Below are 57671 nucleotides of genomic sequence, written 5' to 3'. Positions count from 1 at the left end.
GGAAAACTCTTCTATACTATCCAATAAGACTGGGATAAAATTCTCAGCAATGAACTGCTTTGGTGAAATATTTATTGATAATTGAAAGTCCATCGGAAACCTTATCCCCCATTCTCTAAATTGCGATAATGCTCTTCTAATAATCCAATTCCCTAGCGGAATAATTAAATTTGTTTCCTCTGCTATCGGAATAAAGTCTCCAGGGCTGACAAAGCCTTGCTGAGGGTGATGCCAGCGTATAAGCGCTTCGACACCTACTATTTTTTCATCTTTAATACTATGTTTAGGTTGGTAATAGAGTTCAAATTGTTGTTCCTCAATAGCATTTTTTAATTCTTCATACATCGTAATTTTAGAAAGCATGTCTTTTTCCAAGCTTGCTTCATATTCGGAATAATTATTACGTCCAGCTTTTTTGGCAGCATACATTGCCATATCCGCATGTTTGATTAATGCATCACAATTATTCCCATCATTTGGATAGTAGGAGATACCGATACTCAACGTAATGTCTTTTTGTCCACCTTCTATTTGAAAAGGCTGCTTCATTTCTGTTTGAATGTCTTTTATTAATCTTTTAACTTCTGCTGAGTTCTTAATTTCAGTTAAGCAGATAAGAAATTCATCTCCACCAAGTCTGCCAATTACCCCTTTCCCTTTGATGGTTTTCTGCAATCTCAATGTAATAAGCTTAAGTAATGAGTCTCCAGCTGCATGACCGAGATGATCATTAATATCCTTGAACATATCCACATCAATTAAAATAGTCGCAAAACTAGTGCCCTGATTAATTTGCTCATCTACTTGTTTATAAATACCGCGCCGATTTAGCAGTCCAGTAAGCTCATCATGATAAGCTAAGAAGTTTACCTTTTCTTGGACTTGATTTTGCTCTGTTATATCCTGGGCAATAACATAAATACCTGTTAAAGAATTATCTATTTTGATTTGAGATGCTGTTATATTCAGATTTACTACTTGCTTATTTTTAGTAAGAATAAAGGTTTCAACGCTAATACTGTTCCCTTTAATTACCTCATAAAAAAATGCTTTTAATCTCTCAGTTTCTTCTTTCAACACTAGGTCGGTTATTTTCGACTGAAGAATTTCACTTAATGTGTACCCCGTTAATGGTAAAACGGACGGATTAACTTCTTTAAAATTCCCTTTTAAATCTAATATAAAAATTGCATTTGGATTATATTGAAATAAAGATCTATATTGCTGTTCATTTATTTTAAGTTTCATATTCTGATTCTCTACCATTCCATTCTGGTAGATCAATTGATTTTCAATATAATTAATCGTGATGATAAATAAGATAAGCACGCTGAGAATAGAAATCATAACGATAGAAAAATCTGCAACTTGGAAGAGACTTTGGATAAACATATAAATGATTGAACCAAAGGAAATACTAAATACCGTATAAAAGGTAGTACTCTTCGTATAAGTTATACTTCTGTTAATCATTAATTGGTCAATATGAAGATGCTCAATAATTCTCGCAATATTATAAATAGATGTAGTTAATAGTGCAGCTGTATAAAGAACATTTACATTATTTAAGTACAAAGGAATGGAATAAACTCTTTCTAATAAATAAACTATGTAAATTACGATAAAAGCAGCAACTACAACACTTAATACTAGATAAGGAATGACTCCTTTCTTTTTATTTGTGTTAAATCTAGATGGTTTAATGGCAATTTTTCCGATTAAACTCATGAGCCAAAAACTCACAAAACAGAATAAAAAGGTATATAAAGTATTTTTCAATGTTAGCTTTAAACTTTCAGGTGATAATTCAATCACGCTTATACTTAACAGACATATGTATGGAATAATAGAAATAATAAAGCCGCATAAAATGGCTAAAAACAAAGTATATATTGCTTCATGCATTTTCTTTCCGGTAACTGTTGTTGTTACATACATATTTAAAGTCAACAAAGTAACACAAATAATACAGCATACGATTAAATACAATATTAAATTAACCATCACCACACTCCTACTATAGTCCTAAAAACATTACTTTAGACTCATTATAAATGGTAACAAAGGCAGATAGAAAGATATTTGCATCTGTTAATGTTTGCCAATTAAATCTCAAAGTCACTGAAACATAATCGGGAGTCTCCCATTTAAGGAAGACTCCCGATTAAATATTTCTATTTATCGATGCTGTTTATTTCACCAACTACTGTTTAGAACAGGGCTAAGTAAATGGCAGTTACTTCTCTATTATCTGAATAAGGTTACCGCATGTATCATTAAAAACAGCTATTGTGAATTCTCCCATTACTGTTGGTTCCATAGTAAATTCTATGCCACCGCCAAGTAATCGCAGATACTCTTTATGTATATCCGGAACGCCGAACATTGTGGCAGGAATGCCTTCTGCGTATATTTTCTGTTGATACTCTTTTGCCGCTGGATGGTTATTGGGTTCGAGTAACAACTCTGTACCATCTTGGTCTTCAGGTGACACAAGGGTGATCCACCTGAACTCTCCGACCGGCACATCCTCCTTTTTTACAAAACCAAGCTTTTCTGTATAAAACGTTAATGCCTTGTCTTGATCCTGGACAAAGATACTATTTACAATAATTCTCATCATGTATTCCTCCTTGATTAAAGTTTCTGATTTGTTTAGATTCTGCAAAGCCAGTATATTTCCTTCACACTGACGGTAATGTTTTTGAAAAACTTCATCCTAACTGTGAGTCTGCCTCAGTCTTTTTCTCTTTCTCCAAAGTAATTTTATTACTAAAAGGAATAAACATAAAATTGGCATAAACAGCTGAAAAAAAAGATGAATATATAACGGAACAATCTTTAAGCCAATAAAAAGATGAATACTGAAGTTTTTCATAAATACAACACTAATGATATAAACAGTCAGTAAGAATGAAATAATCATCTTCTGGTCTTTTTTTATTTTAAATATCCCTGCAAGCCCCTGTATTCCCGCAAATGAAAAAATACTGATTTTTATAAGGCCGCCGATTGTAAAAATTAACACAGCTAATAATTCCAAATGCCTAATAAAATTCAAAAAATTAATATGCTCTATTGTTTTCATAAAAGGAAAGATAAAGAATTTAGCTAATTCTGCCGTTAAGAAGCCGATATTTAAAATAGATATGACCATAAGAATGAATCCAGAAATAAGGACCGCCAGCCAGCCGTGCTTTTGGAAGGAAGGAAAGGACTTTACATACTGATAATAACAAAGGAAAACGATTACTTCACCAAATGGAAAAGTGATTAAGGTCGGAAATACAGCTTTTATGATTGGGCTATAACCATTTTCTAAGATGGGCCTTAAATTGTTTAAGTCGAATTCTTCAAGGAAAAACATGGAGACGATAACCAACAGTAGAAAAGAAATCATCATTAAAGTTAAAGCTTCCGAAGATCTCCCCAATGTCTCTATTCCTAAATAGCAAACATATGCCACTAACAAAAGGATGGATAATTTAATAACCCAAGCTCTAACACTCCACAAAAGCACTTCATTAATAAAAAAAGCAAAATCAGCTGTCACCCTAGCAGCTAAATATAAAAAATACAGATAGTATAATCCAGCTAAAAAAATGCCCAACGGACGACTAAAAGCTTCCTGTAAAATACTTGTGAAGGTTTTGCTTGCACCGCCTGCTCTATATAAAGCTATATAACAGAAATGGATGGCTATCCCAATCAGCGTGCTTATCCCGATTGCAATCCAGGCATCTTTCCCCGCTTCCATTCCCATGCCTAATACTATAGAACTTCCCAACTGAAACAAAATAATCATGGATGCTAATTCTAATGATCCTATTCTTTTGATCTCCATATCATCCACCTCTTTTGCCCTTTAGTTAATTAGCTATATTAAGATCTCCAAAGTTCCGGACGATTACCTTTGTCTCAATAGCAAATGTTGAAGTGGCATATATTTCACTTTGCCAACTATCTTCAATTTCCTTCCAACTATCCTTATCGTCAATACGAAGTACATCCCCAAAACCGATAAAGTCGGCATTCATGGCTTGTGATTGAACAAGTAAGTCCTTTAAACCTTCTTCTATTTGTTTTTCCATCAGATCTTCCACTTTTTTTATTCCTGCTGGTTTTGAAATGTCCAGATCGCAATTTAATTCGTCTAAATCCCCTGTTACCTCTACTTTAATCGTAAATTTCGGTTTTCCCTTCGTTATCTTTCCATGGATAGCTGTTTTGGAGTGAATAATGGTTAACCCAAACTCCTCCTTATTGTCATCATTAGGACAATAAGAGCTGAAATAACTATGTTTTAACCTATCTTTTATTAAGTAATACGCTCTACTTTGGTTATCATTTAACCAGCCAACCTTTTTGTCTTCATTTAAAAGCGTTAATCCTGAAAATTCTAGATATGATTTTGGTGCCGTTGATTCTAAGAGGGCTTTTTCTTCGGCTAAATGTTCCTTCCCATATAAAGAAATGGTAGGAATAATGGCCTCCTTTCCTCTTGAAAGAATGTCTGCCTTTACTTGGGTTGGATATACTCTTTGATGTGAGCCCCAGTTTTCCTCCGTATTTCTAAGAGCTTTTACAATTTCATTTCCAGGGATATCTTCCATAAATGAAACCACTTTCAATACATCATAGGCACTTATGTCTTTTGTAATTAGAATATCTAATATGGAAGATAATCCAGGCTCACGTAATATATAATTGAGCACATTATTTATACCTTTCGTTTCAGCTAATTCTTCCCCGATTACAATTAACTGGACTTGTGCAGGACTTAACTGTCTGGAAATTTTTTTTGAAACCATTTCAATTGCTTTTCCTATGCTTTTCGCTTTAGCCTCGTATACAATGACCGGCATTTTATCTGTTTGACTAATAGGAGGCTGCGGATTGATTACTTGCAAGGAAACAGCATAATTATCTGATTCCATGTCTATTCCTACTGCATAGACGAGCGCTATTTCATTTAACTCATTACGATTTATGTTGCCAAGAGAAAGTACCGCAAACAACGAAAGGAATATAATAATACCTAATGTTTTCATCATGCTTCCTGTCCTTTATTAGTCTCTTTTTTTTCTAACAAATTCCTCATGCTGAAATTGATGCTTGTTAGAAAGTTTATCTAATGGAAAACGATAAATCGCATCCTTCTGATCCTTTAAGTTAAAAGGAAACAGTGGAGCAAAATAAGGTACACCAAATGAACGCAAATGATTTAAATGAAAAGTTAATGCTAAAGTAGCAAGAATGATTCCATATAAACCTAAAAAAGCAGCTATGATGATAAATCCGTACCTTAATGTCCGCACTGCAGTAGCCAATGTAATTATTGGAGCTACAAAACTAAATATATAGGACATGCTGACAACCAGTAATGTAGCTGGCTGTACTAAGCCAGCTTCAACAGCAGATTGACCAATTATTATGGTTCCAACAATTGATACAACCGAAACTAAGCCTTTCGGTAAACGCAATGCTCCTTCAATAATAATTTGAAACAGAAACATGAACAGCAGTAATTCCACCACTAAGGGCAATGGCTTACCTTCCCTTTGAGAAGCTAGACTCAATACTAAATCAAATGGCAGCAGGCCAGGATGATATGTAACAAATGCCAAGTAGTATGCTGGCAGATATATAGCCATTGCCAAGGCGAGTATTCGAAGCAGTCTTGTGACACCGCCATTAACAAAATAATAATCATCAGGCGACTGCAGAAATTGCAGAAATAATGCCGGTACTACTAACGCATACGGTGACCCCTCAATCAGAATGCCAATTTTCCCATCGGTAATTTCACCTGTTACTACATCAGGCCGGTCCGTTGTCAACACTAGCGGAAACGGCGTGAGAAACTGATCCCGTATATATTCTTCTATATAATTCGCATCCAATATCTTACTCGTTTCTATTTTTGCCAATCTATTATTTAATTCGGCCAATATCTCTTTATCGACGATATTGTCTAAATAGATAACACAGATATCAGTATTCGTTTCGCTGCCAAATGTATAATTTTCTAATCGCAGCTGTTCGTTTTTAAGAGCTTTTCTCATGATTGCTATATTTGTTGCTAAGTTTTCATTAAAGCCAATTAAAGGCCCTTTCGCAACACGTTGTCCCTCTGCTTCCGTTAAAGAACGTTCCTTCCAGCTAGAAGTGTCAACAACAAGCACATCCTCTATGTCTTCCAATAAAATCAAAGTCTTTCCATTCAGTAAGTCTTTTAGCGCGTCTTTATATAACTGGATAACCGCTACCGACTTTACCTGAATCATTTCTTTTTCCATAACTGCCATTAAGTTAATTACTTGTGTAGTTGGAGAAACCCGCTGTAAAGGTCTGATAATGAAATTTTCTATATCACTTTCATTTACAATACCTGCAATAAATACAAGAGAACAATTCAGCTTTTTATCGTTTAGATTTAATGTAATGGAGCGTATTATTAAGTCAGCTGGATCTCCTAAAGATTTCTTTATATTATTAACACTTATTTTCTTTAAGGTTTCCGCCATCCAAATATTCCTCCAAATAGTGATATATAAAGTAATTTTTACTAAATTGCTGCTTATTATGTAGAGTGTTTATTTGAAAACACAGACTTCATAGAAAAAGCGAACTTGACTCATGAATGTCAAATTCGCTTTTTCAGTATTTATTCAGGTATAGCTTTTATGTACGTATCCCAGATTTAATGGAAATCGCCTCAGAGGTATTTATATCCTTTATTTCCCACTAGGTTATACCTTTGTTAAAATAGTTGGAATAATTATAGGTGTTGGGAATTGTTCTTCTGAAGAAAAGTTTTGTATTTCTCCTATTATATCTTCAACAGAATCAACATGCGCTGCAGTAATTCTATACTTCTAGCTATTCCATTTTACTGCAGGAAAGACAAATGACTTTTCCGTTTGTTCCATTATTCCTGTTCTAATGATTATAGTATTTTCATCTTGAGAACAGCGGCTGACTTTGCTCCATAAAAGTAAGACTGAAACAAGTGTATTTAAGGTTATTGACATTTTTAAACCTAAATAGTACTTATCCAACCATTTAATTTATCATATAATCATAGAGAGAATATTTTAGAGTGGTGAGGTAATTTTGGCTAAAATAGATAGAAGAATACTGAAATCACAAGAAGCAATAAAAAAAGCTCTTATAGAGTTAATGTCTGAAAAGAAGTTTGATGATGTTACCATCCAAGATATTTCTGACAGAGCAAATGTAAGCAGGGGGACTATTTATCTTCATTACTTAGATAAATATGATTTGCTGGAAAAGCTTATTGAAGAACATATTAATAAGCTTCGGGAATTATGTGAAGCCACGGCAGATTCGGAATACAGTGAAGCTAATCTACCTTGGTTTAAATACCTCGAGAGCCATTATTTGTTTATTTCTACTATGCTTAAAAGCAAAGGTGCTCCTTATTTTCGCAGTCAATTTCATGAATTTCTTATAGAAGAATTTAAGGATGAAGTTGATACAGCTATTGCTAAAAATAAGGAATTAAATGAAGATGTTCTGCTTCAATTTATTGTGACATCGTACGCGGGTTTAGTGGAGTGGTGGGTTATAAATGACATGCCAATATCACCGGAGGAAATGGCATTGCAAGTGGGGATCTTATTAGATAGAAATCTTTAAGAGCAAAAATGGGTAACCTGGTGGTTACCCATTTTTGCATTACTAGCATGACATGGAAGCTGCATGTAACTTAATAAAACATGTGTAAAATTGTATCAATTGTTAATTTCACTGAATTTGTTTATTATTAAACATTTTGACAGAAATTGTTCAGTAACTCGTATTGACGATTCACGGTAAAAAAATGATAATGAATTACCAAGTCATATTGGTCTATATAAATCAATATTTTAATGATAACGTTTTCTTTATTGCTATTACAATTTCACAACGCAGGGAGAGAATTATATGAAGCTTATTGCACTTGATTTGGACGGTACTACGTTGAATTCAAAAAAAGAAATTAGTAACGAAACGATACAAGCAATCAGAAAAGCACAGGAACAAGGCCATATCGTTATGGCTTTAACAGGCCGATCAGCTACACCGGTTATATCTGAACTTGCTAAATATGATTTAGATTTACATGTTGGTGGAAATAACGGCACGGAAATATATGCTAATGGCCAATTAATAGAACTAACCTCTCTTCCCCTTCTTCAATGTCAAAAAATTATGTTAGAACTAGAAAAAGAATCAATGCCATATAAAGTCTGTACAAATATTCGTACATTTGCCCATAAAGACTGGCTTGATCGATATGAAAAAGTTTTGGCAACTGGTCTTGTCCCAAATGAGTATCTTGATCACAAGGATTACAAAATGTTCACAACACCTCCACATGTTTACGGTCAGTCATTCTTTCATAATCCTGAAGAAATACTAAATAATGAATCTACGGTTATAAAGTTTCTTATCCTAGGACTTGATCCGATTCAAAAAGATCGGTTGAGATCCCAATTAGAGTTAATTGAAGAAATTTATGTAGCCTCTTCTTCGCCATTCAATCTTGAAGTTACACATATTAACGGAAATAAAGGAAATGGCTTAAAAGCAATGGCACGCTTTTTTAATATTCCAATCGAAAATACAGTAGCTATCGGAGATGAAATAAATGATATACCTATGTTTCAGGCAGCTGGGCTGGCGATTGCCATGGGAAATGCCGAAGAAGAAGTAAAAAAGCATAGTGATATTACCACACTATCAAATGATGAAAATGGGGTGGCTTATGCTTTTGAAAAGTATATTTTAAATGATTAAGTGCTGCTAATTATCTGTAGTTATGTAAAGGTGGGGAAAAGAAATGCTGATACGTATAAAAAAACTATTCACAATCAAAGGGTATTGTCTTTTCATGGTTTGTATGCTGCTTGTCGGTACAGGAATTTCCATTACGATGCCGTACTTATCTCTGTATTCTACTGAGGAACTAGGAATGAGCGCAGGGGCATTTGGGGTCTTTATGGCTGTAAGCTCGCTGAGTGGTGTATTAATAAACTCTTTCATTGCAAAACGGTCAGATAGCGGGGTCAACCGAAAATTGGTGATAATCATAGCTATGCTTTCATCCGCTTTAGGTTATGTGTCTTACCTACTATTTCATAACTATTTTCTGCTGTTATTAGTGGTTACTGTATTTAACGGATTAGGTGCTGCTGCGATGCCGCAAATCTTTGCTTTCGCACAGGAGTCGGCAAATGCAAGCAAGAGTGATGATAAAACATTTGCACTGTCTACTTTGCGTTCCCTTGTTTCATTAGGTTTTCTTATTGGGCCCCTAGGCGGGACGATTATTTTAGGATTGGCTGGTTATGAAGGGTTAGTTCTTGGAACCTCTGTTATCTTTCTAATTATTGCATCTCTAGTATTCTTTTTTCTGAGCAATCAAAGCAACACTGTTCATACGAAAAGAAATAATAAATTGCCGGTTCCCGCATCTTCCCTAAAAAACAAACAAATAAGATACCCCTTTATCGCCTTCATCCTTCTTTTTGCAGTAAATGCTATAAACGTAATTAACACACCACTGTTCATTGTGAACGAGCTGCACGGAAGTCACGCAGTTGTCGGAATTGTAGTCAGTGTTTGTGCAGGTTTAGAAATTCCCATTATGATTGGCCTCGGTGCTTTAGGAAAAAAAATATCCAATCATTCGTTAATGATTATTAGCTGTTTCATAGCCGGTGCTTACTACATTATTTTAGCAACTGCGTCTCATTCGTGGATTTTAATAGCCGCACAGCTCCTCCAAGCTGTTTTTGTAGCAATTGTTATGGGAAATGGGCTAAGTTATTTCACAGAATTGCTGCCCTCTTCTCCTGGAATATCAGCAACTATTTATTCTAATGGCTCTACCATTGGGAGATTAGTCGGAAATTTAGGTGGAGGATTTATTGCTACTTATATAGGATTTCGCTTTGTTAATCTAGTTTGTCTGCTGTTAGTGTTGCTATCCTTCTTCATCTTATGGAAAGCACGATTCCATAAGCAATCGGAAGTTACATTAGAGGAAAGTAATTCTGTATCATAATCTAGCAAACTTCCCTTCTAAGACAGGTTATCGCCTGTCTTTTTCCTTTTCACCAAGTTTTCACCATTTCTATATATAGTGGTGTTTGTGAAAAACAGATAAAGGAGAGAAAACATGAATTTTTTAAAACGAGCATTTTTAAGTGTTAAAGCTAGAAAGGGGAAAAGCCTGCTGCAGATTTTTGTATTTTCGGTTATTTGTGTACTCGTACTGGCAGGTTTATCTATTCAAACGGCGGCAAAAAAATCAAGTGATCTCGCGAGAAAGCAGCTCGGTGCCGATGTAACTTTACAGGTGGACATGGAGAAATTGCGTGAGCAGATGCAGTCACAATCTTCTGAGGATGGTGAACGAGTTAGATTCCAGTCTACGCCAATTGAAGTCAAAGCAGCAGAAGAACTAACAACATATAACCAAATTAAAGGCTATAATTTCTATTCATCAACTACTGGTTTAGCTTCTAGCTTTGATCCGATTGAAAATAGTACAAGTACTGAAACGGAGGAAGAAACAGAAACAGGAGAAGGTGTTGTCAGAATGGGCGGCGGTATGCAGGGAGATGTCAGTCTGCAAGGTGTAACCTTTACTGATTCCTATACTGATTTTATGGACAGCACGTCTGAAATTATAGATGGAGAGCATCTTACAGATGAAGATGTCGGCAAAAATGTAGCCGTAATCGAGCAGACTCTTGCGGAAGAAAATGATCTGCAGGTCGGTGATACGCTAACTGTCACAAACCCGCAAGATGATTCCATTTCTATTGAGCTAGAAATCAAAGGTATTTACGCTACCACTTCCACTGGCTCTGACCAAGCAATGGACTTTACTGCCATGATTCCTTATAACAAAATTTATGTTCCATATACAGCTGCATCTGACCTGAAAGGCGCGGATTATGAAGGTACGATTGATAATGCTGTTTATTATATTGATGATCCAGCTGACATGGAAGCATTCGTTGCTCAAGCTAAATCGGAAAGCAGCATTGATTTTGATTCATTCAAACTGGATGCAAACGATGACCTTTATCAACAAATGGTAGGTCCAATTGAAAATGTTGCAAGTTTCTCGAAAAATATTGTTTATCTAGTTTCCATTGCCGGCGCCATCATCTTAGGGTTGATTGTAATGATGTCCATTAGGGAGAGAAAATACGAAATGGGTGTGCTGCTTGCACTAGGTGAACAGCGCTGGAAGCTAGCAGGTCAATTTATCGTCGAAATTCTTTTAGTGGCCGTTCTGTCACTTGGCATTGCAACAGTAAGCGGGAATGCCGTTGCTGGCAAAGTTAGTGATCAACTGCTGAGCCAAGAAATTGCTTCAAGTGAGACAAGTACCACACCAGAATCCTTCAGAGGCGGCGGCGGTTTCGGCAAAGTCATGACATCGACTGCAGCTTCAACAGCTGGCGTTGAAACGATTGATGAGCTGGATGTCAGCGCAACAGGTCAGGACCTAGGATTATTAGCGATGATTGGTGCATTAATTGCCGTTATTTCAGCCTTGCTGCCATCCTTGTCCGTACTGAGGCTGCAGCCTAAAACTATCTTAAGCAAACAGGATTAACATTGATTGATGGGAGATGGAGTAATGAGTTCATTATTAGAATTACAGAATATCAGTTACTGGTATAAACATGAAAACAAGAAAGTCGATATTTTAAAGAATATAAATGTAGCATTTGACAGAGGGATTTTCTATACGATTATTGGCCCTTCAGGCTCAGGAAAGACTACTTTCCTTGCCCTTGCAAGCGCCCTTGATGTGCCTAAGGAAGGTGCAGTTCTGTATGAAGGAAAAGACATAAAAAAAATCGGACTCACCAAGTTTCGCAATAAGTATGTCTCAATTGTTTTCCAATCGTATAATCTTTTGCCTTATATGACAGCCTTGCAAAATGTGACAACAGCTATGGAAATTACAGGATCAAGTCATAAAAACAAAAAAGTATATGCCCTAGAAATGCTTACAAAAATGGGTATTACTGCTGAACAAGCCGGTCAAAAGGTTCTAACATTAAGCGGCGGTCAGCAGCAGCGTGTCTCTATTGCCAGAGCGCTTTGCTGCGATGCAGACCTTATTGTGGCAGACGAGCCTACAGGGAATCTGGATGAAACAACCGCTCAAGAAATTGTTGGAATCCTGAAGGATCTTGCCCATAATGAAGGAAAATGTGTGGTTGTCGTCACACATGATCAGAATATTGCCCAAAAATCAGATGTTGTTGTAAAGCTGTCTAAAGGAAGCTTCACTGTAACTTCTAACAAGGAAGCAGTCCACATTTAACCGTAAAAAAGTACATCCTGTTGTAATGGATGTACTTTTTTGCTATTTAAAGGTATTCACTTAAAACTAACCCTATCCAGGATTTTTGCTTTTTGATAATGAAAGATAGATTTAGACAACTCAAATATATTGCCGTTCGTAAGCGATACGGTATTTTCTATAATTAACCCAGGGTCTCCCGCGTTCAGGTTAAGCAAAAAGGCGGTTTCCTCATCCATTAATTCACAATTGATAACTTTGTCGGCAAACCCGATGTTCAGTCTTAAGTCATCAATTAAATAGGTGTAGATAGATTGGATGGCAATATCCTTATTTAAATAAGGAACGATGTCTTTTTTAAAGTAGCTGAGTTCAATCGAGAAAGGTTCTTCATTTACTATTCGGATGCGTTTTGTATAATACAATTTTGTGCCAGGTTCGCATTGCATCCTATTTGCAACCTCTTCTTCTGCTTCTATAACACGAAGCTCCAGTATTTTCGTTTCGATTGTTTTCGCTGACAAATCCTTTGTCAGTCCCCGCAGACTGCCTAGATTAATATAATCTGTTTCCGACTTTTTCCTTAAAAACATGCCGCTCCCCTGCACCTGATAAATATATCCCCGATTGACTAGCTGGGTAACAGCTTTCCTGACCGTGCTTCTGCTTACCTCAAATTGTTTTGCCAACTCTTCCTCAGTCGGCAGCTTATTAGATGCATCAAATATGCCTTCTCTAATATCCTTTTCTAAAGAATCTGCTATCTCTCTATATTTGACTGCCATATTATCTCCTTTAAAAAATATGTAATAATTGGTTATGGTTCTATTGTAAACAATAACCTCCTTGATTAAAATGAAAATGTAATAAATTGGAGTTTAAGCATGTAGAAAAAAACCTCCTAACATAATTAGGAGGTTTCGTTCGTCCTATTTCTTACAGCTCTTCTCCCCTCGTTTCAATAATATGCTTGTACCAATGAAACGAGAGCTTTTTCTTTCTGTTCAGATTGTCAGAATGGTCCACATAAATAAAGCCATACTGCTTCTTGTATCCGTTTAGCCAGCTTAATAAATCAATGACTGACCATGCATAATAGCCTTTTAAGTTAATGCCTTCGCTTATTGCAAGTTTGACAACCTTTAAATGCTCTTCGATATATTTTATTCTTGGAACATCCACTATTTCCCCATCAATAATTGGATCCTCATCACCAAGGCCATTTTCTGTGACATACATTTTTATATCGCCATAACGCCCTTTTAACATATGCAGCCCATCAAGAAAGCCTTGCGGCGAGATTTCCCAGCCCCATTTTGTATATGTTTTATCGTCCATTTTCACTGTGCGGTAATATCCGTCAAAGGAAGGATTTCCTGGTGCAAGAGTAGATGATTCCCGTGAATGTTCTACTGTTAGAGAACCTTCGGCGATTTTTTCAACACGAATTGGCTGGTAATAATTTAAGCCGATAAAGTCATTGTTTTCAGCATTACTTTTCAATGTGTTCAGCTCTTCTTCTGTCCAGGTTGGAGTCCAGCCTTTTTCCTCTAGTTGCTTAACGACATACGCAGGATATTCTCCTTTTAAAATCGGATCATAATACCAAAAAGTTTCATATTCATTCGCATGCTGAGCAGCTGCAATATTTTCTGGCTTTTCATCTACACTGTAGGCAGGTAAAAATACGTGAGTAATACCAATTTCGCCATATTGCTTTAAGCTTTTATACACTTCTACTGCTTTTGCATGGGCATAAAACACATAGTGTGTTGCTTGGAAGTATTTCTTTTCATCATTTGTAATGCCTGGCGGATGTGCACCTTTTAAGTAGCCTAATCCGGTAAACATAACTGTTTCGTTGAAGGTAATCCAGTGCTTTACACGATCACCAAATTCACGGAAGCAGATTTCAGCATATTTAACGAATGCATCCGCAGTGCGTCTGTTCGTCCAGCCGCCATCCTCTTCTAAAGTAATTGGCAAATCCCAATGATATAGTGTCACAAATGGTACAATTCCGTGTTTTAAACATTCATCAATCAGATTATTATAGAATTCCAAGCCTTTAGGATTTACCTCTCCGTCCCCGGTAGGCAATATTCTTGCCCATGATACAGAGAAACGGTATGATTCTAGCCCCATTTCGGCCATTAATTTAATATCTTCTTTGTAGCGGTGATAATGGTCAATAGCGACGTCTCCATTTGTTCCCTCGAAAGTCTTGCCTGGTATCTTCGAGAATACATCCCAGTTTGTCTTTCCTTTGCCATCTTCATTCCATGCTCCTTCCACCTGGTAAGAAGCAGATGCTGCACCAAATAAAAAATCATGTGGAAACTTCATTGTCGACCTCCATTTTATGCATACCTATTAAATTGTAAGATATATATTAAATTTGTACACACAAATTTAATATATCTATTATACCATGCTTTCTTCGTTTAGCAATCAGGGAAAAGAAGTCAGCTACTTACCTATTAATTTGGTTCAAGACATGTGCGAATATCCGTTTTTTCAGGTAAGAAGACAATTTATATCAGTCATATAGACGCTTTAAATGGAATAACTTGTATCGATATCATCGATAAACGGGTAATTATCTTCACGAACAACAGGGGGGATTATATTGAAAGATAATAATCATTTGAACAAAAGAAGTACCTCAAACAAAAACGGCCGCAGCCCTGCAGATTGGCAAGGCGATTTACCTGGGGCGCTGCATTCAGAAACAGTCGGAGACAGAGGCCCTGTTCTTGAGCAGGATAATATTCTTCACGAAACTTTGGAAAACTTTATCCATGAAAAAATATTGGAGAGACCTGTACATGTGAAAGGTTACGGGGCTTTCGGCTATTTTCAAACCATCTATTCTATGAGTGAATATACAAAGCTTTGCTTTTTACAGGAGCCGGGGCAACAGGTCCCTGTTACTGTTCGGTTTTCCCTTGCAGTCAGCACAAAAGGCACACCAGACACATCTCGGAATGTGCGAGGATTTTCGACCAAATTTTATACAGATGAAGGGGTTTTTGATCTAATTTGCAACCATATTCCTGTCTTCTCTGTCCGAGATGCCATCCGCTTCCCTGAATCAATAAAAGCCTTTCTTCCCTCTCCTGTAAATAATTTGATTGATCCGGAACGGTTTTGGAGCTTTGTTGCACGGGCGCCTGAATCCATCCATTTCGTAGTAAGGTTATATTCAGATGCAGGGACAGTTAAAAGTTTGCGCCATATTCCCGGCCACAGTGTAAGTACATATGTGTGGAAAAATGCCCAAGGTGTGCGCCGCTATGTGAAATATCATTGGCTTCCGTCTTCCGGGATAAAGTTTATCGATAACAAAGAGGCAGCACATTGGAACGGTGCATATCCTGATATTGCCGGTAAGGATTTGTTTTCTGCTATATCAAAAGGTAAGAAGGTAGAATATATCCTTTATGTACAGCTGATGAATACAAACGATGAGCAAAGTCTTCCATATGACCCGCTTGATGATACGAAGGTTTGGGATGAACAGCAGTATCCCCTTATCCCCGTCGGCCGCATGATATTAAACCGCAATCCAGACAACTATATGGAACAAGTGGAGAAAGTGGCTTTTTCTCCTTCGAATTTATTAGAAGGAGCCGAATTGTCTGATGATAAAATGCTGCAGGGCCGTTCCAATATATACTGGGACTCACAGCGGCGCCGGCTCGGTCCAGGATTCCGCGATTTACCGATAAATCAACAAAGTGAATGGGATACTTCCTCTCTTATTACAAGCGGCAAAGGAAGACAGGTAAGCGGCAGGCTTCAACGGAGCGATATCAAAAAGCAAGATGATTTCACACAGGCTGGACACTATTTTCATACCCTTCCACCTATCCAGCAAGACCATCTAGTCCAAAATCTTGCAAATGATCTTGCAGGAGTTTCGGATGAAACTAGAAGCACTGTTCTGCAATATTTATATAATGCCTCATCAACATTAGGTGGAAGGGTGCTAAAGCAAATTGAAAGCAATCAATAAACTGACACGACTAGGGTGCAGCCAGTCTAGCACCCTTTATTTGAAAATATGCAGCTGTTTCGACTTGGCTGCAGGTTTCGTGAATCCAGTGATTTTGAGAAGGGCTGCTGCGAGCACAATGCCGATAAAAGTAAACGCAATAACCATGATAACGATACCGCTCCAGCCAAGGTGAGACCATAAAACTCCGCCAAGTGTTCCACCCACGCTTGAACCTGTATAGTACAGAAACAAATACAAAGAAGAAGCTTGGGCTTTGTTAGCAGCTGCTCTCTGGCTGACCCAGCCACTCGCTATCGAATGGCCACCGAAAAAACCAAAAGTAGTCAGTGCTAAGCCCATTATCTTCCAGACCAAAAAGCCCACATGCAGTGTCAACAAAGCTCCCATTATAATTAGAAAGAGATTCGCAATTAAGATATAATGTCGTCCGTAGCGGTCCACAAGCCTGCCAATCCATATCGAACTGAACATGCCAATAATAAATAATAGAAAAATCCAGCTGACTACACCTTGCTGCAAAGAATATGGCTTACTTGTGAGCACATAGGCAATATAGTTAAACAGCGCTACATTGCTTCCAAGCAATAAAAAACCAAGACCATATAAACAAAGCAGTCCTGGATCCTTTAAGTGGTTTATTAGAGACCTGCCTAAAACGTTCATGTTAAGCTTACGCGCTTGAAAATTTCGAGAAGGCTGCAGAGTTAAGGCAAAAGAAAGAGTAGCAGCAATGCTTATTACCCCTATGCCGCCGATTGCAGCATGCCAGCTGAAAAATTCACTTAGAATACCTGAAATAATTCTTCCTCCCATTGCACCAACGGCGTTACCGCTAATATACAATCCCATCGCTTTTCCTAGACTTTTGGATTCCATTTCCTCACCAAGATATGCCATCGCCACTGAAGGCACTCCAGCCAAAACAATTCCCGTTAATGCCCGTAAGAAAAGCAAATAGTAATAATTGGCGCTGAACGCAGTCAGCAAACATAAAATGGAGGCAACCAGCATGGAGGCAACCATAACCGGTTTTCGCCCCCATACTTCTGATAATGATCCAAATAGGAGCATGCTTACGGCTAAGCAAATAGTTGCTACAGACAGAGCCAAACTTGCCATAGTAGCAGACAACTTAAATTCTGATGAAAATTCCTGCATTAATGGCTGTACACAATACAGAATGGCAAATGTGTTGAATCCTGCAGCAAAAAACGCAATGCTAGTTTTACGAAATAAAGGTGTTCCATAATTTATGTAAGCCATCTCTTTTGTACAACTCCCTCTATACTTTTTCCTCTTCATGTTAACACCTGCTAATAATGATGTATAATTCATAATAATCATATTTTCGATGCATATATGTAATAAGAGAAGGAGTTGTAATAATGGAATGGCAACAATTTGAATACTTCCGAACCCTCGCCCAAATGGAGCATGTCACAAAAGCTGCTGAAGCACTCTCTATTACACAGCCGGCATTAAGTCGCTCCATCGCACGATTTGAAGAAGAAATAGGGGCACCGCTATTTGAACGGCAAGGCCGTTCCATCAAGCTTAACAAATACGGCAGGCTGTTCTTAAAGCACGTTGACTCCATGATGCTGGAGTTTGAACTCGGAAAAAGAGCGATACACGAATTACTTGAACCTGGCAGAGGAACTGTTTCCTTTGGCTTTCTGCACACATTAAGCACTAATTTAATTCCTGATTTAATTGCTGCTTTTCGCAGTGAGTTTCCTGCTATTAATATAGCTTTAAAGCAAAACCCTTCGCACTCCTTATTAGAAGATATGCAAAAAGGAGAACTAGATTTTTGTCTAATAAGTCCTGTTGAAATACACACTCCTATTGCATGGTCCAAGCTTTTTAGTGAGCAGCTATTCGTTTACGTACCAAAGGCACATAACCTTGCACAGTCTAACAGTATAAGATTAGTTCAGCTAATAAATGAACCATTCATCCTGCTAAAAAAGGGGTACGCTATGCGAATCTTGACAGAGGCAATGTTTAAGGAAGCGGGAATTCAACCATTAATAGCTTTTGAGGGAGATGAACCAGACACGATTGCCGGCTTAGTCGCAGCAGGACTGGGGATATCCATCCTTCCTGATATGAAAGACACCAGCCTGAATCACTTGGTGAAAATACCGATTGATCCTCCTGATTACGAACGAATTATTGCTTTAGCCTGGGTAGATGGGCGATATCTTTCCCCTGCTTCCATCCAATTTAAAAATTTTATTTTCGATTTCTTTTCAACATAATATTTATAAAATATACAAAAAGGGTGCTCCAAAATAGGGAGCACCTAAAGAAATAATAATATGATGATGGATCCAAGCGCTATTGAAAGCTTCTTGAAACGAGAATGGACGATATCCTCAATATGATTATATGAATAATAGATTTTTAAGAAACGGCAAATGCCCAGAGCTTTTGTCTTTCCTAACAAGATTATATATTGATGTTATTAATTTTTCGCTTTTTTTGCTGTGTTAAAAGCTTTATTGACTTGATGAAGCAGCACAGAGTCCTTCAGCAAACGATAACCTGTTGCAGCAAGTGCCTTTGCTCCTTTAGTAATGGCTTCATTGCCAATACTAGAACGAGCCGCTTCTCTGAATTCATTTGTGTGTGCAATCAAATCATCTGGCCCTATTTTAATATGTCCGTGAGCAGTCGGAACTTCATAACTGATGTTTCCAGCATCGGTTGAACCTTTGCCTGTTGATTTTTCCACAGAAACAACTTCGCCAACCGCTTCTAGCTCCGTTTTAAGAATATCATCTAATACAGAATTAATGACAAAATCCTTTACCTCATTTTGGAATCTTTCCACTTTTACAGTCGCACCTGTTGCTAATGCAGCGCCATCTGCAATGGCACGAACTTTCACGGCAACCTCTTCCGTTTTTTTCCACGATTCAGCGCGGATAAAGAAGCGTGCAGATGCATATTCAGGAATAATATTAGGAGCATCGCCGCCATGTGTAATAATTCCATGTATCCGCACATCAGAAGTTAGCTGCTGCCTTAATGCGTTAATGCCGGTGAATAACTGGATGACAGCATCAAGCGCATTAATGCCTTTTTCAGGTGAGCCTGCAGCATGTGCGGCTTTTCCGTAAAAATGAAAATCTAGAGGATCAACAGCAAGTGTTTCACTCGTCAAGGAAGTTTTCCCAGCAGGATGGAGCATTAAGGCAACATCGACATCCTTTAAATAGCCATGTTTCACAAAGCTGCCTTTAGCACTTCCATTTGGTCCGCCTTCTTCTGCCGGTGTTCCGAGAACAAGGACACGGCCGCCTGTTTCTGACAGTGTTTCGGCAAGTGCAATTCCTGCGGCAACACTAGTTGTTCCAATAATGTTATGACCGCAAGCATGGCCAAGACCTGGTAGTGCATCATATTCTGCAAGGAAAGCAACTGTCGGACCAGACACCCCACTGTCCTTTACTGCGTAAAAGGAAGTTTCATGGCCAGCCACTCCTGTGTCTACTGCAAAACCCGCCTCTTCCAATAAATTTACTAAGGTTTTACTTGCAAAAAACTCTTGATTGCCGATTTCCGGTCTTAAATGAATCGCTTGACTGGTTTCTACATAAAGATCCTTATTGCTGTCAACAGAATGATTAATCACGTCTAAGCCATTGTACACTTTGCCCATTTTATCTCCTCCTACAATCCTTTAAATTGTTTCACTAAGTCTTCTTTCGGTGTGTCGACTACAATGGAGCCGCCGTTTGTATCTGCTTCGACCGCTTTTATCACGTCTTCTTCATGATAAATCTCGACTATGCGCTGGAATGTTTCATTATCAGCATCTTCTGCACGTGCTGCAAACACATTTACATATGGAAGAACACTTTCGTCATCCGCATTTTCTAAATAAATTGGATCCTTGACCGGATCGAATCCAGCCTGGCCAGCTACACCGTTATTAATTACAGATGCTGCCACATCTGGTAAGACACGTGGAGTCTGTTGTGCCACAACTGGGTAAATATCAAGGTCTTTCGGATTTTCCACAATTTTAGTTGGATCACCAAACAGTCCAAAGTCATCTGAAAGTTTGATTAATCCTGCAGATTCAAGCAGCTTTAATGCACGAGCCTGATTTGATGGATCATCAGGGATCGCAATCTTATCACCTTTTTTTAGTTCACTAACATCTTTAATTTTTTCAGAGTAAATTCCCATTGGAGCGATGACTGTAGCACCAATCGGTACTAAATCAGCATTATTTTCTTTTGCGAACTGGCTTAGGAAAGCAATATGCTGAAATGAGTTGATATCAATTTCCTTGTTAGCAAGCGCCTGGTTCGGAAGCGTATAATCTGAGAACTCAACTAGTTCTATTTCTATCCCTTCTTTTTCCGCCTTTTCTTTAACTAACGGCCATACCTCACCATCTGTGCCTGTTACCCCGATTTTTACTTTTACTGTTTTCGAATCTCCTGAAGCTGACTCATTTCCGCATGCTGCAAGTGCCCACACAGCAAGTAATACAACAAAAAGTTTCACTAATTTTTTCATGTTCTTTTCCCCTCTTCTTTTTTATTTATCTGCGCATAATTTTTCTAGATAATGTATTTCCAATCCATTGTGCAACCTGAACGAGCAAAATCAGGATGATAACTGTTACCAGCATGACACTGCCATCAAATCTCTGATAGCCGTACGTCATGGCAACATATCCTAATCCCCCGCCGCCAACAGTTCCTGCCATAGCGGAAAAATCTATTAAACTGATGGTCACAAAGGTTAAACCGAGAATCAGCGGTCCTAACGCTTCTGGTATTAACACAGTGAAGATGATTTGCAGCGGGCTTGCACCCATTGCCTTCGCTGCCTCAATGACACCAGGATCAATGCTGATAAGATTGTTTTCAACTACCCTAGCTATACCGAATGCAGCGGCAATCGTCATCGGGAAAATTGCTGCCCATGTACCGATTGTTGTTCCTACTATTGTCCGAGTGAGCGGGCTTATTGCTACTAGGAAAATAATGAAAGGTATCGGTCTGATAATGTTAATGAGTATATTCAGCAACTGAAATACAAGCTTATTTTCAAGAATATTTCCTTTTCTCGTTACAAATAAAAGTAAACCTATCAAAATACCCAGAATTGAACCAAAAATCAAAGTCATAATGACCATTAGAATGGTTTCGCCTGTCGAATCTACAATTCGTGGCCAAAACGTCGTCCAATCGACCTTCATTCTATAATCACCTCCTCAATTGTGACAGTCTTCTCTAATTCGGAAACGACTGTATGTATAGCTGTTGCTTCCCCTTCGAAGGAAACTAGTAAATTGCCGAAAAACTTCTCTTGCAGTTCTTGAACAGAGCCATAAACAATATTGACATCCACATTGTTCTTACGTGATATTTGTGAAAGCAATGGTGTATTCGCTAGTTCTCCTTTGAAAATAACTCGATAAAGATTATTTCCGCCACTCTGTTTCCATTGCTGAAGCAGCGAATCAGACGGACGATCTTGTTGAACGGATTGGATAAACCGTTTTGTTGTCGGATGCTGTGGATTTGTAAACGTATCAAACACATTGCCAGTTTCGATGACCTCACCGTTTTCCATAACAGCAACCTTGTCACATATAGTTTGGATGACATTCATCTCATGTGTTATAAGTAAAATGGTGATTCCAAACTCTTTATTTACCTTTTTTAAAAGCCGTAGAATGTCTGCCGTCGTGTCAGGATCCAATGCCGAAGTAGCTTCATCACAGATTAAGATATCCGGCGAATTAGCAAGTGCCCTCGCAATGCCGACCCGCTGCTTCTGTCCACCTGAAAGCTGTTCCGGATAGTCATTCGCTTTATCTGTCAGCCCAACGAATCTTAACAGCTCATCGACTCTTTCCTTTATTTCCGCCTTTGGCTTGCCTGCCAACTTTAAAGGATAAGCAATGTTACCAGCTACTGTTCTAGAGGTAAACAAGTTAAAGTTTTGAAAAATCATGCCGATTCGTCTTCTTAGTTTGCGTATTTCTTTTGCACTGAAGCTTGATAAATCTTCCCCTTGAATTTTAATTGATCCATTAGACGGGCTTTCCAACTGATTTACAAGTCTCAGCAATGTGCTTTTGCCCGCACCGCTAAAACCAATGATTCCGAAAATTTCTCCTTTCTGAATAGTTAAGGAAACATCTTTAACAGCTTCCACTTTCCTTTTGCCTAATACAAATGTTTTCGCCACTTGACTGAATTCAATCAATCTATTCACTCTCCTTTGCATTAATCAACAACAAAAAGCCCTCTTTTTTCCTATATCCAGAAGAAAAAAGAGGGCTTTAATTATAAATCCTCATTCTCATCTTTCAAATGTGTTGTCACACATTTGCAGGAGTTAGCACGGTGTTTATTAAACCCGTTGCCGAAACGTCATAGGGCCTGATCCCTCGGTTTCTCTGGATAAGAAGTGGTATATTCGGTTTTTGTTAGTTAAGATGTGTTTTACTATATTGCTAATTTTAAATAATGTCAACCGGATTTTTATAAAAAGTTAGAGTGAACAGGCAAAACATATGTTAAGTTCTCTCCTAAATATCATTCAATAAATTTGTAAATTATCTATATTTAGCAGGTATCTTCGTCTATTAGACAGTTGTCAGAACTCCCTTGTTACCAAGGTAAAAAAGTTTTCAAAAATATTTTTTTGGGTATATAATTAGCAGCCGAGTCTTAAAAAATACCTCATACTGAAGTCTCTTTATTTGAATTAGTAAGGAGGCATTTGTGGGAGGTGATTTTTTGAGAAAGGCAGTTGGAATACAAAATCTAATTGCTTACCTGCAATCGGTGAGCTATCCCCTTTCTGAGGAAGATGTCAACGGATTAATCAAGGCCAGAACCATTCCCCATCAACGGCTTATAGGGGATACGATGCTATTTAATCTGGACCATATTGATGCTTGGATCAAACAACAAGAAGCAGACAATTAAACTATTTTTCTATATGTAATTGTGAAGAATCCCTGCTTTAGCAGGGATTCTTTATATTAACTAAATTCCTTGCTTTTAAAATTATCTTCAATTTCCTCCAAGGAAAGTCCCCTTGTCTCAGGCACAGCTTTAGCTACAAAAATCACACCTATAATGGCAAACAAGGCAAATAAGAAGAAGGTCGCAGAAAGTCCAATACCTGCAAGCAGTACAGGAAAGAACAATCCTACTAGAAAATTACAAAGCCATAAGAACAGCACTGCCAGCCCCATCCCTATTCCACGGAGCCGCATTGGGAAAATTTCCGCAAGGATAAGCCATACTAATGGGGCAATTGCACCTTGGAAAAACGCTAAATATAAGACTGTCATTGATAAAACGATGTATGGGAGCATTGCTGAACCCTCCAGGAAGTGTGCAGAAGTTCCAATGGAAATGAGAGCAACAGTAACGCCTATCAAGCCCGTAAGCAGCATGGGTCTTCTATTCACTTTGTTCAACAGCGACATGCCAACGATAACCGCAATCACAGCGATCAAGCCATTTGCGACATTGGCGATTAAAGCTGTTTTAGTGCCAAACCCAGCATTTTCAAGAATTTGGGTTCCGTAATACATGATAGAGTTGATGCCGACTAGCTGGGAAACTGATCCAAGCACAATTCCTATCCATACAATTCTTCGAATCCATGGAGTTCCTAAATCACGAAAACCCAGCTTTTTGTGCTTCTGTTCAGCAGAAAGATTTGCTTTTATCTCCTTCATTTCCTGCTCGGCAATGCTTTCTGTCCGAATTCTGTTAAGGATTTTTAGCGCTTCTGCCCATCTGCCCCTTGAAGCCAGCCACCTAGGACTTTCAGGCAGGATGAGCACACCAATCCACAAGGCAACTGCGGGTAATGTCGCAATAACTAGCATATATCGCCATACATGCCCTGTATCTCCAAATATATTTCCAATTAGAGCATTAAATATATATGCTAAAAATTGACCTGTAACGATCATTAATTCATTTTGGGTAACGAGCATTCCGCGTCTGTCAGAGGGAGCCATCTCAGCCAAGTAAGAGGGAATTACAACAGAAGACCCGCCGACTGCTAGCCCGAGCAGAAAACGGAAACCAACCATAACAGCTGTGTTTGGTGCGATAACACAGCCAGCTGCAGAAAAGAAAAACAGCACAGCAAGATATAAGATAACCCTGCGACGGCCCTTCGTATCTGCCAGGCGGCCGCCAAAAATGGACCCAAAGGCTGCTCCTAATACTAATGAGCTTGCTACAAGCCCTTCTGTAAAAGGAGATAAATTTAATTGATCCTTGTCTGCCATAAAGGGGAGTGCCCCGTTTATGACCCCTGTATCATATCCAAATAAAAGTCCTCCAAATGTAGACACAATTGTTATGCGCTTCAGAAATTTTTTCGGATCTTTTTGCTTGGGAGGCTTTGCTTGAACGATTTGTTCAGACATCTCTATATTTGTCATACTGATTACTCCTTTATACAATATTGGAATTACGGTTGAGAGGTTTATCTCCAAACTATATAAAGCGCTTACATTTATAACCTGCTGCTGTTGATAGGGATTGTTGGGAAGCAGTCTGATTAACTGCTCCCCCCTGCCTAAGAACCCAATTAATGTGTGGACGAAAGCTTTTGTTGATTTTCATATTCTACCCAAACGGCACCGTTATCTGCAGAACGAACACAATTTTCAATCCAGCGAATGCCTGCAATACCAGCATCAATATCCGGATACACTAGACTATTTAATATTTCTTCATCATTGCGGTTTTTCGCATCTATGGCAATTGCGAACTTCAAGTAAATATTTGCCCAGGATTCTGATAAGCCTTCCTGATGGAGTGCACCTAATCTCTCATCAGCATTGCAAGCGTCATCCAAGTAAGGCATTGCTCGAATTAAAGTCTGAATAGGTTCTCCTTGAACTTCATATCTCAATTCATTTGGTTTGCTGTCCCACCATTCTAAGCTTGCCTTCGTCCCTACTATCCGGATTCTGTGACCATCCATACAGCCGGCATTAATGGAGGATGTCCACAGCCTGCCAACTGCTCCGTTTTCGTACTGCATGAGTACAAAAGCATTATCCTCAAGTGGAGCACGGCTTTCAATAAAGCTTTGACGATCACAAAGCAGCCTTTTTATTTTCATGTCGGGCATAATCAACTGGGACATATAATACGTATGTGTGGATAAATCTCCTAAAACGAAGCTTGGTCCTGCTACCTTAGGATCAATACGCCATTTTTGAGCAGCACTCGTTTTATCCGATTTATCATTTGAATTAAAACCATGTGTATACTGCAAATCAACAACACGAATATCACCGATTTTTCCTTGTTCAATCATTGCTCGCATCTGCAGCAGCATTTGATTTCCAGAGAAGCCATATGTCACCCCGACAATTTTGCCTGTTTTCTCTGCAAGTCTCTTAATCTCTTCACCCTCTGCTGATGAAAAAAACAACGGCTTTTCACAAATAACATGCAACCCTGCTTCGAGCGCAGCACGGCATATTTCATAATGTGTTCCATTTGGGGTGGCAATGGAAACAGCCTCAATTCCATCCTCTCGCATGGCTTCCTCTTCAAACATAGTTTTATAATCAGGATAGCAGCGATTTCCCGCCACCCCTAAATTTATGCCGAACTCCTTCCCTCTTGCTGGCTCAATATCAAAGGCGCCAGCAACCAATTCAAATGCCGTATTGTCCCTCAATGCACCTATTCTATGCTTATAACCAACCTGTCCAAGTCGGCCTCCTCCTACCATTGCCCAACGTATCGGTCTTGCTATTTTTTTCTCCCCATTTAACATTTTTAACCACTCCTTTATTTTGAATATTCAGATATAAATTGGTATGATTATTAAAAACTCAGCGTTTGCTGCAGAGCATCAATTGATGTTTTTATTCCAGCCTCTACGGACATCGTCAAATCTTCCATTTCTAAAGAAACTTCATCGTCATATCCCATCATCTTCACAACAGAGAAAAACTCTTTCCACCACTGCAAGTCTTGCCCGCAGCCGACAGCTACATAATTCCAAGCCCGATTGGCTACATCTGTTATTTCCTTTGTTTCCAAAATGCCATTAACAGCAGATAGATGTCTTTCGATTCGCACATCTTTGCCGTGAACATGATGTATCGCCACTCCTAGTTCTCGGGCAGCTAGAATTGGGTCTGCACCCATCCAGATAAGATGGCTAGGATCAAGATTTAAACCAACAATTGGACCAACTTCATTGCGGAGTTTAAATAATGTTTCAGGATTATAGACTAATTGTGAGCTGAAATTTTCAAGTGCAATTTTTTCAACACCACATGATTCTGCTTTTTTCACAAGCTCCTTCCAATAAGGAATCGCAACCTCATTCCACTGGTAATCTAGTATTTCTTTTAATACCGGCGGCCAGCTGACTGTATAGGTAATCCAATTAGGAACTTTATCTTCCGGACCTCCAGCAGGCAGGCCGCTCATCATAATGACCTTTTTAACTCCTAATAGCTCTGCCAATTCCATCGTTTTATCGGTGATTTCTCGATGCTGCTTTCCTAATTCGCCTGGATCCAAAGGGTTGCCAGAACAATTCAAGGCACATAGTTTTATATTGCGTTTCTCAAGATTATTCAAGAAGTGGTTTCTTTTTTGCTCACTTTCCAATAGTTCATTAAGATTTAAATGTGGCGCAGGAGACCAGCCCCCTGTCGTCATTTCAATAGTATCAATTCCAAGCTCAGCTACTTCATCAAGCATTGCCTCAAAGGATAAATGTGCCATACTGTCCGTTACATAAGATAATTTCATTGAATGCCTTCCTCCCTTTTTAAATTCATCCAAATTGAATACGTTTTCACTATTGTTCGCATTCATACATTAACACTGTGTTTACGTATGTAATTATAGTAAAGATTTAATGAATAGTATTTAAATTTTGAAGACATGTTTTTATACTTTTAAGACATCTTTCCACTCAGAAAAAATAAAGACCTCCCTTTTCATGGAGGTCAAGTATCAGAATATGTTGTTGTATGTATATTGATAAACATTGATCTAAACCGCCCTGGTGAGGTTTGCATCATCGAGGTGAAAACTCTCGTAAAATATTGGACATTCATAAATCCTGTCTCTTCAGCAATTTCCTTTAATGATAAATTTGTCTTTTTTAACAGCATGCTCGCTTTCTTAATCCTTTCATCTTGCACATACTTCGAGAAGCTCATACCTAATTCAGAAACAAAAACCCTAGACAAGTGTCTTCCAGATATATGCAGATGCCTTGCTACTTCTGTCAGCTTTAAGCAATTAGATAAATTATCATGAATATACAGGCGTGCCTGTGTAAGAAGATCAGAATGCTGATCTGGCTCTTCTTTCTGACTGCTTTTATTCAAATCAGGAACAAAATCCTGTAGAATCGAAATGATAAGCGAACCGGCAATAGTAACTAGCATCTCTTCAAAGAATTCATGCTTATGCTTTGTAGCCTGAATAAGCAGAGATTTCCACAAATAGCCGGTCTCTGTATCACTATTATGTAAAAGCACCGGTGCACATTTTTTAGCTGAATTCATTATATTAACCCAGCTTTCTGTCGACTCTGATTCCATTAGTTCAAAGGCTACATACAAGAGTGATAGTCCTTGCTCGCTTTTTATTTGATGTGGCACTTCTGGTCTTGATAAAAAGATGGTGTTACCTTGGAGCGGATAACTGCACTGTTCATCGATATAAAAGCCTTCTCCCTCGACAACAAAGCATACTTCGAAAAAAGAATGCTTATGCAGCTGATTATCATAATGCTTAGGCATAACTCCCCAATAATGAACATGAAAAGCAGCTCCACCCTGGTTTATACGATGAACATAATCATTTAGAGAAATTTTTCCGGATATATACTTATTTAAATCCACTAAATCACTCCTAAAAATAACCAAGTTAGTTTTTTCTAACATCTTTTCCTGATTATAAAAGAACACGCTTACAATAACAAGTTTGCTAGTTTAAGATTTCAGGATTTTTTACCTATTTTTGTTAATTTTCATCGTAATCGCTACTTTTTACTACTCAAATTAGAGTATAGTAGAAATAGACGCACATGCTTTTCTCGCACAACAACGTGAATGACATGCTGTTAGCAGTTACAGATGCTAAACGGACATGATTATATAAAAACATTTGATCTATTTAAAGGAGGAGAAACTGCAAAATGATAAAAGAAGTAATCCCCATTAAAGAAATCACCAATTTCCAATCACGTACAGACGAATTTTTTCCGATTGCCTGGTACCAAAAAATGCTAAAGGAGCATCCTATTTTTTTTCATAAGGAAACCAATACATGGAATGTGTTTCAATATGAGCATGTCAAAGAAGTGTTAAGCAACCATGAGTATTTTTCCAGCGCCGGTACTAGAACAACGATTTTTGTTGGAGCCAAGAACGAAAGTAATTCCGATAAACCATCACCAATAAACATCACCAATCTTGATCCTCCGCAGCATAGAAAAAGCAGGTCGCTGTTAGCCTCTGCTTTTACTCCTCGGAGCTTAAAAGAATGGGAACCTAGAATCAGGCAGATTGCCGCAGAACTGGTTGATGATATAAAAGCGAACGATGTTGTTAATATTGTTGAAGCTCTAGCTGCCCCTTTCCCTAGTCTTGTTATCGCTGATTTATTTGGTGTGCCAGTTAACAATCGTCATCAGTTCAAAAAATGGGTGGATATTCTCTTCCAGCCGTACGACAGACAGCGGCTAGCGGATATTGAACTCGAGAAGCAACAGGCTGCCAAGGAATACTTTCAATTTCTCTATCCGATTGTTGTTCAAAAACGGACAAATTTAACAAATGATATTATCTCCGACCTCATCCGTGCCGAAGTGGATGGAGACAGGTTTACTGATGAAGAAATTGTCCAAGCTACAATGGTGCTGTTAGGTGCAGGCGTTGAAACTACGAGTCATGCCATTGCTAATACCTTTTATTCATTGCTGTATGATGATGAAGCCTTATACGAAGAGCTGCGGAGCAATCTCGAGCTCGTCCCAAATGCAGTCGAGGAAATGCTCCGTTATCGGTTTCACTTGTCAAGAAGAGACAGGACTGTTAAACAGAATAACAATCTATTAGGTGTAGAGCTGAAAAAAGGGGATGTCGTGATTGCCTGGATGAGTGCATGCAATATGGATGAAAATATGTTCGAAAATCCCTTCACGCTAAATATTCACCGGTCAAACAACAAAAAACACCTTACCTTTGGCAATGGACCTCATTTCTGTTTAGGAGCACCGCTTGCCCGCTTGGAAATGAGAATTGTGCTAGAGACTTTTTTGCGTAAGTTTTCCCGCATAGAACCGGTTGAAGGCTTTGACTTAGAAGCAAACTTAACCGCTTCTGCAACAGGTCAATCTTTGACTAATTTGCATATGAGAATTTTAGAATAATGAAAACATGAACAGCAGAAACATTTCTGCTGTTCATTTAGTTTTATGAGAGGATTAGGCAAACACTTGATAGTATTGGGCTAAAGACCTCACCTGCTTTATGCGATAATAATCCTATATCACATAAAGACAGGGAGGAAGAAGCAAATGGAGTATGTAAAGCTTGGTAATACAGGATTAGATGTATCTAGATTATGTCTTGGATGTATGGGGTTTGGTGATGCCAGCAAGTGGCTGCATCAATGGGTCTTAAATGAGGAGAACTCCCGTCCTGTTATTAAGAAGGCCCTTGATTTAGGAATTAATTTTTTTGATACAGCCAATGTATATTCACTTGGTTCCAGTGAAGAAATTCTTGGGCGCGCTTTAAAGGATTATGCTAATCGTGATGAGGTTGTTATCGCGACGAAAGTACACGGTCAAATGCACCAAGGACCTAATGGTTCTGGGTTATCTCGAAAAGCAATTATGAGTGAATTGGATAAAAGTCTGCAAAGATTAGAAACAGATTATGTGGATCTGTATATCATTCATCGTTGGGATTATCATACCCCTATTGAAGAAACGATGGAAGCTTTGCATGATGTTGTAAAGGCAGGAAAAGCAAGATATATTGGCGCGTCTGCCATGTTTGCGTGGCAGTTCCAAAAAGCATTGCATACAGCGGAAAAACATGGCTGGACTAAATTTGTGTCCATGCAAAACCATCTAAATCTTATTTACCGTGAAGAAGAACGAGAAATGCTGCCACTATGCAAGGAAGAAAAAATAGCGATTACTCCATACAGCCCGCTCGCCTCTGGAAGATTAACCCGTGACTTGTCTGTTACAACACATCGCTCAGAGACAGACCAGATACAGAAGTCTAAATACGATGCTACATCGAGTGCAGACCGCTTAGTTATTGAGCGTGTCGCATCGTTGGCAGAAAAATATAGTGTTCCTCGCACTCACATTGCACTTGCATGGATATTGCAAAAAGAACAAGTGGCAGCACCTATTATCGGTGCTACAAAGCTGTCCCATCTTGAGGATGCTGCTGGTGCCTTGAATGTTAAACTAACACCTGAAGACATCACCTTCCTTGAAGAGCCTTACGTTCCGCATGCAATAGTCGGCCACAGCTGATTTCTTCTCTGAAAAAATAAACAAGCCATTCTCTAATGCGGAGAATGGCTTGTTTCCATATTAAACTGTTTTTGCTAAAGGTTTAAGTTTACTTTCACTTCCTGCTCTTTTATGCAAGCTAAGCATCGCAATGAAGGAAATGCAGTAAAGCAGGGCCAAATATCCCATTGCCGCTGTAACGTTGGCATGCTGTAGTATATAACCTACTAGTATTGGAGATAATCCCCCTAAAGCTCTTCCGAAATTAAAAATTGTGTTTGTTGCTGTACTGCGTATTTCTACTGGATAATACTTGCTGATTAATGCGCCGTACCCTGCAAACATTCCATTCGAGAAGAAGCCTACAATCGCGCCGCCTACTAATAGACCGATACTGCCTGATGCAAAGGAGTAAAGAAATACCGCAATTGCCGAAGCGAATAAGAAGATTCCGTATGAGAGCTTCATGCCAAGACGATCAATAAATTGTCCAAATGTCAGCATCCCAGCAATCATTCCAGCTGCTGTGCTGATTGTCCAAAGGGCAGAGCTTGAAACAGAAAGTCCTTGAGATTGCTGCAGCATGGATGGCAGCCATATCATCAGACCGTTATATCCGGCAATTTGCACAGTTGCCATCACAGCTAATGCAATGGTTGTTGCAGTAATTCTAGGGCTAGCAAATAATTGCTTTAGTTTCCCTTCCTTTTTCACAGCTTGCTTTTTCTGTTGTGAAGCCAGCCATTCTGGTGATTCATCCAGCTTTTTGCGAACAATAAAGGCAAAGATTACTGGTGCCAAACCAACGAAGAACAACCCTCTCCATCCCCATGCAGGAAGAATCATCGCACTAAGCAAGGCTGCTAAAATAACACCGTACTGGGCACCTACACTTACATAAGAAGAAGCGCGCCCTTGTTTATTCTTTGGCCAAGCTTCCGCCACAAGTGCCATGCCAATACCATATTCTCCGCCTGCACCAAGACCTGCAATAAACCTAAAGATATATACTTGTTCAATATTCTGCGCCAGACCTGTTAATGCTGTCCCGATTGCAAATAGAAGAATAGTGTACGTAAAGACCCTGACTCTCCCGAATTTATCAGCCAATATGCCGAAGATAACTCCTCCAGCAAGCATACCTATGTTAGTAATTGAGGAAATTAGTCCGCCTGCAGCCATATCAATATGAAAATCTGCGATAATCATTGACATTGCAAAGGAAATAAACATAATATCCATGCCCTCTAATGTCAATCCGGCTACTGATGCGACTACTGTTTTTTTGCGATAATCCAATTTTGTCGTTCTCCTTTCAAGCCTCACAGGACTTAATTAAAGTATAGTTATAAAAAATACCCTTTCATCCAAAGGACAAAAGGGTAGTCATAGACATCATGAAAGAATATGTATGAGTTCACTTTTCGCCTTTTTGGACTCTCTGGACCAGATTAAAGGGATTTAATTTCAACTAATAGTATCATGCTCTAAAAATCTTGACAATCATTTTTTATGATTTCTATTATTTAAAGACAGTTACTCCCACATATATACCTGCTAAAAATATCGTTGTGATGAATATAAAATGCAGTAAAATCCAAGCCCATGCACCATATCGCAAGGACTCAGCATTCAATGGTTTTCTTTTTTCTGGTGGTACGATCTTTCCGCCTAATAACTCAAATAACAAATAATTTATCCACCAAAGCGTATAACTGTCCCACAAATCCCATTCCGCTTCAAATTTAAAGATAACAGAGTTTTTTAAGATAACTTCCCCAACTAATCCTAAGTGGATAATTCCCCAATAAAAAGGTATTTTCCAAATCCATAGTTTTGGACTATACCTTATTGCAAATAAAGCAATCAATGGAAAAAGTGTGGAAACGAGCAGCACTGGAGTTATCGAATAATCTTCAAGCAAATAGTTAAAAAAAGTATAAAATCCTATATACGTTAAAGAAAAGCATAACAAGTTCCCTGTAACTGCACTAATTAAATAAATAAGACCGTATCGCTTCCAGTCAAATCGGATAATTGCCAAACACCCTGCAGCGGATAATAAAATAACAGCTAACAATATATATTTCTGGAAATTCATTATGAACACCATCACATTCTGACCAAGACTCTTTATATTTATATAGTGTTATTATTTCCGTTTTACTAAGATTTCATAAAGCGATAATGGAATTTTTCCAAATAATGAAATTTAATTCCACAGCCTTCAACTGAAGGTAGTTTATGTATAATATAAAAAGAATGCTGATAAAAGAAGACTGCAATCGCTGCAGTCTAATAGGAGGAAGTTCCATGATAAAAAAATATGGGGAACATACAATAAAACAAAGGGAAAATACAGTTGAAATATATACAGACCCACGAATGGTACTGAGAGTTAAAAAGGCTAATAAAGATTCAAGGCAAATTACCATTGAACTTCATAGCAGTCTTAATGGACGATTAAGTTATGACTTACCGCCAGCATTACTAAAAAAAGTACTTTCTGAAATAGAATAAAATAGACTGCACTTAATCTTGATAATTGTCTTCAGCCTATTAGGCAGTAGATATCTCCTGTCCTGTTACAACAAGATGATTAGTTTTTTGATGCAGTGGTTAATGCGCCGAGCCGCTTTTTCTCTGTTCACGCACAGTCTCCCCCCTACCGCTTCCAACCAATCTCATAACTTTAGCGACAAGCTGAAGGCAGCAAAATATGCTGCCTTTTCCACTTTTATTCTGTACTCTTCCCTTTAACCTGCTTGAGTGTTGCAACAATTAAAAAGCTTACTATCACTAATAACAGCCATGAGCTTACCTTGCCAAGATGAACAAGGCTCCATGCTTCTCTTTGATTTGGATATTGCCAAGCTCCAAAGAAAGTGGCAATATTTTCGGCTATCCATATAAAAAAACCAATCAGTACAAAGGACAGTGATAGTGGCATGCGGTAACGAATTCCATCCACCACGTAGACTACCCATGATTTCCAAAAAACAATTAAAACTAATCCAGATAACCACCAACGCAGATCGATCCAATAATGATGGGTGAAAAAATTTAAGTAAATCGCAAATGCGAGTGGAACCACTGCCCAAAATGGCGGCCATTTAATAAGCTCCACCTTAAGCCTTCTCCAGGCCTGACACAGAAAACTCGCTACACTTGCATACATAAAGCCGCTGTATAACGGAACTCCAAAAATCTTAGAATATCCTTCTTCAGGATAAGACCACGAGCCCATATGCACCTTAAACAGTTCAAGGGCAAGACCGATAATATGGAATAAGGTTATAACCTTTAGCTCATCCTTTGTTTCCATTCCAGACCGTACCATCATCCACTGCATAAACAGGCAGATTAACAGCAGCCAGTCATACCTTGGCAGAAAGGGAAGCGGAAAATATTGTGTAACTGCCAAGGAGGCAAAGATAACGACTGGAAACAAGCATGACAGAGCCTGCTCCCAACCAAAAAGTAGCAATTGCTTCAACGCTGATCTTTGTCTCCATTTTTCAATTGTTACATTCATGAGCAGCCTCCTGCTAAAAATTATTATCTACTCTGTATCTTCATCACTTTTGTATTCTAAAATGTCTCCAGGCTGACAATCTAATGCCTTACAAATCCCCTCTAACGTTGACAATCGAATCGCTTTCGCTTTTCCATTTTTCAATATAGACAGGTTAGCCATCGTTATTCCAACCTTCTCTGAAAGTTCGGTAACACTCATTTTCCTTTTTGCTAGCATTACATCAATATTTATAATAATCGCCATTTTTTTCACCTCAGACCGTTAGATCATTTTCTGATTTTATCTCGATAGCTTCTTGAAGAAGCCTTTGCAGAACAGCGGCGAAGACCGCAATGATCAAAGAGGCAAATATAATAACTAAGCCAATAATTATTATTCCTGGTGCGTCGTCAGCATCTGCAACGAAATAAAAGAGCGGCAATCCTAGTACAAATAAGCCACTTATTGTAATGGCACAAAATTTAATTACCTTTAAGGATTTCACTGATATTTTTGAGAAGGCTTTGTTTTTATCAATATAAGTTAATAATTTAAATGCCTCGTATAGAGCGATATAAAAAGGAATTGCCGAAACATAAAAAAAGGCGATAACAAGAAATTTTATAAAGGCAATATCCGGCAGCAGCTCTTCAGCAAATCTCCCGATAGCTGGAACCGCAAAGATACATAAAGCAAGAATTGGAAGTCCAATAAAAATTACAGCTATTTTTAAAAACAGAGTTGACACTTTGTTCACCAAAAAACACCTCACTAATTAATGTGTTTTTAATTTACCACAACATTTATCGTTTTACAATAAAATAATATTGTTTTTTATTTTATTATTATTGATAAACAACCATTTCATTTCAATAAAAAGAGCATTCCTCATAAATAAGGAATGCTCTGTAGATTATCTCTTTAGTAATGGAACAATTTCTTTAAGACGAAAAAAATAGGAGTCTGTTAAACTTGAAAACTTTGTGCGATTCTTCATAGTTTCCAAGTTTGCTGTTTTAATTTTGGTCCTATATTGAATGGCTTCTTCACAAAAGATCCTCTGGCTGTTTATATGCCTTTCTCCATTGGTTCTTGGCACATATTTATACTTGCCATTGCGATCTTGCTCGCGAGCCTTGCAATTGTCTTGAAGCATAAGAAGCAGGCATTCATGGATTCTCTCTTTTAAATGATTCTCTAAAATTGGGAATAGTATCTCTACTCGGTTTTCCATATTGCGCGTCATCCAATCAGCTGATGACAAATATACCTTTTCATCCCCATTTTGATGGAAATAAAAAATTCTCGTATGTTCGAGAAATTCTCCTACGATACTTCGAACCTTAATATTTTCACTGACTCCTTCAATACCGGGACGCAGGCAGCATACTCCTCTTATGATGAGGTCAATTTTTACACCAGCAATCGATGCTTCATACAATTTCTTAATAATTATTTTATCTGTTAAAGAGTTCATTTTTGCAATAATTCTGCCATTTTGATATTCATTATGATAGGCAATTTCTCTGTCAATCAGCTCAATGAACGTATCCCGAATACCATAAGGTGAAACAGATAAATGATGATAAGATGGCTTTTCCATATATCCGCTTAAATAATTAAAGAAATTGATGGCATCAATGCCTATTTTATCATTGCTTGTCAGAAGCCCCATATCAGTATAAATTCTGGCTGTGGCATCATTATAATTTCCTGTTCCCAAATGAACATAACGTTGAATTTTACCTTTTTCCCTGCGGATAACAAGAGTTATCTTGCTGTGGGTTTTTAAATGCGTCATTCCATATATAACATGACAGCCGGCTTGTTCTAATTCCTTAGCCCACTGAACATTGTTTTCCTCATCAAAACGGGCCTTGAGCTCCACTAGGACAGTTACTTGTTTTCCATTTTCCGCTGCTCGTTTAAGACTTTCAATAATCGGCGAATCTCCACTGACACGGTATAAGGTTTGCTTTATTGCCAATACATTCTTATCATCTGCTGCCTGTGACATAAACTCCACAACTGGTTCGAAAGACTCATAAGGATGATGCAGTAAAACATCATGGTCAGCAATCTTTTCAAACATGTCTCCTTCTCCTTCTAAATCAACAGAAGGCTGAGGAATAAAGGTTCTTGCTGTTAAATGTTCATGAGTGGCTGCGACTTTCTTATAAAATGAAAATAAGAACGTCAAGTCTAAAGGAGCTTGGACAACATAAACATCCTTTGAATGTATCTCAAGCACTTTTCTAAGATAATCTATAACCCCTTGATTGCTTTGAGACATTTGGTATTCTAGACGGACAGCAGCTCCCCGTTTTCGTTTTTTCAGCTCTTCTTCAATTTCCAGTAATAAATCTTCTGCTTCGTCCTCATGTATAGTTAAGTCTGCATTTCGGGTAATTCGAAAGGAAGTGACAGATTCCACTTTATAGCCTGTAAACAATTTATAAATAAAACGGGAAATCACTTCTTCCAAAAGGACAAACTTTCTTTGCTTTCCTTTTTGCGTTATTTCAACTAAGCGGTCCATAACAGCCGGAACTTGCACAATCACTAAGTTGCCGTTCAGCTCCTGCTCCTTCCGCTTTTCCAGCGACTTCTCTTCAATTATTACTGCTAGATTTAGAGATTTATTTAACAGCATTGGAAATGGACGATAAGCGTCAATCGCCATTGGCGTCAGAACAGGGTACACTTGTTCATCAAAAAAATCCTCCAGAATATCCAATTCCTGTGGTGCAGCATGATCAATTGTAATGATGCTCACCTGTTCATTGTCTAAAATTCTTGATAAATCTCGATATACTTCATCTTGTTTTTTTACTAGTAAATGGGCTTTTTGAGAAATAGCACATAGCTGTTCTTTTGGGGTAAGTCCCGCCTTATTTTCGGGTTTGTTAAACCCAGCCTTTACTTGATCGATCAGTCCTGCGACACGCACCATGAAAAACTCATCCAGATTTGAACTAAAAATCGATAAAAATTTATATCTTTCCAATAAAGCATTCTGGTCATCCACAGCTTCTTCCAGCACTCGGCTGTTAAAATCCAGCCAGCTCAACTCTCGATTATTGTAATAGGAAGGTTTATCTAAATTAGTGGTGCTCCATTGCTCATGATGAGTTTGCATTTTTACATCCCCTTAACAATTATTGCTAATATTCTATAATTAGAATACCACGAATATTCAGATGAATATCAGGTTACTTTGTAAAATTTTTGTAAATATTTGTAGATATATGCAAGATTTCCAGAATGTAAGATTATTATCGGATTCTTAGGGGTACAATGGATAGGCGTACTTTACAAAAGCTTAATATTTTTTCTTTACATTTTCTTATAAGATATACATATTAACAATTACAAAGGGAGGATTCGATAATTGAAAGATAACTCAATTGCCATCATTGATCTCGGCTCAAATTCCATTCAATTTGCTATCTATCAAATTGAAAACAACTTAGTAAAAACGGAAGAAGCAAAGCGCGTCAAAGTGGCTGCACGTCTCATCAGCTACGTAAATAGTCAAGGTAACATTACACGAGAAGGAATAGACTTTACCTTGCAAATTTTAAAAGAGTTTAAGAAACATGGCGAGGAAAGTGGAGTGAACCGAATTATTGGGTTTGCGACAGCTGTCATCCGCAATGCAGCCAACAAAGAGGATGTCTTAGCAGAGATTCAACAGGAAACAGGTATACCTTTTTCGATTCTAAGCGGCTATGAAGAGGCGTATTTTGGATTTCTTGGCATCATTCAAGCAACAGATTTGCAAGATGGCATTACCATTGATATTGGCGGCGGAAGCACCGAAATTACCCTGTTCCGAAACCGCCAAATGGTCGAATACCACAGCTTCCCTTTTGGCGCAGTCAACTTAAACGACCAATTCACAAAAGGTGAAAATGTGACAGCACAGCAAACGGAGCGGCTTCAAGCGTATCTTGTCGAACAGCTTCAAACTCTCCCATGGTTGTCCAAAGCAGGACTTCCTGTTATCGGGATTGGCGGAAGTGCTAAAAATTTATCACGCATACATAAAGCTAAATGCAAGAAAAATTCATTAAATATGTCCATACAGGATATTCATCTTGTATATGAAGAGTTATCCTCATTAAGTGTAACAGAGCGTGCCAATATTAAGGGACTATCCAAGAAGAGAAAAGATATAATCATACCAGCAGTGCAGATTATCTCTATCTTAATGGAGATGACACAATCTCCTTATTTCCTATACTGTACGCAATCTGTACGTGACGGATTTATTTATAATCTGCTTGAAAAAACTAATAATGCCTCTTAGAAAAAAAACCACCGGACACTAGCCCGGTGGTTTTCTACTATTGTTTGTTCAATGGAAGGTCGAACAAGACATGCTGAAATTAGGAACTATATTCATTATAAACGGAAAAGACTACTGATTGTTTTAAGATTTTGTAAATTCTTGTAAACACTTCTCCATTAACATAGTTTATCAAACTATAAAAATAGCCGATATAAGCAAGAGATTGACCTTAATAACATTTGTATACTAGGAGGAAAAAGTGGAGTCTGAAACATCTGAACAACAATTGGAAGAAACAAACGGAAAACAAACAAAAGCATACCTCTATAAAACTGTATGGAGATGGCATTTTTATGCCGGCTTAATCTTTGCTCCCTTTTTAATTATATTGGCAGTAACTGGATCTGTTTACTTATTTAAACCTCAAATTGAACAAATACTGTATCAAGACTTAAATGAGGTAACCATTAAAACGGAGAGAATACCTGCTTCTGAACAGCTAAATATTGTAAAAAACCACTATACCGGAGCAGAGGTTACAAGCTATCGGCCTGGAGAAAAAAAAACGCGTTCCAGTGAAGTCAGCATAACTTATCAAAAAGAATCACTGACCATATTTGTTGATCCGTATACAGGTAAGATACTCGGAGAATTAAACAGTAATGATCGAGTTATGGACTTAATCGAAAAAATTCATGGCGAATTGATGGCTGGAACTCTAGGTGACAGAATTGTCGAACTAGCAGCATGCTGGACTATAGTGTTAATAGTAACTGGAATATACTTATGGTGCCCGCAAAAAAAATTAAGAATTGCTGGCACTTTTATACCTCGATTAACTAAAGGACGAAAGACTTTTAGAAGAGATTTACATGCCGTCCCTGCTGTCTGGATTACAGGCGGACTTGTTTTGTTGATTTTGACTGGATTGCCTTGGTCCGGATTTTGGGGAACTAATTTTCAAGCTTTAGTTACCAATACAGGAGAAGGTTATCCTCCCTCTGTGTGGATTGGCGATGCTCCTGCATCAAATATAAAGACAAAGGACATTGCAGAGGTTCCTTGGGCAGCTGAAAATTTAGAAGTACCAGAGTCAAATATGGAAGGCTTTATTCCCGTATCCATTGATGATATAGTAGCCACTGCAAATCGGGAAGGCATGCATCCAAGTTATTCTGTTATTTTCCCTGCTTCTAAGGAAGGTGTCTATACGCTGTCTGCTTTTCCACCGAAAGCAAAAGACGAAGCAACCATTCATATCGACCAATATTCTGGTGCAGTGTTAGCTGATTACCGCTATGATAACTACGGTATTCTTGGAAAGATAATAGCTGTTGGTATTACTTTGCACAAAGGAACAGAATTAGGTTTCATTAACCAGCTCATTAGTTTACTTATCTGCCTTGGCACTCTTTTTGTAGCCTTCTCCGGTGTCTATATGTGGTGGAAGCGTAAGCCAAACAAAGGCCTTGGAGCTCCAAAGGCACCAAGTATAAAGAATATGAAAATCCTGCTTATCATTCTTATCGTGTTAGGTATTTTATTTCCATTAGTCGGCCTATCACTTATCGTTGTTGGGCTTATTGACTGGTTGTTGATTCAAAGGATAGCTAGTGTGAAAAGGTTATTAAATGCATAGATAATAATTCTGAAAAAAGAGCTGCACAGCTCTTTTTTCTTTTTACCTTTGTTCCAATAACAATACTAACTACCTAATTAATAAACTTAAAAAAGATTGATTTACAGAAATATTGTCCATATAATAGGAAAATACAATTGATAATGATTTTCATTATTACTAATTAAGTAAAGGCTGACTTACTATTATGTTCCTAAAAAATAAGATTACTAGGTTTCATCATTTGTGGAGATTAGTTCTTTTCCTTGCCTTTATAGCTGGGCTGCTCGGCACTTTAATAGCAGCCGTGTCATTCGGAGCAAAAGACATTACCTTCCATACGGTTTGGACAACACTCTTCCACTATGATGCTTCGCTGACTGAGCAGCAAATCATTTATGAACTGCGGCTGCCGAGAGTGATTGGAGCTGCAATTGTCGGTGCAGCCTTTGCTGTTGCCGGAGCACTGATGCAGGGTGTAACCCGCAACCCTCTTGCTGATGCAGGAATACTCGGCATCAATGCTGGAGCGATGTTTATTGTAACTCTATGCTTTGCCTTTTTTCCAACAATCTCTTACTCCTTATTGATGGTTTTTTCCTTTATTGGAGCTGCTCTTTGCACACTGTTAATTTTTATGATGGGTGCGTCTGTGCCTGGCGGCTTGACACCGATGCGATTAACCGTATCTGGAGCGGTAATTGCTGCACTATTGCACTCTTTAAGTGCAGGTATCGCCATTTATTACGACTTAAGCCAGGACCTTGCTTTTTGGTACGCTGGCGGAGTCGCTGGTGTTAAATGGGAGCATTTAAGGGTGCTTGTTCCAGTTATTCTGATTACAATTTTCTGGGCAATAAGCATGGGACGCTCTATTTCGCTTATTGCGATAGGAAAAGAAACAGCTGTGAATCTCGGCATTAAGGTGAATCGGATTAAAGTGTTTTCCATCATTGCTGCCGTCATTTTAGCTGGGGTATCCGTTTCTGCTGTAGGTTCCATCGGATTTATCGGACTTGTTATTCCCCATATTGCCCGCAAGCTTGTAGGCACGGATTATAGATTAATCATTCCGATGTCAGGTATTTTAGGGGCTATCCTGTTAATGCTCGCCGATTTAGGGACACGGACTGTAAATCCTCCCCGTGAATTGGCAATTGGGATTTTAGTAGCTGCAGTAGGTGTTCCTTTCTTTCTTTATACAGCACGTAAAGTTGGGAGGGATTTATAGATGAAAACAGATTTGCGCAGCACAAAAACCATTTCAGTTGCTCTAGTGTTAATCATCATAAATATCATTGTCATCATGATCAGTTTAAACACAGGCTCACTGCGAATTGCGCCAACAGAAGTTCTTCAAACTTTGTTTGGATTTGGGGATTACAAAAATACACTAGTACTGTTTGAATACCGCCTTCCTCGTATCATCATTACAATTCTTGCCGGCATCGGCCTTGGTGTTTCTGGAGCTATTCTGCAGGGTGTTTCAAGAAATCCACTTGCAGATCCCGGCATTTTAGGATTACATGCAGGTGCTTCATTCGGTCTTATTTTGTTTGTTACCTATTTTCATTCTTTAAATGATAAAGCGGCATTGCTCATTCCATTATTCACTTTTTCAGGAGGTTTACTGGCAGCTGTTATTATCATTTTGCTTACATATGACCGCTATAAAGGGATCTTGCCAATTCGTCTTATACTTGTCGGGATTGCTATTTCTGCCTGCTTTAATGCGATCACCTTGTTCCTGTCACTCCGTCTTGATGAAGATACATACACTTTCGCTTCAAGATGGCTAGTGGGTAATGTATGGGGAAGAGACTGGATACATGTTATTGCACTTTTACCATGGATAGTGACATTAACCCCTCTCGGTTGGCTGCAAGCACGAAAGCTAGATGCCTTGTCTTTAGGAGACAATACAGCTGTTGGGCTCGGTGTTTCTGTTTTACGCTCCCGTCTGTACATGCTAGCTATTGCTGTTGCTCTTTCAAGTGCCAGTGTTGCTATGGTTGGAGGAATTGGTTTTATCGGCCTTGTCGCGCCCCATCTCGCACGCCGGTTAGTAGGGCCAAGACATCAGCATTTCCTCCCAGTCGCAGGGCTGCTTGGAATGGTCATACTCGTCTTGTCAGATACGGTTGGGCGTTCCATTTTTCAACCTAATCCAATTCCAGCTGGAATTGTCGTCGCAGCGATAGGTGGACCTTATTTTCTTTATTTATTAACAAAAACAAAGTAAAACAAGAAAAAGGAGAACAAGATGAAAAAGAAACTAGCTATGTTATTTACAGCAATGCTTTTATTAATTCTCGCAGCATGTGGACAATCAGCTTCAAATGATAGTAGCGAAAAAAAAGAGACCGAGGAACCGAAAATCGCTTCCCTCTCTATCCATTTAACAAATGATTTGCTCGCATTAGGAATAACTCCAGTCGGCTCTGTTGTCGGCGGTGAGTTAAATGATTTCCTTCCACATGTTAAAAATCAATTGAAGGATACAAAAAAGCTTGGTCCAGCAAAAGACCCTGATATGGAAGCTTTAATTGCTTTAGATTCATCTGTCATCTATATCGATGAAGGAATTTCAGGTGAGGATATTTCGAAATATGAAGACATTGCTCCAACAGTAAGCTTTAACCTTGATGAAGGAACATGGCGCGATCATTTAAATAAAATTGGTAAACTCGTCGATCGAGAACAGGAAGCAGAAGATTTCATCGCAGACTATGAGAGCCTCACAAATGAAGTTAAAACGTTAGCTTCAGATGAACTTGGCGAAAACAGTAAAGTAATGGCTATCCGAGTAACAGCCAAGGAGCTTCGTGTATTTACGACAAAACGCCCACTTGGCCCAGTGCTATTCGAAGATTTAGGATTTAAGCCAGCTGCTGGCATCGAAGAATTAGATTCCACACAGCCATATGAAGTTATATCCCAGGAAGTCTTGCCTGACTTTGATGCAGATGCGATTTTTGTAGTAGTAAACAGTGATGATGAAGCACAAACTGGCTTCAAGCAATTAGAAGAATCTGCAATCTATCAAGGTTTAAAAGCGGTTAAAAACAAACATGTCTATGTTGTTTCTGATCAGCCTTGGCTTGATTACTCCGCCCTTGGCAACAAGCTTGCGATGGAGGAAGCGAAAGAGTTGTTTTCAAAATAAACATTAAAAAGGCTCTCCACGGCGAATATCACACTAGAGAGCCTTTTTTGTATTTACTTATACATTTTCAAATCCACAGAACCTCTCGCCTCTTCCATCTCTCTTTCCAAAAGCTGTTTATCCAGCAATTTAAAGAATGGCATATAAATAAGGAATCCGACAAGAAGCAATACAATCTGCAGGACCATTCCACTAACGCCGGAAACTAAGTATCCGCTGATAAATAATGGTGTAGTCCATGGAATTATAACACCGCTTGTTGCAGATACAAGGCCTGTGCTCATGGCAGTAAATGAAATGACAGCAGAGATTGGAGTCATTATCAGCCAAGGAATAAACATTATTGGGTTTAACACGATTGACAATCCGAAGATGATCGGTTCATTGATATTAAAGATACTAGCAGGCAATGCAAGCAATCCGAGTGTCTTTAAATGCTTTGATTTCGAGAACAATGTCATGCAAAGTGCCAATGCAATCGTAGAACCAGAACCTCCCATTTGCAGATAGATTTCCTTGAACTGCTTTGTAATGATATGAGGCAAATCTTGCCCCTGCTGGAAAGCATTTAAGTTCTCTGCAGATAAGCCGAGCCAAATCGGGTCCATAATAGCGTTTACAATTGCATTGCCATGAAGACCGAAGAACCAAAGAAGCTGACCGATTATCTCAGCTATAATAATGGAAATTAGACTATCACCTAAACCTAACAATGGCATCTGTACAATATGGTAAATAAATTGGTGGATATCCTTATATGGCGTAAAGCTAAAGCCAATTTGAACAGCAAGAACGATTGCTGCAATCAATCCAACAGGAATTAATGAGGAGAATGACCTGATTACTCCAGGCGGCACTCCTTCCGGCATTTTTGGTCCGATACCAAATTCATAAAATTTCTTATATAATCTAGTCGACACTAGCGCAATTAGAATCGACACGAACATCCCTTTCGTTCCAAGCCACTCTAATCCAAAGCTTCCGTCTGTCACAGTTGTTAAAATAATAAATGACATAACAGAGGACATGATTGGGAAAATAGGTTCCATATCCAGCTGTTTTGCATATTGATAAGCAACATTTATAAGTGTAAAAAGGCCAATAATACCAAATGTAGCATCCGTTACTTTCGTTAATGTGGACTGAAACTTTTCGCCGAAAATGCCAATCATCCATTCACTGTATCCTGGAATAGGCAAATAGGCAACCAAGAGAAATAAGGAGCCGATAATTAAAAATGGCATGATTGTGATCATCGAATCCTTTATTGCATTTAAAGGCTTATTGCTGCTTATTCTCGTTGCTAATGGTACTAGTTTACTTTCTAGTTTAGATAGTAAATTATTCATCATAATCCCCCCTCGGTAAGTTTCTCTCCTGCAATGATGACCATAGTCTTTCAACCAGCTCGTGAATAAGAATCATTAATGGCAGCTGGTTTTCTCTATCTACCGTTTTAGATGCAGACTTAATATCAAGATTATGAAATAAACCATAATCAGCAATTCTTGCTAGCGAAGAATTCTTTTTCGTAATCGCAAAGATTGGAACCTTATTAGTGACCTTTAGCAAATGCTGTGTCAGCAGATGATTTTCACCTGTATTGCTTATGGCAATAATGATTGATCTATTAGGAATCGTTTCCGAAACTTGTTTAAATTCATATTCATCTTCCACAATTCTTGTAAAGTAGCCTAAATTAGTCAGCTGCCTCGACAGAAAACTTGCAGCAATTGTACTTGCTTGTGTTGCATACAATATCACTATTTTCGTCTGTTCAAAGATATCAATGTTTCCAGGTGTGAAATCATTGTCAAACTCTTTTAAAAGCTGTTCAACCATCTGCAAGGTAGGATTCAGCTCCTTCATTTTTTCTTGTTTACTCTTAATCAAAAAATGCTTATATTCTACGATTCCAGTAAAACCTAGTTTTTTGCACACCCTAAAAATAGTCGGTTTACTGACAAACATCTCTTTAGCTAACGTATCTGCCGAAAGCTTAATCACCTTGTCAGGATTCTTAAGCATAAATTCATAGGCTTGCTTTTCAATTTCACTAAACTCTGCTAAGTTCACTCTAATAGACAAAGTTAATCATTCCTTTAAGAAGGTCTTTTAAATTTTTTTAAGAGAAATCATTATTTTTAATTGCCTCTTTCATCCAGTAACCAGACTTTTTAATCGTTCTTTCCGTATTTTCCAAATTTAAGGACACAAGGCCATATCGGTTTTTATAAGCATTCGTCCAAGACCAGTTATCAACAAAAGTCCATAAATGATAACCGAAGCAATTAGAGCCTTCGTCGATGGCTTTTGCCAGCCAGCCTAAGTGCTCCTTAATAAAGTCAATTCGGTAATTATCTTCAATGAAGCCATCATCATTTTTAAATCTTTCTTCTCCTTGCACACCCATGCCGTTTTCAGAAACATACCACTTGATATTGCCATACTCATTTTTTACACGCATAGCAATATCGTATAAGGCTTTCGGATATATTTCCCAGCCTCTGTATTCATTCATTCTTCTGTTTGGCATTTCATATGGCTCATAATACCATTCTGGCGTGAAAGGTGAAAATGGGTTCGGCAAACCATCCCTTGCTTTTACGCGCATAGGCTGATAATAATTAATGCCGATAAAATCTACTGTATTTTCCTTTATTGCAACTAAGTCTTCTAAATGATGATGAAACATACAGTCATGTTTCTTTAAGATGTTCAAATAATCAGGATGATACTCTCCTCTTACACATGGATCCATAAAAATTAAGTTAATAAATAAATCGGCCACCCGGCCCGCTTCCACGTCAGCAGGATTTTCACTGCGAGGTATTGGCGGCAGCAGATCAACAACAATCCCAATCTCACCACTATATCCGCCTTCACGGTATGCGCTTACAATTAACGAGTGGGCTAGCAAAATATGATAGTTAGCCTGAACATATGATTGCATGCTCATTTCATTTGGGTAAATAAGATTATGCCAATATGCTCCCTTTGTATAAGCTACAGGCTCATTAAAAGAAATCCAATACTTCACTCGATCACCAAACAGTGCAAATGCAGCTTCTGCGAACTTCACATAAAGATCGACAACATGTCTGCTTTTAAAGCCACCGTATTTCTGTTCAAGCTCATAAGGCATATCAAAATGGAACAGGTTCATCATCGGCTCAATCCCATTTGCAATCATTTCGTCGATATAATGGTTATAAAATTGAACAGCCTCCTGATCAACTTCACCTGTTTCGAAGTCCTTTATCAATCTCGACCATTGGATTGACGTTCGGAAGGAATTCAAGCTCAGCTCCTTCATTATGCTCACATCTTCCGCATATTGTTCATACACATTGGAAGTCGTTTCTGGTCCAATCTTTTCATAAAATCTTTCGGAATCTTTTTTATACCAATAATCCCATATAGAATCATTTGTCTTTTGTTTATATCCTTCACTTTGAGGCCCGCTAGAAGCAGTTCCCCATAAGAAATCTTTCGGAAATTGTATTTTTGTCATGTTGTTGCACCTCCTATCAACACTATATTTTTCTGAAGGGACTTTGTAAATGTTTATAGAGCTGACTGTACTATCGTATTCTTTTTTGTACTCTCCTTAAATAAGGCTCTAATCTTTTTCAAATAAAGGAAGGTAATGAGGGTTTGTTAGCAGGTGATTTTGCAAAGATTGAAAGAGAGGTGTTAAGTACATCCATTCACAAAGAAAAAAGTTGCCTGTCTTGTATATAGGCAACTGGTTTATTTATGGTTTTTACGTCCAATAACTTTAGACAGGGAAATATAATTATTATAAACACTTTTTAATGTCGTTTATCGCTTGCAAATGAATACCTTCATGAAAGATGGTTCTAATTAACACTTGTTCTATTGTTCGCATTCCCATCTCAGTAGGGGGATATACTTCTTCTAATCGGCTTCCATAGTTCTCCATCAATTTAACAGGTTGTTCTTTCAGCAATTTTTTCAGTTCTAGATAAGAAGGCGTTTCAGCTGAGAAATGAACCGGTGTTGTTCCATAACCAAACCAATTGCGAAAAACATCAGGAACATCTGTTTTTTCCTTTGTTAGGCTCTCAATCCATAAGTATTGATCCAAGTAAATATGCCCCATATTCCATCTAATATTATTATTAAAATTATGTGGTACTATCTCAGCTGCCTCTGCACTTACACCATTTAAACTATCTAAAACATCTTCTCGGTACGTTTCTAACTGTTTAAAAAGAATCATATGGCGTTCCTCCATTTTTTCTCTCCTTTCTAATAAAGATATATTTATTATTCGGCACCTTTTATTTTTTCCCTTGTTGAATTTTTGGTAACAGCATAACTTCAGCTAACTGCCAAAAGAGCATTAATCTCCCTGGATTAATGCTCCCATTAGTTACATATCTTCATACTTTATGTTTTGAACTTCCCCATTTTCCACTTTAGCCCATTGTTCAATCTTATTTTCTTTATTCAAGTAAAGCATGTATTCCAGATTACTTTCATCGTCCACTGGTTTTACTAAATACGTTCTCGTAGCTGCCCACCATGCTTCATGTGATTGTCTATCTACCACTGTAATCTCAAAACCCAATTTCGACTCTATTTGTTGGACTTCCTTGTATCTGTCCACAGACTGCCATATGAATAATCCTACTACCACAAGAAGGACTATTCCTATGGCAATAAACAACTTATTGCGCTTTGAATTATATCTCCTGATTTCCGCCATTACAATCCTCCATATGTAATCATTAAAATCTTTCACTGACTCTTTTTAGTAAACCTTGGTTTACGAATGCTGCAAGCAATAAAAAGAACATGGATAGTAAAATACCAGAGGCCCCTTTATTCAGAGAAGCACATAAAGGAAACGTAATCGCTGCAAGCATGAACATTAATTTCATCATTTTTATCACCTTCATATTACATACGTTTAATCGCTTAAAAGAGTTCCAAAACTAATCAATCTGCCAAGCCTTTTTTAATAATTGGATGCCAATATCTATCTGTTTTTCCGATAGACCTCCGAAACCTAATAGAACACTAGAATTAACATTACTTCCATTTTCATAGTAAACAGATAAAGGATATACTTTCACACCTTCTTGTAATGCTGTATCTATTAATTCCTTCTCGATCCAGTTATTATTTACCTGTAGAATAAGATGTAGACCTGAGTTTTCTCCTATAACTCGCACCTGATTATGAAGATGTTTTTTTATGGTTTGCATGAAGAACGAATGTTTTTTTCGATACAGTGTTCTCATCTTATTTAAATGGCTTTGCCAATAACCTTCTTTCATAAATCGATATAAGGTATCTTGATGAAGGCGAGATACCGTTTGTTTATACAGCAATAAGTTTTCTTTATATCTTTCTATTAAGATTGGAGGAAGAACCATATAACTAATTCGAATGGAAGGTATTAAAGATTTAGAGAAAGTCCCCATATAGACTACCTTTCCCAGTATATCAAGTCCTTGTAAAGAAGGAATCGGCTTTCCTTCATAACGAAATTCACCATCATAATCATCTTCAATAACATAACCATGAGTAGATTCGGCCCATTCTAACAATTCCAGCCTGCGTTTTATAGGCATAATTATCCCAACTGGGAACTGGTGCGAGGGTGTTACATAAACTACATTTGCTCCACTATGTTTTAATTGTTCTATGTTAATACCGTCTGTATCTAGAGGAATTGAGGTAGTTGCTCTTCCCAAATCTTGCAGGACTTTTCTCGTACGATGAAATCCAGGATTTTCTAGTGCATATACCATATTGTCTCCAATTAGTATGGAAAGTAATGTCATAAGCACCTGTGTACCAGCTCCAATTACAATTTGCTCGGGAGTACATTTAACACCCCTAGACATATATGTGTATTTTGCTATTTCTTCTCTTAATTGTAATTCTCCTTGAGGGTTACCCATATTAAACAGTTCACCTTGATCTTCATATAAAGATTGAACAGTAGTTTTTTTCCACAAGGAATAAGGGAAATTTTCCACATCAACTTTTCCTGAATTAAAATCAATCTCAACATTTACACTTTTTTCACACCTAGTTAACGGACGCTTCTCGGCTTCAAATAATTTATGAGTCAGTTCGTCTTCTAAGACTTTTATATATAATCCTTTTCGAAGTATACTTTCCACAAACCCTTCTGCAATTAATTGCTCATATGCGGTCTGTATTGTATTGATGCTTAGCCCTAAATGCTCAGCTAATTTTCTTTTAGATGGAAGTTTCTCACCTGGTTTTATCCTTCCAGAACTTATCTCCTCTTTTATATAGTTGGATAATTGAATGTAGAGTGGTGATTTATTTTCGCTTTCTAATAATGGTGTAATTTCAATCATTACTCTTCTCCTCCACACTAACTGGTTCCATTAACTTTCTTGAATCTGATACTTTTGATTATATCAAGATATGTTTTAATATTAGTAAAAATTAAAGGAGAATGAACAATGCCGCAACAATCTTTTGAAATAAGAGAATTAGATAAGGAACACGAATGGTTAGAAGCCTTTTCCGTAATGAAGCAATTAAGAACTCACTTAGATGAGAAAAGTTACCTTGAATTAGTAAAGGCGGCAGCGAAAAAAGATAATTATAGAATGGCTGCACTATTTATTAATAAGAATATAATTGCTGTTGCAGGCTTTATGCCTATGATAACTCTTTATAATGGCAGGTTTACTTGGGTTTGTGATTTAATAACGGATAACAACTACCGTTCTAAAGGATATGGAGAAGCCCTTCTAGAGTATATACAAAATTGGTCAAAGAATAATGGTTACGATATTGTCTCACTTTCGTCCGGATTAAAACGCATAGATGCTCACCGCTTCTATGAGAAAAAAATGAAGTATAATAAGGTTAGTTATGTATTCTTGAAAGAAGTTTAACAATAATAAATAGGAATAGACTTCTTAATTGAAGTCTTTCTCCTATTTATTACCTAATCACTAAATTCTTTTATTAATATTTCTATTTCCTTAACATCATAAAAGTCTCCATCACTGATGAATTTTTCTATTTCTACAGTACCATCCTCCATAAACTCAACTTCCCAACGTTGACCTGACACGGCAATTTCAACTAAAACAGCATCATTCCTAATTTTATCCAGTTTATAAAATATATCATTTTGTTCTAATCTATTAAGGAAACGAATGAATTCCTTAAGCTCCATGAAATCTTCCTCCTTAGGCATAGATTCTCCTTTTTAGAATACTCCCCATGATACTTACAAGTTTATTACCTTACACATATTATTGATTTTCTAATTCCTCGTAGTTTATTTCTTCCATAAACTCTTCACTTCCGTCTTCTTTAACCATCTTAACTTTTACATCCTTAATAGAACTGATTGCATACCAAAACCTTTTATCCTCTTCCACTTGAATGATCTTTGCAGATTGATTGCCTGCATATACTTCAGTGATTGAATTATCACTTATTGCACCAGAATATATATAAGGTGGTTGGTTCATGGAAGACCATTTTACTGGGCTATTCCATTTTGCTCCTCTTGTTCTCTTCCATTCCCATTGCTGTTCTTCCTTCTCTAGATAAGCTATATATATTTGATCTCCTTGATGGTTATTATGCTCTTCGAACACTACAATTCCATCATTTTCGTGAACAGCATTTAACTCTGTATGAACCAGTGAATAGGAAAAATTTTTTTCATCTTTATGCATTTGTTTCATTTTTTGATGAAAGTATTCCTCAAGTGTTTGTTCAATTGAGCACCCAACTAAAGTAACGATGCATAATAATACTGCAGTACATATATTTCTCATCAAGTTGATCCCCCATAATTACTGTCTTTTTATCATTTTCATAATTAAACACCATAACCTTCAATATAATGCAAATTTATCCATTTTATATTCTATATTCTTTGGAATTCTCCTTCATCACAAACCTTCATCACAAACTTCCCATATTTATACTTAAAAAAAGTAAAAAAAGCATTATTCCTTAAGGAACAATGCTTTCTTAAAATCCTTGTCTACCAGCCTCAGTAAAAGGATTATCATTTGTACTAACTGCCTGATGTATTGTATCGTAAATTCTATTTCAATGAAACCTTCTAACTATTAAAACGTAAATAACACAACAACAATTCGGAGGTAATATATATGCAAAAATGCAGCCATTGCAAGCGCGAATTTAACTGGATTGCTCTATACAACTCCTTTCTATTTAACTATAAGCCTATTACTTGTACATACTGTGAAACCTCTCATAATGTCCGGTTTTTTTCTCGGCTTATAGCTGTAGCTATTTCCGTTGTTCCATTCTTTCTAATTTATTGGTTACTATTAGAATTTCTACACTTTAATTTTGGTTTATCCTTATTATTAGCACTCATCTCTTCTGTTTCCATTTCATTCTCCTATCCTTTTCTTGCTAAATATAAATCCTCCACATCTTGAGGATTTATCTTTTTAAAAGTCATTTCCCTTTTGGTTAAATCTATCTGTCACATAAAAAACTAAAAATATTTGTATTTTCAAAAAAATAAGGTAACATTTACTTATCCATACTAATAAAGGGGATTTTAAAATGATTGTTAGAGAGATAGAACAACAAGATAATGAGATAGTAGCATCCATCATCCGTCATTCACTTGAATCTGTCGGTTTGAATATAAAAGGCACTGCTTATTTTGACCCTTCCTTAGACAAACTGTCAGAGTATTACAATTCGCTAGAATCAGCTGCTTATTGGGTTGCAGTACTTGATGGTGAAGTGGTCGGTGGCATCGGTATCGCTCCCTTTGATGAGGAAAGAGGCATTTGCGAGTTACAGAAGCTGTATTTAAGCCCTAAAGCTCAAGGGAAGGGCTATGCTAACCTTTTGATGGAAACGGCCTTAGACTTTGCTGCAAAGCATTATATAGCATGCTACTTGGAAACTCGTCAGCAATTAAAGGCTGCATGTGCTCTATATGAAAAGTTTGGGTTTGAACTGCTTTCTGCACCTTTAGCCGGGTCTGAGCATTCTGCTATGGATGCCTGGTACATAAAGAAGTTTACATAAACATCATAATCACGGCAGCTGCAACTAGTGCAGCTGTCTTTTACTTTGTTTTTATTCCGAAGAAATCCGAATCAATATCTTCTATTACAAACTCCTAGCATCCTTATTCCCTATAGGTAGTCTTTTGTCCTTGTTAAGTACAAAAAAAGCAGCCAATGGCTGCTTTCGATATTAATTATTCAACTTACTGTTTTTTCTCGAGTATAGGAAATATATGCTCGTTCCAATTGCCAGCCAAATTACAAAGGAAATCCAAGTGATTCCTGGCAGGCTGACTGCCAGTCCTATGCAAAGAAGTGCGCTGATGATTGGCAATACTGGTACGAAAGGTACACGGAAGGAACCTTTTAATTCTGGGAATTTCTTGCGCAATACGATGATTGCAATAGAGATCAGCGTAAATGCTGCCAATGTCCCCATGTTTACTAGATGAGCCAATGTAGACAAATCAACAAAACCAGCGATACATGCTGCAACAATACCTGTCAGCCATGTATTTTTAAATGGTGTTTTTGTTTTACTGTTTACAGACGAAAGCATCTTCGGCAGAAGACCATCACGGCTCATTGCATAGCTTAGACGTACTTGTGCATAAACCAAGGCAAGAATAACAGTAGTAATCCCCATTACTGCCCCGATAGAAATAATCCCTGCAACTGCATTTTGACCAACTGATTCTAACGCAAGAGAAACTGGTGCTCCAACATTCAGCTGTGTGAAAGGAATCATTCCTGTTAAAACAGTGGAAACAGCAATGTATAATGCCGTACAAATAGCTAGAGACCCAATTATACCAATAGGCATTGTTCTGCCTGGGTTTTTTACTTCTTCTGAAGCAGTTGCAATAACATCAAATCCAATATAAGCAAAGAATACAGTAGCTGCACCTGTAATGACCCCATCGAATCCAAATGGCATGAATGGTGTCCAGTTATCCGGCTTCACATACCAAACACCAACAATAATGAACAACAAGATTACGCCAAGTTTAACGAAAACCATGATATTGTTGAATTTAATACTTTCTTTTACGCCTTTAGAAACCAAAGCAGTAATACCTAAGATAATAAGCATTGCCGGTAAATCGACAATTCCACCTTTATCTAATCCAGGAGCAGATGAAATACTTGCTGGAAGCACAATATTAAACCCTGCAATTAAAGATTGGAAGTATGCAGACCACCCTGTTGCCACTGCGGCGATTGCTAGAACATATTCCAACATTAAATCCCAGCCGATTAAAAAGGCAAAAAACTCACCTAATGTTGCATATGTGTAAGTATATACACTTCCTGACAGCGGCACTGCAGAAGAAAATTCAGCATAACAAAACGCAGCAAGTGCACAAGCTATTCCAGCAAGAACAAAGGAAAGAAGAATTGCCGGACCTGCACTTTCTGCAGCAACAACACCTGTTATTACAAAAATACCTGTACCAATAACACAGCCGACTCCCAAGAAGATGAGATCCATAACTCCCATCGTCCGATTCAGCATTTTATTTTGAGATTGTGAAATCATAGTATTTACTGATTTCCTGCGAAAAAGTTGACTCAAAGCTGTAATCCTCCCAAATTGAATATTAAATAATGTTAAAATTTTCAAACAATTATATCTAAAAATGGATATAGTCTATTATTTGTTTAAAATTTCACTTCGCTGATTATAAAAGCTAAAAACGCCTACTGTCAATGGCAGATTTTTTGCAATTTTTAAATGTATCTAAATAATGTTTTAACGCAATAATATTTTTAATTTATCCTATTATTTAAGTCAGATAACTCTATTTAAAAGAACTATGCTGCTATAAACAATTACCAGTCTTGTGAAACATTTCGCATTCTATTATTAATATACCTATTTTCCTGTTTTTCCTATTAATCAAATCCTTCCGTACAGTTTCAAAATTGTTATTTTTATATAATTAATCCAATAGACTTTTTTTATCTTAATGTTTTTCGTAAAAACTTGAAATTTAAGATGGAATTTTAATACTAATAAAAAAAAGGTGTACCTATATAGGTACACCAAAACTCCTAATTTCTTGGGAAATCTCTTGGAATTGAAAAGCCTCTGCCGATAATATCAGATGCATTTAAGAAAATAACAAAGGAGTTATTATCACTTCTTTGAATTAATTCTTTTAAGTATACCGCTTCTGATTGTTCGACCACACTGAACAGCAATGCTTTTTTCTGATTGCTGTATCCTCCTTCTGACCAAACCTTCGTGAAGCCTCTGTCGATTTCATTGCGAATTAAATCTGTGATTTTCTGTTCGTTTTCCGTCACTATTAAGACAAGCTTAGAAGTAGATGAACGAAGCTGAACCACGTCAATAGACTTTCCTATAATAAACATGGCAATCATACCATATAGGGCTCTTTCAAAGTCAAAAACGAACATGGCAACAATTACGATACAGCCATCAATTAAAAATTGCGAATAACCGCTTGATAAACGTGTGTATTTCTTAATAAGCTGTCCGAAAATTGTTGTCCCTCCAGTAGACCCTTTACCACGAAATACAAGACCAATTCCGATCCCGCTGAGGATCCCACCGTAAATGGAAGCAAGCAATGGATCTTCCACTGAGAACGGCAAATAAGATGTCAGCCAAATGAATGTAGGCAGCAGAACTGTTCCAATAAAGGTGCGGATGCTGAAATCTTTACCTAGTAGGAAATAGCCTAAAACAAAAGTTGGGATATTTATTGCCCATTGCACAATTGCTGGGCTCCAGCCATTCAATTTGTTTAAAATAATACTAATCCCAGCCACTCCTCCTGCTGTAATGGATGCAGGCAATAGAAATATATTAAATGCTAAACCTACTAAAAATGTTCCAAGAATAATTAAACTATAAGAACGAAATTCTTGCTTACTTTGCATGATGTAAAAATCCTTTCTAATACTGAATATAAGAATTAATAATAACCGAACAATAGATTTCCTACAATAGAGAAAAACAATGTCAGAAAATATAACAAATTACTAGACAATTTAGAAAAGTTTCAAAATGAGAAAAATCCTCTGTTGACTGAATTCAAAATTAATTATAAAATGGAGAAAATTAAGAAAATGAAACGCTAGGATTGGGAGTATTAAGGGATATTTATTGCTTAGAGAGCTGTCGGCTGGTGAAAGACAGACAATAAACTCCCCCAACTCGCCCAGGAGTGGTAAGGCTGAAATGTAAGTCTTAACGGCTGACTCCCGTAATCAAGTCGTAAAGTGGGTCTGTCTTATTTCAGGCAGATCAAAAAGAGTGGTACCACGAAGGCAAAGCCTGTCGTCTCTTATTGAGATGATAGGCTTTTTTTATTTTCTTTCAAAATTTCATGAGTAAATTAATTCAAAAAGGTGGTTGGCAGTGATGAAAAATATCGAAAAATATTCCAGAGGTTATTTCACCCCTCCCGTAACAAGTTTGAAATGGACAGAGAAGGAGTATATTGACAAGGCTCCGACATGGTGCAGCGTGGATCTTCGTGACGGAAACCAGGCGCTTGTTGTGCCGATGAGCTTAGAAGAAAAACTGGAATATTTTCAATTGCTGTTAGAAGTAGGCTTTAAAGAAATAGAAGTAGGCTTTCCCGCAGCATCTGATACAGAATACGCCTTTTTGAGGACACTAATTGAACAAAACCTAATCCCAGAAGATGTCACAATCCAAGTGCTTACACAGTCAAGGGAGCATATCATTAAGAAAACCTTTGAATCATTAGAAGGTGTGAATAAAGCTGTTGTGCATCTGTATAATTCCACTTCCGTTGCACAGCGGGAACAAGTATTCCAAAAAACAGAGGAAGAGATCATTGATATTGCTGTGACAGGCGCTAAGCTTTTAAAAAAATATGCGGCTGAAACAGAAGGCAATTTCAAGTTCCAATACTCACCTGAAAGCTTTACTGGAACAGAAATAGAATTCGCCCTAAAGATTTGTAACAGTGTGCTGGATATTTGGCAGCCAACAGCTGAAAACAATGTAATCATCAATCTGCCTGCAACGGTTTCTATGTCCATGCCTCATGTATACGCAAGTCAAATTGAGTACATGAGCGAAAATTTAAGCTTTAGGGACAATGTAATCCTGTCTCTTCATCCACATAATGACAGAGGAACAGGCGTTGCAGATGCTGAGCTTGGGATGCTTGCAGGTGCTCAAAGAGTGGAAGGCACATTGTTTGGAAACGGTGAAAGAACAGGTAATGTTGACATTGTTACACTAGCATTGAACATGTATTCCCATGGAATTGATCCACAGCTGAATTTCGATAACATTCCTAGCATTCTAGAAAAGTATGAGAAATTGACTAGAATGACGGTTCATGAAAGACATCCATACGGCGGTGAGCTAGTGTTCACAGCGTTCTCCGGTTCCCATCAGGATGCTATTGCTAAAGGGATGAAATGGCGTGAAGAAAAGGAACGCGACTATTGGACAGTCCCTTATCTTTTAATTGATCCAAAGGATATCGGCAGACAATATGAAGGAGATATTATCCGAATTAACAGCCAATCAGGCAAGGGCGGAATCGGTTATATACTTAAACAGAATTACGGCTTGGATCTGCCTGCAAAAATGCGTGAGAGCTTCGGATATGCTGTCAAAAAAGTTTCAGACAGCCTTCATAAGGAGCTTATGCCAGATGAAATTCATAACATATTTATAGAGGAATATGTCAATATCAGCTCGCCTATTGAGTATATCGAGTATAGATTTTCACAAAATGACAGCTATGACACAACCGTGTCAGTTAAACAGAATGGAGCTGTACAGGAATTCAGCGGTACAGGAAATGGCCGACTTGATGCCATCAGCAATGCCCTTCAATCTTCGTTAGGTATCCAATATAAAGACCTTGTTTATACAGAGCATGCCCTAGAAACAGGCTCTGAATCGAAAGCAGTTTCCTATGTAGGCTTTGCAACCGATAAAGGCGCTATTTATTGGGGATGCGGAATTGATGCTGACATCATGACTTCCTCCATTAAGGCATTATTCAGTGCCGTTAACAAAATGGTTAGCAGTGAACAGCCTGCAACAAAGCAAGGATATTCCTTGTCGAACAGCTAAGTGAAATAAAAAACCCTGCCTTT

53 protein-coding genes, 1 riboswitch and 1 other annotated feature (1 of these 55 running past the window's edge) are annotated in these 57671 nt (G+C 37.8%); of the genes, 20 read left to right on the top strand and 33 right to left on the bottom strand.

All coding sequences use genetic code 11. The features are described from left to right. The 5 genes from ACLIJJ_RS17055 to ACLIJJ_RS17035 form a co-directional block, all read right to left on the bottom strand. Nucleotides 1-2004 carry the 5' portion of an EAL domain-containing protein gene (locus ACLIJJ_RS17055; protein WP_233318164.1) on the bottom strand. Its footprint begins 426 nt before the window's first position, so only the first 2004 of its 2430 coding nucleotides appear in the window; its start codon is at nucleotides 2002-2004; the stop codon falls past the left edge of the window. Between the two features lie 232 nt (nucleotides 2005-2236). Further along, nucleotides 2237-2620, bottom strand: coding sequence for a VOC family protein (locus ACLIJJ_RS17050; RefSeq protein WP_233318256.1), 384 nt, complete (start codon nucleotides 2618-2620; stop codon nucleotides 2237-2239). Between the two features lie 99 nt (nucleotides 2621-2719). Then, nucleotides 2720-3844 (bottom strand): GerAB/ArcD/ProY family transporter, encoded by a 1125-nt coding sequence (locus tag ACLIJJ_RS17045; protein ID WP_411411349.1) that lies wholly within the window; start codon nucleotides 3842-3844, stop codon nucleotides 2720-2722. Nucleotides 3845-3869: 25 nt separating this feature from the next. Beyond that, entirely contained in the window at nucleotides 3870-5054 is a 1185-nt protein-coding gene (locus ACLIJJ_RS17040; protein ID WP_237943293.1) for a Ger(x)C family spore germination protein, read from the bottom strand. A 15-nt stretch (nucleotides 5055-5069) separates the two neighbouring features. Continuing rightward, nucleotides 5070-6527 (bottom strand): spore germination protein, encoded by a 1458-nt coding sequence (locus tag ACLIJJ_RS17035; RefSeq protein WP_233318171.1) that lies wholly within the window; start codon nucleotides 6525-6527, stop codon nucleotides 5070-5072. Between the two features lie 589 nt (nucleotides 6528-7116). Between ACLIJJ_RS17035 and ACLIJJ_RS17030 the strand changes: the two genes are divergently transcribed. From ACLIJJ_RS17030 to ACLIJJ_RS17010, 5 genes are all read left to right on the top strand, one after another. Further along, nucleotides 7117-7662: a TetR/AcrR family transcriptional regulator gene (locus ACLIJJ_RS17030; protein WP_411411348.1), complete on the top strand. Its 546-nt coding sequence runs from the start codon at nucleotides 7117-7119 to the stop codon at nucleotides 7660-7662. Nucleotides 7663-7950: 288 nt separating this feature from the next. Continuing rightward, entirely contained in the window at nucleotides 7951-8805 is an 855-nt protein-coding gene (locus ACLIJJ_RS17025) for a Cof-type HAD-IIB family hydrolase (protein WP_411411347.1), read from the top strand. A gap of 43 nt (nucleotides 8806-8848) precedes the next feature. Continuing rightward, complete coding sequence (locus tag ACLIJJ_RS17020; protein WP_411411346.1) at nucleotides 8849-10075, top strand: sugar efflux transporter; 1227 nt, start codon at nucleotides 8849-8851, stop codon at nucleotides 10073-10075. A 114-nt stretch (nucleotides 10076-10189) separates the two neighbouring features. Beyond that, nucleotides 10190-11644 carry an ABC transporter permease gene (locus tag ACLIJJ_RS17015; RefSeq protein WP_233318178.1) on the top strand — a complete coding sequence of 485 codons (1455 nt, stop codon included), beginning with the start codon at nucleotides 10190-10192 and terminating at the stop codon, nucleotides 11642-11644. A gap of 24 nt (nucleotides 11645-11668) precedes the next feature. Further along, nucleotides 11669-12364, top strand: a complete 696-nt coding sequence (locus ACLIJJ_RS17010; RefSeq protein ID WP_237943301.1) for an ABC transporter ATP-binding protein — start codon at nucleotides 11669-11671, stop codon at nucleotides 12362-12364. A gap of 56 nt (nucleotides 12365-12420) precedes the next feature. On the opposite strand, the gene ACLIJJ_RS17005 is transcribed toward ACLIJJ_RS17010, so the two are convergent. Both ACLIJJ_RS17005 and ACLIJJ_RS17000 read right to left on the bottom strand, forming a co-directional pair. Then, nucleotides 12421-13128: a GntR family transcriptional regulator gene (locus ACLIJJ_RS17005; RefSeq protein WP_233318181.1), complete on the bottom strand. Its 708-nt coding sequence runs from the start codon at nucleotides 13126-13128 to the stop codon at nucleotides 12421-12423. Between the two features lie 151 nt (nucleotides 13129-13279). Beyond that, nucleotides 13280-14689 carry a GH1 family beta-glucosidase gene (locus ACLIJJ_RS17000; RefSeq protein ID WP_233318183.1) on the bottom strand — a complete coding sequence of 470 codons (1410 nt, stop codon included), beginning with the start codon at nucleotides 14687-14689 and terminating at the stop codon, nucleotides 13280-13282. A 283-nt stretch (nucleotides 14690-14972) separates the two neighbouring features. On the opposite strand from ACLIJJ_RS17000, the gene ACLIJJ_RS16995 reads away from it, so the two are divergent. Next, nucleotides 14973-16361 carry a catalase gene (locus tag ACLIJJ_RS16995; protein WP_411411345.1) on the top strand — a complete coding sequence of 463 codons (1389 nt, stop codon included), beginning with the start codon at nucleotides 14973-14975 and terminating at the stop codon, nucleotides 16359-16361. Between the two features lie 36 nt (nucleotides 16362-16397). Here ACLIJJ_RS16995 and ACLIJJ_RS16990 read toward each other — a convergent pair whose 3' ends face one another. Continuing rightward, entirely contained in the window at nucleotides 16398-17627 is a 1230-nt protein-coding gene (locus ACLIJJ_RS16990) for an MFS transporter (RefSeq protein ID WP_411411344.1), read from the bottom strand. Nucleotides 17628-17749: 122 nt separating this feature from the next. Between ACLIJJ_RS16990 and ACLIJJ_RS16985 the strand changes: the two genes are divergently transcribed. After that, complete coding sequence (locus tag ACLIJJ_RS16985; protein ID WP_411411343.1) at nucleotides 17750-18628, top strand: LysR family transcriptional regulator; 879 nt, start codon at nucleotides 17750-17752, stop codon at nucleotides 18626-18628. Between the two features lie 206 nt (nucleotides 18629-18834). Here ACLIJJ_RS16985 and ACLIJJ_RS16980 read toward each other — a convergent pair whose 3' ends face one another. Genes ACLIJJ_RS16980 through ACLIJJ_RS16965 form a run of 4 tightly spaced genes read right to left on the bottom strand, consistent with a single transcriptional unit; the run spans nucleotide 18835 to nucleotide 22607 of the window. Then, entirely contained in the window at nucleotides 18835-20034 is a 1200-nt protein-coding gene (locus tag ACLIJJ_RS16980) for a M20 family metallopeptidase (protein ID WP_411411342.1), read from the bottom strand. A gap of 11 nt (nucleotides 20035-20045) precedes the next feature. Beyond that, the gene (locus ACLIJJ_RS16975; protein ID WP_233318190.1) at nucleotides 20046-20903 is read right to left on the bottom strand and encodes a MetQ/NlpA family ABC transporter substrate-binding protein; all 858 of its coding nucleotides are present in this window, start codon (nucleotides 20901-20903) and stop codon (nucleotides 20046-20048) included. 25 nt (nucleotides 20904-20928) lie between these two features. Beyond that, nucleotides 20929-21591, bottom strand: a complete 663-nt coding sequence (locus tag ACLIJJ_RS16970) for a methionine ABC transporter permease (RefSeq protein ID WP_237943309.1) — start codon at nucleotides 21589-21591, stop codon at nucleotides 20929-20931. Continuing rightward, entirely contained in the window at nucleotides 21588-22607 is a 1020-nt protein-coding gene (locus ACLIJJ_RS16965; protein WP_233318194.1) for a methionine ABC transporter ATP-binding protein, read from the bottom strand. Before ACLIJJ_RS16965 ends, ACLIJJ_RS16970 begins: the two co-directional genes overlap by 4 nt. 93 nt (nucleotides 22608-22700) lie before the next feature. After that, nucleotides 22701-22811, bottom strand: a riboswitch (SAM riboswitch). A 332-nt stretch (nucleotides 22812-23143) separates the two neighbouring features. Here ACLIJJ_RS16965 and ACLIJJ_RS16960 point away from each other — a divergent pair. After that, entirely contained in the window at nucleotides 23144-23335 is a 192-nt protein-coding gene (locus ACLIJJ_RS16960) for a hypothetical protein (RefSeq protein ID WP_233318195.1), read from the top strand. A 56-nt stretch (nucleotides 23336-23391) separates the two neighbouring features. Here the strand turns inward: ACLIJJ_RS16960 and ACLIJJ_RS16955 are convergent, their stop codons facing one another. From ACLIJJ_RS16955 to ACLIJJ_RS16940, 4 genes are all read right to left on the bottom strand, one after another. Beyond that, complete coding sequence (locus ACLIJJ_RS16955) at nucleotides 23392-24819, bottom strand: sugar porter family MFS transporter (RefSeq protein ID WP_341079829.1); 1428 nt, start codon at nucleotides 24817-24819, stop codon at nucleotides 23392-23394. A 149-nt stretch (nucleotides 24820-24968) separates the two neighbouring features. Continuing rightward, complete coding sequence (locus tag ACLIJJ_RS16950; protein ID WP_341079831.1) at nucleotides 24969-26174, bottom strand: Gfo/Idh/MocA family protein; 1206 nt, start codon at nucleotides 26172-26174, stop codon at nucleotides 24969-24971. A gap of 50 nt (nucleotides 26175-26224) precedes the next feature. Continuing rightward, nucleotides 26225-27166: a sugar phosphate isomerase/epimerase family protein gene (locus tag ACLIJJ_RS16945; protein WP_233318200.1), complete on the bottom strand. Its 942-nt coding sequence runs from the start codon at nucleotides 27164-27166 to the stop codon at nucleotides 26225-26227. Between the two features lie 200 nt (nucleotides 27167-27366). Further along, nucleotides 27367-28272 (bottom strand): AraC family transcriptional regulator, encoded by a 906-nt coding sequence (locus ACLIJJ_RS16940; protein ID WP_233318203.1) that lies wholly within the window; start codon nucleotides 28270-28272, stop codon nucleotides 27367-27369. A gap of 296 nt (nucleotides 28273-28568) precedes the next feature. Between ACLIJJ_RS16940 and ACLIJJ_RS16935 the strand changes: the two genes are divergently transcribed. Beyond that, entirely contained in the window at nucleotides 28569-29804 is a 1236-nt protein-coding gene (locus tag ACLIJJ_RS16935) for a cytochrome P450 (RefSeq protein ID WP_411411341.1), read from the top strand. A gap of 147 nt (nucleotides 29805-29951) precedes the next feature. Then, nucleotides 29952-30932: an aldo/keto reductase gene (locus ACLIJJ_RS16930; RefSeq protein ID WP_233318207.1), complete on the top strand. Its 981-nt coding sequence runs from the start codon at nucleotides 29952-29954 to the stop codon at nucleotides 30930-30932. 60 nt (nucleotides 30933-30992) lie between these two features. Here ACLIJJ_RS16930 and ACLIJJ_RS16925 read toward each other — a convergent pair whose 3' ends face one another. Next, nucleotides 30993-32210: an MFS transporter gene (locus tag ACLIJJ_RS16925; RefSeq protein ID WP_233318208.1), complete on the bottom strand. Its 1218-nt coding sequence runs from the start codon at nucleotides 32208-32210 to the stop codon at nucleotides 30993-30995. Nucleotides 32211-32433: 223 nt separating this feature from the next. Beyond that, nucleotides 32434-33012, bottom strand: a complete 579-nt coding sequence (locus tag ACLIJJ_RS16920) for a CBO0543 family protein (protein WP_237943313.1) — start codon at nucleotides 33010-33012, stop codon at nucleotides 32434-32436. A gap of 212 nt (nucleotides 33013-33224) precedes the next feature. On the opposite strand from ACLIJJ_RS16920, the gene ACLIJJ_RS16915 reads away from it, so the two are divergent. Further along, on the top strand, nucleotides 33225-33431 hold the full coding sequence (locus ACLIJJ_RS16915; protein WP_233318212.1) for a hypothetical protein: 207 nt from the start codon (nucleotides 33225-33227) through the stop codon (nucleotides 33429-33431). A gap of 217 nt (nucleotides 33432-33648) precedes the next feature. Here ACLIJJ_RS16915 and ACLIJJ_RS16910 read toward each other — a convergent pair whose 3' ends face one another. The 4 genes from ACLIJJ_RS16910 to ACLIJJ_RS16895 form a co-directional block, all read right to left on the bottom strand. Beyond that, a complete protein-coding gene (locus tag ACLIJJ_RS16910; RefSeq protein WP_233318215.1) occupies nucleotides 33649-34446 on the bottom strand; it encodes a DUF817 domain-containing protein in 798 nt (265 codons plus the stop codon). Between the two features lie 27 nt (nucleotides 34447-34473). Further along, nucleotides 34474-34692, bottom strand: coding sequence for a helix-turn-helix domain-containing protein (locus ACLIJJ_RS16905; RefSeq protein ID WP_233318218.1), 219 nt, complete (start codon nucleotides 34690-34692; stop codon nucleotides 34474-34476). Nucleotides 34693-34702: 10 nt separating this feature from the next. Then, complete coding sequence (locus tag ACLIJJ_RS16900) at nucleotides 34703-35185, bottom strand: DUF2975 domain-containing protein (protein ID WP_251646502.1); 483 nt, start codon at nucleotides 35183-35185, stop codon at nucleotides 34703-34705. 156 nt (nucleotides 35186-35341) lie between these two features. Continuing rightward, a complete protein-coding gene (locus tag ACLIJJ_RS16895; RefSeq protein WP_411411340.1) occupies nucleotides 35342-37567 on the bottom strand; it encodes an RNA degradosome polyphosphate kinase in 2226 nt (741 codons plus the stop codon). A 252-nt stretch (nucleotides 37568-37819) separates the two neighbouring features. On the opposite strand from ACLIJJ_RS16895, the gene ACLIJJ_RS16890 reads away from it, so the two are divergent. From ACLIJJ_RS16890 to ACLIJJ_RS16870, 5 genes are all read left to right on the top strand, one after another. Continuing rightward, nucleotides 37820-38740: a Ppx/GppA phosphatase family protein gene (locus ACLIJJ_RS16890; RefSeq protein ID WP_233318225.1), complete on the top strand. Its 921-nt coding sequence runs from the start codon at nucleotides 37820-37822 to the stop codon at nucleotides 38738-38740. A 241-nt stretch (nucleotides 38741-38981) separates the two neighbouring features. Beyond that, complete coding sequence (locus ACLIJJ_RS16885) at nucleotides 38982-40361, top strand: PepSY-associated TM helix domain-containing protein (protein WP_411411339.1); 1380 nt, start codon at nucleotides 38982-38984, stop codon at nucleotides 40359-40361. A 187-nt stretch (nucleotides 40362-40548) separates the two neighbouring features. Continuing rightward, a complete protein-coding gene (locus ACLIJJ_RS16880) occupies nucleotides 40549-41571 on the top strand; it encodes a FecCD family ABC transporter permease (protein WP_233318226.1) in 1023 nt (340 codons plus the stop codon). Continuing rightward, complete coding sequence (locus ACLIJJ_RS16875; protein ID WP_237943322.1) at nucleotides 41572-42582, top strand: FecCD family ABC transporter permease; 1011 nt, start codon at nucleotides 41572-41574, stop codon at nucleotides 42580-42582. It begins immediately after the preceding gene. A gap of 21 nt (nucleotides 42583-42603) precedes the next feature. Then, the gene (locus ACLIJJ_RS16870; protein WP_411411338.1) at nucleotides 42604-43506 is read left to right on the top strand and encodes an ABC transporter substrate-binding protein; all 903 of its coding nucleotides are present in this window, start codon (nucleotides 42604-42606) and stop codon (nucleotides 43504-43506) included. A gap of 53 nt (nucleotides 43507-43559) precedes the next feature. Here ACLIJJ_RS16870 and ACLIJJ_RS16865 read toward each other — a convergent pair whose 3' ends face one another. The 7 genes from ACLIJJ_RS16865 to pdxR form a co-directional block, all read right to left on the bottom strand. Then, entirely contained in the window at nucleotides 43560-44858 is a 1299-nt protein-coding gene (locus ACLIJJ_RS16865) for a PTS sugar transporter subunit IIC (RefSeq protein WP_237943324.1), read from the bottom strand. Beyond that, a complete protein-coding gene (locus ACLIJJ_RS16860) occupies nucleotides 44848-45594 on the bottom strand; it encodes a MurR/RpiR family transcriptional regulator (RefSeq protein ID WP_233318234.1) in 747 nt (248 codons plus the stop codon). Before ACLIJJ_RS16860 ends, ACLIJJ_RS16865 begins: the two co-directional genes overlap by 11 nt. Before the next feature lie 37 nt (nucleotides 45595-45631). Next, nucleotides 45632-47020 (bottom strand): glycoside hydrolase family 1 protein, encoded by a 1389-nt coding sequence (locus ACLIJJ_RS16855; protein WP_233318235.1) that lies wholly within the window; start codon nucleotides 47018-47020, stop codon nucleotides 45632-45634. Nucleotides 47021-47308: 288 nt separating this feature from the next. Then, complete coding sequence (locus tag ACLIJJ_RS16850) at nucleotides 47309-47767, bottom strand: DinB family protein (protein ID WP_411411337.1); 459 nt, start codon at nucleotides 47765-47767, stop codon at nucleotides 47309-47311. 138 nt (nucleotides 47768-47905) lie between these two features. Then, nucleotides 47906-48241, bottom strand: a complete 336-nt coding sequence (locus ACLIJJ_RS16845) for a hypothetical protein (RefSeq protein WP_411411336.1) — start codon at nucleotides 48239-48241, stop codon at nucleotides 47906-47908. Between the two features lie 22 nt (nucleotides 48242-48263). Next, a complete protein-coding gene (locus tag ACLIJJ_RS16840) occupies nucleotides 48264-48419 on the bottom strand; it encodes a hypothetical protein (RefSeq protein WP_251646492.1) in 156 nt (51 codons plus the stop codon). A gap of 51 nt (nucleotides 48420-48470) precedes the next feature. Further along, the gene (pdxR, locus tag ACLIJJ_RS16835; protein WP_411411335.1) at nucleotides 48471-49874 is read right to left on the bottom strand and encodes a MocR-like pyridoxine biosynthesis transcription factor PdxR; all 1404 of its coding nucleotides are present in this window, start codon (nucleotides 49872-49874) and stop codon (nucleotides 48471-48473) included. A gap of 108 nt (nucleotides 49875-49982) precedes the next feature. Between pdxR and ACLIJJ_RS16830 the strand changes: the two genes are divergently transcribed. Next, nucleotides 49983-50423 (top strand): GNAT family N-acetyltransferase, encoded by a 441-nt coding sequence (locus ACLIJJ_RS16830; RefSeq protein WP_233318243.1) that lies wholly within the window; start codon nucleotides 49983-49985, stop codon nucleotides 50421-50423. 53 nt (nucleotides 50424-50476) lie between these two features. On the opposite strand, the gene ACLIJJ_RS16825 is transcribed toward ACLIJJ_RS16830, so the two are convergent. Beyond that, nucleotides 50477-50710, bottom strand: a complete 234-nt coding sequence (locus tag ACLIJJ_RS16825) for a hypothetical protein (protein ID WP_411411334.1) — start codon at nucleotides 50708-50710, stop codon at nucleotides 50477-50479. A gap of 79 nt (nucleotides 50711-50789) precedes the next feature. Then, nucleotides 50790-51323, bottom strand: coding sequence for a hypothetical protein (locus tag ACLIJJ_RS16820; protein ID WP_411411333.1), 534 nt, complete (start codon nucleotides 51321-51323; stop codon nucleotides 50790-50792). Between the two features lie 342 nt (nucleotides 51324-51665). Between ACLIJJ_RS16820 and ACLIJJ_RS16815 the strand changes: the two genes are divergently transcribed. Next, nucleotides 51666-51962: a TIGR04104 family putative zinc finger protein gene (locus tag ACLIJJ_RS16815; RefSeq protein WP_396953812.1), complete on the top strand. Its 297-nt coding sequence runs from the start codon at nucleotides 51666-51668 to the stop codon at nucleotides 51960-51962. Between the two features lie 130 nt (nucleotides 51963-52092). Next, entirely contained in the window at nucleotides 52093-52569 is a 477-nt protein-coding gene (locus tag ACLIJJ_RS16810; RefSeq protein WP_233318249.1) for a GNAT family N-acetyltransferase, read from the top strand. A gap of 171 nt (nucleotides 52570-52740) precedes the next feature. On the opposite strand, the gene bcaP is transcribed toward ACLIJJ_RS16810, so the two are convergent. Both bcaP and ACLIJJ_RS16800 read right to left on the bottom strand, forming a co-directional pair. Further along, nucleotides 52741-54126, bottom strand: a complete 1386-nt coding sequence (bcaP, locus tag ACLIJJ_RS16805) for a branched-chain amino acid transporter BcaP (RefSeq protein WP_251646486.1) — start codon at nucleotides 54124-54126, stop codon at nucleotides 52741-52743. A 479-nt stretch (nucleotides 54127-54605) separates the two neighbouring features. Further along, nucleotides 54606-55460: a YitT family protein gene (locus tag ACLIJJ_RS16800; protein ID WP_233318253.1), complete on the bottom strand. Its 855-nt coding sequence runs from the start codon at nucleotides 55458-55460 to the stop codon at nucleotides 54606-54608. A 190-nt stretch (nucleotides 55461-55650) separates the two neighbouring features. After that, nucleotides 55651-55871 (top strand) — a binding site (T-box leader). A gap of 73 nt (nucleotides 55872-55944) precedes the next feature. Here ACLIJJ_RS16800 and ACLIJJ_RS16795 point away from each other — a divergent pair. Beyond that, nucleotides 55945-57648, top strand: a complete 1704-nt coding sequence (locus ACLIJJ_RS16795) for a 2-isopropylmalate synthase (protein ID WP_251646537.1) — start codon at nucleotides 55945-55947, stop codon at nucleotides 57646-57648. Nucleotides 57649-57671: the final 23 nt, after the last annotated feature.

Source organism: Niallia laureatilytica (assembly GCF_046613985.1).
Taxonomy (GTDB): domain Bacteria; phylum Bacillota; class Bacilli; order Bacillales; family Cytobacillaceae; genus Niallia.
This window is presented reverse-complemented; position numbering and strand designations above follow the sequence as displayed.

Coding starts and splice junctions, on each gene's coding strand:
- ACLIJJ_RS17050 (WP_233318256.1), bottom strand. CDS start 2,620: ATGAGAATTATTGTAAATAGTATCTTTGTCCAGGATCAAGACAAGGCA.
- ACLIJJ_RS17045 (WP_411411349.1), bottom strand. CDS start 3,844: ATGGAGATCAAAAGAATAGGATCATTAGAATTAGCATCCATGATTATT.
- ACLIJJ_RS17040 (WP_237943293.1), bottom strand. CDS start 5,054: ATGATGAAAACATTAGGTATTATTATATTCCTTTCGTTGTTTGCGGTA.
- ACLIJJ_RS17035 (WP_233318171.1), bottom strand. CDS start 6,527: ATGGCGGAAACCTTAAAGAAAATAAGTGTTAATAATATAAAGAAATCT.
- ACLIJJ_RS17025 (WP_411411347.1), top strand. CDS start 7,951: ATGAAGCTTATTGCACTTGATTTGGACGGTACTACGTTGAATTCAAAA.
- ACLIJJ_RS17020 (WP_411411346.1), top strand. CDS start 8,849: ATGCTGATACGTATAAAAAAACTATTCACAATCAAAGGGTATTGTCTT.
- ACLIJJ_RS17015 (WP_233318178.1), top strand. CDS start 10,190: ATGAATTTTTTAAAACGAGCATTTTTAAGTGTTAAAGCTAGAAAGGGG.
- ACLIJJ_RS17010 (WP_237943301.1), top strand. CDS start 11,669: ATGAGTTCATTATTAGAATTACAGAATATCAGTTACTGGTATAAACAT.
- ACLIJJ_RS17005 (WP_233318181.1), bottom strand. CDS start 13,128: ATGGCAGTCAAATATAGAGAGATAGCAGATTCTTTAGAAAAGGATATT.
- ACLIJJ_RS17000 (WP_233318183.1), bottom strand. CDS start 14,689: ATGAAGTTTCCACATGATTTTTTATTTGGTGCAGCATCTGCTTCTTAC.
- ACLIJJ_RS16990 (WP_411411344.1), bottom strand. CDS start 17,627: ATGGCTTACATAAATTATGGAACACCTTTATTTCGTAAAACTAGCATT.
- ACLIJJ_RS16985 (WP_411411343.1), top strand. CDS start 17,750: ATGGAATGGCAACAATTTGAATACTTCCGAACCCTCGCCCAAATGGAG.
- ACLIJJ_RS16980 (WP_411411342.1), bottom strand. CDS start 20,034: ATGGGCAAAGTGTACAATGGCTTAGACGTGATTAATCATTCTGTTGAC.
- ACLIJJ_RS16975 (WP_233318190.1), bottom strand. CDS start 20,903: ATGAAAAAATTAGTGAAACTTTTTGTTGTATTACTTGCTGTGTGGGCA.
- ACLIJJ_RS16970 (WP_237943309.1), bottom strand. CDS start 21,591: ATGAAGGTCGATTGGACGACGTTTTGGCCACGAATTGTAGATTCGACA.
- ACLIJJ_RS16955 (WP_341079829.1), bottom strand. CDS start 24,819: ATGACAAATATAGAGATGTCTGAACAAATCGTTCAAGCAAAGCCTCCC.
- ACLIJJ_RS16950 (WP_341079831.1), bottom strand. CDS start 26,174: ATGTTAAATGGGGAGAAAAAAATAGCAAGACCGATACGTTGGGCAATG.
- ACLIJJ_RS16945 (WP_233318200.1), bottom strand. CDS start 27,166: ATGAAATTATCTTATGTAACGGACAGTATGGCACATTTATCCTTTGAG.
- ACLIJJ_RS16935 (WP_411411341.1), top strand. CDS start 28,569: ATGATAAAAGAAGTAATCCCCATTAAAGAAATCACCAATTTCCAATCA.
- ACLIJJ_RS16930 (WP_233318207.1), top strand. CDS start 29,952: ATGGAGTATGTAAAGCTTGGTAATACAGGATTAGATGTATCTAGATTA.
- ACLIJJ_RS16920 (WP_237943313.1), bottom strand. CDS start 33,012: ATGAATTTCCAGAAATATATATTGTTAGCTGTTATTTTATTATCCGCT.
- ACLIJJ_RS16915 (WP_233318212.1), top strand. CDS start 33,225: ATGATAAAAAAATATGGGGAACATACAATAAAACAAAGGGAAAATACA.
- ACLIJJ_RS16910 (WP_233318215.1), bottom strand. CDS start 34,446: ATGAATGTAACAATTGAAAAATGGAGACAAAGATCAGCGTTGAAGCAA.
- ACLIJJ_RS16905 (WP_233318218.1), bottom strand. CDS start 34,692: ATGGCGATTATTATAAATATTGATGTAATGCTAGCAAAAAGGAAAATG.
- ACLIJJ_RS16895 (WP_411411340.1), bottom strand. CDS start 37,567: ATGCAAACTCATCATGAGCAATGGAGCACCACTAATTTAGATAAACCT.
- ACLIJJ_RS16880 (WP_233318226.1), top strand. CDS start 40,549: ATGTTCCTAAAAAATAAGATTACTAGGTTTCATCATTTGTGGAGATTA.
- ACLIJJ_RS16875 (WP_237943322.1), top strand. CDS start 41,572: ATGAAAACAGATTTGCGCAGCACAAAAACCATTTCAGTTGCTCTAGTG.
- ACLIJJ_RS16870 (WP_411411338.1), top strand. CDS start 42,604: ATGAAAAAGAAACTAGCTATGTTATTTACAGCAATGCTTTTATTAATT.
- ACLIJJ_RS16865 (WP_237943324.1), bottom strand. CDS start 44,858: ATGATGAATAATTTACTATCTAAACTAGAAAGTAAACTAGTACCATTA.
- ACLIJJ_RS16855 (WP_233318235.1), bottom strand. CDS start 47,020: ATGACAAAAATACAATTTCCGAAAGATTTCTTATGGGGAACTGCTTCT.
- ACLIJJ_RS16850 (WP_411411337.1), bottom strand. CDS start 47,767: ATGGAGGAACGCCATATGATTCTTTTTAAACAGTTAGAAACGTACCGA.
- ACLIJJ_RS16845 (WP_411411336.1), bottom strand. CDS start 48,241: ATGGCGGAAATCAGGAGATATAATTCAAAGCGCAATAAGTTGTTTATT.
- ACLIJJ_RS16840 (WP_251646492.1), bottom strand. CDS start 48,419: ATGATGAAATTAATGTTCATGCTTGCAGCGATTACGTTTCCTTTATGT.
- pdxR (WP_411411335.1), bottom strand. CDS start 49,874: ATGATTGAAATTACACCATTATTAGAAAGCGAAAATAAATCACCACTC.
- ACLIJJ_RS16830 (WP_233318243.1), top strand. CDS start 49,983: ATGCCGCAACAATCTTTTGAAATAAGAGAATTAGATAAGGAACACGAA.
- ACLIJJ_RS16825 (WP_411411334.1), bottom strand. CDS start 50,710: ATGGAGCTTAAGGAATTCATTCGTTTCCTTAATAGATTAGAACAAAAT.
- ACLIJJ_RS16820 (WP_411411333.1), bottom strand. CDS start 51,323: ATGAGAAATATATGTACTGCAGTATTATTATGCATCGTTACTTTAGTT.
- ACLIJJ_RS16815 (WP_396953812.1), top strand. CDS start 51,666: ATGCAAAAATGCAGCCATTGCAAGCGCGAATTTAACTGGATTGCTCTA.
- ACLIJJ_RS16810 (WP_233318249.1), top strand. CDS start 52,093: ATGATTGTTAGAGAGATAGAACAACAAGATAATGAGATAGTAGCATCC.
- ACLIJJ_RS16800 (WP_233318253.1), bottom strand. CDS start 55,460: ATGCAAAGTAAGCAAGAATTTCGTTCTTATAGTTTAATTATTCTTGGA.
- ACLIJJ_RS16795 (WP_251646537.1), top strand. CDS start 55,945: ATGAAAAATATCGAAAAATATTCCAGAGGTTATTTCACCCCTCCCGTA.